Raw genomic sequence first — 43,973 nt, 5'->3', positions numbered from 1 at the left:
GCATCGCCACCCTCGCCACCACCCTCCGCCAGAGCGACCCCACCACCGCCATGCGCCTCGCCCTCGCCGCCCACCACACCGCCGACCTCCCCGAAACCCGCGCCGCCCTCACCACCGCCGCCACCCAGAAAGAACAGGACCTGTTCCCCTGGCCGGTCGGGACGGTGCACGACCTCGGTGCCGACGGCCGCACCCTGGTCAGTCAGACGCAGCAGCGGGTCACCTTCTGGGATGTGACGTCCCACCGCCGAACCGCTTCCCGTCCGGCGTCGAAGAGGTTCGAGGCGCCGGGCCTGGTCAGTCCCGACACCCGCTGGCAGATCTACCAGGACGACGGCCATGAGCTGCTGTGGGACATCCGGGCCGCTCGGTTCCGGGGCGGGACCCTGCCCTGGAACACGGAGTTCGGGCCGGGAGGGCAGCTGCTGCTGCGTTCCCAGGCCATGAGCGGTCGGGAGAAGCTGGCCTTCCAGGTCCGGGAGCCGGCCTCCCGGCGGCTCGTGGGGCGGGCGAGGCTGCCGTACCCGGACACGGGAGCGGAGGTGGCACGGCTCAGCGCCGACGGCCGCCTGCTGGCGGTCTGCATACCGGGTCGCCAGGTGGAGATCTGGGACGTCACCCGGGACCGGCGGGTCCCGATGTCCCGGGCGCCGCGCGTTCCCGCCACGCGGCACTGCCGCGAACAGGAGTCCGTGTTCGAGTTCACGCCCGACGGCCGCAGGCTGGTCCACTCGGCCGGAGACGGTGTCCGCCTGTGGGACATCGCCTCCGGCCGGGAGCTTCCCCGGGTCCACGAAGGGGCCTTCTGGGACGTCGAGTTCAGCGCGGACGGCCGCTACATGGCGGGGGTCGACAACGGCGGGATCGGTCTGTGGCGGATCGACACCCCTCCCGTCCTGGTCCTGCGCCATCCCCTGCCCCTGCGGGAGGCCGGTCGTCTCCGGCTCGACCTGGGCGAGGGCCGGCTCCGCTTCACCACGACGGAAGGGGTCCATTCGCTCAGCCTGGAAGGGGTCCTCACCGCACGCTGGCACAGCAGGCCCGCGACGGTGGCGGCCCACAGTCCGGACGCCGCCGCGCTGGCCGTCGCACGGCAGGACCCCGACGGCCGCACCCGGCTCCGGGTCTCCGACAGCGGCGGCACGGGGAAGGTGGCCGTGCTCCCGCAGTCCTGCCCTCCCCCCACCCGCGCCAACTCGCTCTGCCACATCACCATGGCCTTCCGCCGTGACAGCCGCGTCCTCGCCTACGCCTCCAGCGACTTCCGGGAAGCCGACAACGTCAGGTCGTCCACGTCCGTGCACTTCTGGGACCTCCCCGGCCGCCGTACGGGGAGCAGCCTCGCGATACCCGGCGACGAGGACGGCCATCCGGCCTGGGTCACCGGTCTCGCGTTCGCCCCGGACGGTGCCTCCCTCTTCCTCACCGGAGCGGACAGCGGGCGGGTCCAGGAGTGGGACCTGCGGCGCCGCGCCGCCCTGCGCACCCTGGACGCGAAGGGCGGCGGAATCGACGTCAGGCCCGACGGAAAGGCCCTCGCCACCCAGTACGGTGCCGTTGCCGTGCTTCCGTCCGGCCGGGTGACACAGTCACGGAACAACCACACCGCCATGCTGTTCAGCCCCGACAGCCGACACCTCGCCACCGCCGACGGCATCGGACAGATCACTCTGTGGGGAGCCGACAGCGGGCGTCGCCTGGCCGTACTCGCCGCCGGGCCGTCCGCCGCCACCGGGGACCGGCCCGACGCCGCCACCGTCCTGGCCTTCTCACCCGACAGCGGCACCCTGGCGGCGGCGGGCGCCGACGGCACGATCCGGCTGTGGGACACCACCGCGCACCGCCTGCTGGGCACCCTCCCCACGGCGGGCGGCGGCGTCCTCTCCCTCGCCTTCGCCCCGGACGGCAGGACCCTCCGCGCCGCGAGCCGCCACGCACCGCCGCAGACCTACGCCCTCGACCTCCAGCACATGATCAAACGCGTGTGCGCCCGCGCCGGAACCGGGCTGTCGCGTGACGACTGGAACACGTACACGAACGACATCCCCTACCGGCCCACCTGCCCGGGACCCGGCCGGCCCTGACGCCGTCGGGGTCCGCCGGTCGGGCTCACCGGATCGAACTCCCCCGCGGCTGCAACGGGGTTCGTGGATACGGCGATCTCCGTACGCACTAGGCTGCGCGCTTGGGTTCGGTGAGCGGACGCGCACGGAACCCGCCGCGTGCACGGTGGCCCCATCCACGACCGGGCGCCGCCGGACGACACCCGTGCCCCAGGGGCACGGGGCCTGGAGAGGTGATGGAGACGAGCCCGGACACCGAACTGCTCGATTCGATACGGGCCGTGATCCGGCTCGCGCGCATCGCCCAGCAGGCGTGCGAGGAGGCCGGGCTGACCCTGGCCCAGTACCGGGCGCTGAACAGCGCGGTGCGCGGCGGTCAGCGGGCGTACGAGCTGGCCCGCCACACCTCCGTGAGCCGGCCGGCGATCTCCGCGCTCACCAGCGGCATGGTGCGCCTGGGACTGATCGAGCGCGGCGGCTCGGCGGACGACGGCCGCGGTGTGGTGTTCTCCATCACCGACCAGGGCGTCGAGACCCTGCGCCGGGCCGAGGGACTGCTCGTGGAGAGGATCAGGGACGTCCTGGGGGAGTCGGGCGACGGCGCGGTGCGCGCGCTGAGCGCGCTGCGGGTGGACGAGATCGAGGCCGCGCTCGACGCCCGGGCGCTCCGTGACTTCGGGGCCCGTCCTCACCGTCCCGACCGGTGACGGAGCGGCCCCGGCGGGTGCGCGGGCACCGGCGGCTCCCCGGCCGCCGCCGCGGCGTCGCCGCGCACATGGCCGCGGGCGCGGAGGAAGAGGACCCCGCCCACCAGGGCCGAGAAGGCGACGGCGGCGCTGATCGCCGTCCGGGGCCCGTGCGCGTCGGAGAGGAATCCGGCGAACACGGACCCGAGGAACCCTCCCATGAGGAAGGTGAACACCGGCAGGATCGCGAAGGCCTGGGCCCGCATCCGGGGCGAGGTGACCGCGGCCACCAGCGGGCTCACGGACACCAGCGCGAGACCCGCGCAGACCGACGCCAGCAGATGGCAGGCGATGAGCAGCGGAGCGGGCCGCAGCCAGATCCCGCCGGCGGTGATCGCGCCGAAGCCGAGGATCGCGGCCCCGGCGACGGTGACCGTGCGTTCGGGACGGGAGCGGAACGACCGGTCGAACTGCCGTCCGCCGGCGACCATGGCCGCGATCACGGGCAGCTGGACGAGCGAGAAGAGCAGGCCGCGTTCGAAGGCGTCGAACCCGTACTCCTCGCCCAGCAGCAGGGACATCTGCACGGGCACGGTGAAGAGCGCCAGCCCCAGCACGCCGATGCCCAGGCACATGAAGAGGAAGGTCCGGACCCGGGTCATCAGCCGGAATGCCCGGACGACACCGACCGGCGCCGCGCCGGGACGGTGGTCCGGGGCGCCGCGCCCGGGGTCCTTGAGGAGGACGGCGGCGGCCACGGTCAGCAGCGCGTAGGGCACGGCGAGCGCCAGGTACGCCCAGCGCCAGGCGTCCCCGCCGCCCGCGAGGGCCGCGACCGACCCGGCGAACGCGGGCCCGACGGCCTGTCCGATCGGTGTGGCGGTGGCGTGCAGGGCGAAGATCCGGCCGCGGCCCCCGGCGGGATACGCGTCGGCGATCAGGGAGCCGAAGACGGGGTTGGAGTAGGCCGCGGCGAGGCCGGTGCAGGCGTACGCGGCGAAGAGCTGCCCCATGTTCTGCGCCAGTCCCGCCCCGACGAGGGACAGCGTCCCGACCGCCGCCGACGCGACGACCAGGTGCTTCCGGTTCACCCGCACGGCCAGCCAGGCCATCGGCAGCCCGCCGAGCGTCAGCGCCACACCGGTGAATCCGGCGGCGGCGACGAACACGGCGTCACCGACGCCGAAGGCTGCTTGGATGTCGGGGGCGAGGGTGCTGGTCGCCTCGCGGCCGAGCTGCTCCATCACCACCAGGGGAACGGCGAGCAGACAGATGGCCCACCCTCCGCTGCGCAGGGTGTCCCGCAGCCCGGGCCCGTGGTCCTCGCGCACGGCGGACGTCCCGGATCTAGAGCCGGCCGTCCAGCCAGTCGAAGGTGGACTCGGCGGCGGTGGCCGTGCCGCCGTTCTGGCAGTGCAGTTGGGCCGTGCTCGCCCCGTCGAAGAGCAGGAACTCCTTGGGGCAGTCGAGGGCGTCGTACAGCTGCCGCGCCTGCCCGGCGGAGAATCGTTCCTCCGCACCGTCCATCACCAGGGTCTCGCAGCTGATCCGGCCCGCGACGCCGGTGAGGTCGCAGGCGTCGAACTCCTGGAAGAGGTCGTACGGGGTCGACACCCCGTGCTTCCAGGCCGCGTCCCGCAGGAACCACTCGGCCAGGGGCGAGCCCGCCGTCACGGCCGCCGCGGCGGCGTTGAAGGCCTCGGGGCCCTCGGCCAGGGCGTCACCGAGGGACGCGGGGAGCCCGGAGCGGATCGATTCCCCCCAGTGCAGGACGCCCGGGTCGGCCACGCACACCTTGAGCCGCTGTTCGAAGGCCGCCGCGCGGGGGGCGAGGTAGCCGCCGAAGCTCAGCCCCATCAGCCCGATCCGGTCCGCGTCCACCCCCTCCAGGGCGACCGCCACGTCCACGACCGGGGTGACCACCTGCTCCCAGTCGTGGCGGAAGGGAAGTCCCTGGAGCCGCAGGGCGAGCCCCTGGCCGGGGCCCTGGACGGAGAGGCAGTGGTAGCCGCGCCGGATGGCGCCGTCGTAGAGCCAGCGGCTGTCCTCCGGCCAGGCGTCCCGGCCCTGGAAGAAGATCAGCAGCGGCGCCTTCCGGCCGGCCGCGGGGCTGCGGTAGAGGTACGACGGCAGGAAGCCGTCCTCGTACGGGATCCGCACCGGCTCGCCGGGGTAGCCGGAGAGCGCGAGATAGCGGTCGTAGCAGTCGTAGGCGCTGATGGCGTGGGCCCGGGTGCGCGGGTCGTCCGGTCTGCTGAAGTGCATCAGCGAGGCACGCCAGTAGGTCGCGGCCCGCAGATAGGCGTCGGCGGCCGAGACCCGGCGGCCGTGCTTCCCGGCGGATTCGGCGCGCTGCTGGAGTACGCGGGCGCGGTCTCCCCAGGCCGAGACCCAGCTCTCCTCGTCGTCGGCGGCGATGGTGCGGGCGGCCTCCAGGCACTCGCCGAGATCGGACATGCCGAAGGCCATCATGCCGAGCTGGTGTTTGAGCTGGTCGTCCATGACCTCGCAGGGGATGAAACGGTGCGAGGTCCAGCGGGGGCCGGGAACGAGCGGGTTCGGCCCGGGTATCGCGAGTGCGGACACGGTCTTCTCCCTCTGCGGGTGCTGCGACGGTGTTGCGCGCTGCGTCGAGGCGTCGGGGCTTCGGGGCGTCGAGGCTTCGGGGCGTCGGGGCGTCGCCGGAAGGAGGCACTCCCGGCCCGGCTCCGATCGGATAACCAGTTAAGTCCTTTAATGACAAGGGGGATCCTAGTGGGCGCAGCCGGTCGCGCAAGGAGCGGACGGCACATCAATCGGCCATGCCCGCCGGCCGGTTCAGGGGGTGAAGCTGCCCAGGTCCCCGCGCAATCGCTGGGCGCGGAGGACCAGTTCGAGTTCGAAGCGCCGATCGGGGTCGTCGATCTCGTCCCCCCACAGCTCCCGGATCTGGCGGAGCCGGTAGCGGACGGTCTGGGGGTGGACGCCGAGGCGCGCCGCGACCTCGGGGGCGCCGCCCCGGGTCTCCAGCCACGCGAGCAGGGTCTCGGCGAGGCGGCGGGCCGGGGTCCGGCCGCAGTGGGCGAGCGGTGCGAGGGTGCGGCGGGCCAGGTCGTCGATCAGTTCCTCGGGCTGGAGGAGCACCAGGGCCTCGGTGTGCTCGGTGCAGTGCAGCACCTCCCCCGCCGGGAGCAGCCCGCGTTCCATGAGCCGCAGGGCGGCCTCGGCCCAGCGCAGCGACTTGGCGGCGTCGACCAGCGGCACCGGTGGCCCGATCGCGCCGACCCAGCCGGTCATGGCGCGCCGCAGCAGTTCGGGGCGGCCCGCCGCGTCCGGGTCGGGCACGACCATGCGGGGCCGTTCGGCCTCCATGTCCAGGAGGACCCCCTCGCCGACGGCGGGGGCGACGGCCTGGCGGGCGGGGCGCAGCAGCACCCCGGCGGCGACCTTGGCGGGCAGTGGCCAGCCGATCCGGGCGGCGCGTTCCGCGAGGGTGGCGGCGATCTCGTGCGGTCCCGCGGCGGGGCGGGTGCCGTGCTCGGCGAGGAGGAGTTCCATGAGTTCGCGCTGGAGCCGGAGGCGTTCGCCGGCCTGCCGGGCGGCGGCCTCGGCATAGCCGCGCACCGACTGGTCCACGAGGCCGTCGAGGTACTCGTAGCCGGCGTCGACCAGTTCGTACATGGCCGGTGGCGGGATGTCGACGAGCTGGCCGATCTCCGCGAGGCGCCGCCAGGTGAGGCGGACGCCCAGGCGGTAGATGGCCTGGAGGGAGTCGAGGCTGCGGCCGCCGATCCCCTCGCCGCGGCCGAAGTCCTGGAAGACCTCGGGGTGGACGCGGGGCCGGTCCTCGGCGGTCTCCAGATGCAGGACGAAGACCTCGATGGCACGCCGGATGCCGATGAGGGACTTGGGTTCCCCGGTGTCGTCCAGGATGACCGGGACGTGCGGGTACTCGCGGCGGATCTCCCGCAGGATCTCCTCGGCCAGTACGGGGGCCTCGGCCATGGCGAGGGCCGCGAACCGGCGTACCTGGCTGCGCGGTACGTCGTGCCAGGCCGAGCGGGCCCCGAGGGGCACCGCCGTACGCTCCGCCGGGGCGGCGGAGGCCGTGGCGGTGCCCGGGGTGCCGAGGGCCGGGGTGGAGGAGGGCACGGGGGTCAGCGCTCCCTGGGGGCCGTCTCGTAGGTGACGAGGGGGGTGTTGGGCTGCTCGGGGGTGGCGTCGAGCAGGGCCACGACACCGAGGGCGGCGCCGACGGCGAGGGCCGAGGCGGCCGCGACGGTGAGTGCGGCGGCGAGCAGTCTGGGCATGCTGGGATCCAGCCTCTCCGGTCGAAAGGTCGTCCCCACCCTGGATGATCCACACGATCCGCGCCAGTGCCCACGAGTCCCTGATCGTGGGCGATCACGGGTCCCTGGTCCTGCCTTCCCGTGGTGGCGCGCGCCGGCCCCGACCGGCTGGGGTCAGTCTCAACAATGCATTGACACCTCGTCAAGGGTGGGCCTACGGTTCCCGGCCCATGGCGCGCCCGCACTTTTTCCCGCCGCGCGCACACGTTCCGTCACCTGGTGACCGCGATCTCCCGACCCCGTGTCGAGCCGCCCCGAACCCTCCTGGAGTGCCCGGATGCGACGTACCACCTCACCCGTTCCGCTCGTTGTGCTGGGCATCGGCACCTTCTTGCTGGTGCTGGCCGCGATGCTCGCCTGGTACGTCGAGCCGCGTGCCCAGCGCACCCCGATCGACACCGATGCGACCACGGTCTTCACTGGTCAGGGCAGCTATTTCGATTCCAGGAAGGTCAAGACCGTCGAGGGGGAGAAGCTGACCGTCACCCGCAAGGTCCGCGGTGATGTGGCCGACAGCGAGGAGAGCGGCCGGGCCATCTGGGACGTGTCGACGAGCATCGACACCGACGACACCCTGCCGGCGTCCGACCCCCACGACTCGTTCCAGTGGACGGTGGAACGCTGGGTGACCGACCGGAGGACCAACACCCCGGTGCACTGCTGCCAGGAGAGCCCGCGATTCGAGGGCGAGGCGTATCTGAAGTTCCCGTTCAACGTGGAGAAGCGGGCGTACCGCTGGTGGGACAGCACGCTGGGCGCCACCGTGGAACTCGCTTTCCAGTCCAGGAAGAAGATCCAGGGCCATGAGGGATACCTGTTCACCGGCACGGTCGACCCGGTGCGGACCGGGACGCGGCAGGTGCCGGGGGTGCTCGTGGGCCAGCCGGAGCGCGGCCAGGTCCTCGCCGAGGAGTGGTACGCCAACGACGGCATCGAGCTGGTCGCGGACCAGAAGACCGGGCGGATCCTGTTCGCGGCGATCGGGCCGCGGAAGACGCTGCGGGCGCCCGGTGCCACGTCCGCCGAGAACGAGGTGGTGCTGCTGGCGAGCGACCGCATCGCGTTCACCGAGGAGACGCAGAAGCAGCAGGTCGAGCTGGCGAGGGCGGACAACCGCAAGCTCGACCTGGTGGGCGTGACGGCGCCCGTGGGGGCGGGCGGGCTGGGGCTGGGGCTGGCCGTGGCGGGCGCGGTCATGGTGTTCCGGGGGCGCCCCGGGGGCACCGCGCCGGCCCCGGCGCAGGCCCCGGCGCCGGAATCCTTCGCCACGTGATGAAGTACGGCCGCCAACCGGTGGGGAATTTGTCACCCGGGTGAGTAGCCGCAGCGAACCGCTGGGCGAAAACTGTCCATCCCACCCACCCGAACACGCCATCCGTGCGAGATCCCTGCACATCCGAGCGGCCCCGGCACCCTCCGGGGCCGCTCACCCCGGGTGCCGGAACCCCGCCGGTCCGCGGGCGGCGGTCGCCGCTCCCCGGCGCGGTTCCGGACCCGGCCCCGCCCCTGTCCCGCTCCTGTCCCGCTCCACGTCCGTACCGCCGTGTACCTCCCTGGTACCACCTCACCTCGTACTGCCCCGCACGGCCCCGTACCGCCCGGCACCACTGTGCTTCACCCCGTATCACCACCCCTCGTGTCCCCAACCACCTCTCATCCGTACGCCCTTCCGTGCCGGACGTGATCCCCGACCACGACCGCCGCACGGTTCCGCACCCTGAGACGAGTCGGAGCACCCATGCCCCACGTGCCCGCTTCGCTGCGCACGGCCGGTCCCCGGCCCGCTCAGCCCCCCGCGGCACCACCCGCCGAACCGCGCCGCATCGTGTTCCTCTCCCGCCGGGACCTCGGCAGTCCCGCCGCCGGCGGTTCCGAGATCCTGGTGGACCGGCTGGCCGGCGGCCTCACCCGCCTCGGTCATCAGGTCACCCTGGTCTGCGGTGGCCCGGCGGCCGACCGCGACTACCGGGTGGTGTCGGCGGGCGGCGACCTCGGTCACTTCCTGCGGGCCCGCCGGACCCTTCACCGGCGGGTCGGTGACTGCGATCTGCTGGTCGAGGTGTGCAACGGCATGCCGTACCTGGCGCCGCTGTGGCATCGCGGTCCGACGCTGTGCCTGGTCAACCACGTCCACACCGATCTGTGGGACATGCGCTTCGGCGGCCGTGCCCTCGCGCCCGCCGGCCGGCTCGGGCGCCGGCTGGAGCACTGGGCGCTCAAGGAGGCGCAGCGGCGGAACCTGATGGTCGCGGTGTCCCCGTCCACGGCCGGTGCGCTGCGCGGGATCGGCGTCGACCAGGACCGCATACGCGTGGTGCACAACGGTGTCGAGGAGCCCGGGCCCCGCCACCCGCGGTCGCCCGAGCCGTTGTTCCTGGCGCTGGGCCGGCTCGTGGAGTACAAGCGGATCGATCTGCTGCTGCGGCTGTGGGAGCGGGTCAGGCCGGTGACCGGCGGCCGGCTCGTCATCGTCGGAGACGGCCCGGAGCGGGGCCGGCTGGAGAGACTGGCGGGCCCCGGGGTGGAGTTCGCGGGCCATGTCACGGAGGCGGAGAAGCACCGGCTGCTCTGCCGGGCCTGGCTGCTGCTGCACCCGTCGGCCGTGGAGGGGTGGGGCCTGGTGGTCACGGAGGCCGCGATCCGCTCGACGCCGACGATCGGCTTCGATGTGCCGGGGCTGCGGGACTCGGTCCACGACGGGGTGAGCGGGGTGCTGGCCCGGGGCGAGAGTTCGTTCGCCGCCGCCTGGTGCTCGCTGACGCTCGACGCGGAACGCCGGTCGGTCATGGGACGGGCCGCGCGGGAGCTGGCCGCCGGGTACACCTGGGACAGTACGGTACGGGCGTTCCGCGATGTCGTCGTGGAGGCCGCCGCCCAGGGCCGGAGCCGTGGTGGCCCGCCCGCCGTGCTCCCACCGCCCGCCGTACTCCCACCGCCCGCCGTGCTGCCTCCTGCCGCCGGGCCGGCGGGCCGTTCGACCGGACCCGGGCAGAGCCCGTGCCCCGCGCGGATCGCGCCGCGGGCCGCGGCGCGCTCCCGGCGAAAGTGAGGATCGATGGCAGCCCCTGGCCCGGAAGTCCGCGCCGCCGCCGGCACCCCGGGTGCCCCGCGGCCGGCCGGCCGCCGCACGACACCGAAGGACCCTTCCTTCCGACGCTCGCTGGCCCTGTTCCGCGCCTTCATGCGGGAGCAGGAGGACCCCGGCACCTGCTACACGCTGCTGGCACGGGACGCCGCCGACCAGGTCGAGGCGTACGGAGGGCCCGTAGACGGGCGGATCGTCGTCGATGTCGGCGGCGGGCGCGGGTACTTCACCGAGGAGTTCCGGCGGCGCGGCGCCCACGGCTTCCTCTTCGAGCCGGACACGGACGAGCTGGGGCCGAACCCGCCCGAGGGGGCGGTCGTCGCGGACGGCTATCTCCTGCCGCTCGCGGACGGTTCGGCCGACGTCTGCTTCTCCTCCAATGTCCTGGAGCATGTGCGGGATCCGCAGACCTTCCTCAGCGAGATGGTCCGCGTGACCCGCCCCGGCGGGCTGATCTACCTCTCCTTCACCAACTGGCTGTCCCCCTGGGGCGGCCACGAATGGGCGCCCTGGCACTATCTGGGCGCCGCGAGGGCACGGGCCCGCCATGAGCGGCGCACCGGCCGTCCCGCCAAGCACACCCTCGGCGAGAACCTCTTCGCCGTGCACATCGGTCCCACCCTGCGCCAGGTACGGGCCAGGACCGACGTCACGGTGGTCTGTGCCCGCTCCCGCTACTGGCCGTTCCTGGCCGGCGCGGTGACCCGGGTGCCGGGCCTGCGTGAGTTCGCTACCTGGAATCTCCTCCTCATTCTTCGGCGGTGTCCATGACCAGTACGGCCCCAGCGGCCCAGGTTCCCCCTCCGGCGGCCGTCCGGACCACCGGTGCGACCCAGGACCCTCCCGACGGGCCCCGGTCGCGGCGGTGGCTCCTGGGGTTCTGGGCCGTGGTGTTCGTGCTCTTCCTGGCGGTGGCGCCGGGGCGGATGACGTTCGACACCAAGCTCGGTGTCGTCACCGACCCATGGCGGTTCATGGCCGACCTCGGGCAGCTGTGGCAGGACCGCGCCGGTTTCGGCGGGCTCACCAACCAGTACATCGGGTACGCGTTCCCGATGCTCCCGTTCCACGCCCTCGCCGATCTGGTGCAGCTGCCGGTGTGGCTGGCGGAGCGGCTGTGGCTGTCGCTGGTGGTGACGACCGCCTTCTGGGGGGCGCTGCGGCTGGCCGAACGCCTGCGTGTCGGCACCCGCTCCACGCGGCTGCTCGGCGCCGTGGCGTACGCGCTGTGGCCCACGTTCACCATCGTCGTCGGATCCACGTCGGCCGCCGCGCTGCCCGGCGCGCTGCTGCCGTGGGTGCTGCTGCCGCTCACCGACGACCGCTACAGCGCCCGGGTCGCGGCGCTGCGCTCGGCCCTGCTGATCCCGTTCATGGGCGGGGTCAACGCGGTGTCGACCCTCGCGTCCCTGCTGCCGGTGGGGCTGTATCTGCTGTCCCGGCCGAACGGCCCGCGGAAGTTCAGGCTCGTCCTGTGGTGGGCGCTGGGCGTCGTCCTGGCGACGCTGTGGTGGGTGATCCCGCTGCTCCTGCTGAGCGCGTACGGGGAGGACTTCCTGCCGTACATCGAGACATCGCAGGTCACCACGGACACGATGGCGGCGACGGAGGCCCTGCGCGGCGCCGGCAACTGGGTGGCGTATCTGCACTTCGGTGAGGCCTGGCTGCCCGCCGGGTGGAGTGTCGCGGCGTCGGTCCCGGTCATCGTGTGCTCGGCGCTGGCCGCCGCGCTGGGGCTCGCGGGGCTCGCCCGGCGCGATCTGCCGGAGCGCCGCTGGCTGGTGCTGACCGTGCTGACGGTCGCGCTGCTCACCCTCGCCGGGTACGCGGGGAAGTTCGGCGCGCCGTTCGCGGGGCCCGTGCAGGATCTGCTGGACGGGGCGCTGGCCCCGTTCCGGAACATCTACAAGTTCCAGCCGGGGCTCGCGCTCGCCCTGGTCCTCGGGCTCGTCCATCTCACCGCCGTCACGGCGCGGGAGCGCGGCGCGCGGCCGGGACACGGGGTGCGGTGGGGACGGCGGTACGCGCCCCTGATCGCGGCGGTCCTGGTGCTGCCCGGGCTCGCCCTGCCGTATCTCGGCGGAGCCGTCCTCCAGCCGGGTTCGTTCAAGAAGCTGCCGACGTACTGGGAGGACACGGCCGGCTGGCTGAAGGAGCACTCGCCGGACAGCCGGGCCCTGGTGGTCCCGGCGACCGCGCACGGCACCTACACCTGGGGCTCCCCCATCGACCAGCCACTCGATGTGCTCGCCGACTCCCCCTGGGCCCAGCGCGACTACGTGCCGTTCGGTACGCCCGGGAACCGGCGTGCCATGGACGCCGTGGAGCAGGCCCTGCTCACCGGCGCCGAGATCCCGGGGCTGCGGGACTACCTGGCCCGGGCGGGACTGCACTATGTGGTGGTCCGCAACGACCTGGACCCGGACCAGCTCGGCCATGTGCCGACACCGACCGTGAAGCGGGCGCTGGAGCAGTCCGGCTATGAGCGGGTCACGGGCCTCGGCCCGGTCATGACCGGTGGCCGGATCGCGGACGACACCCCCCTCCAGGCCGAGGGGCTGTACCCGCGGCAGCGGGCGGTGGAGATCTTCGCGCCGGCCGGCGACTCCTCGCGGCCCGGCCGGGCCGCGATCCACACCGCCGCCGACACGGCCGTGGTGTCCGGCGGACCGGAGTCGCTGCTGCCGCTGGCCGCCGACCCGTCGCTGCGCGGCCGGCCCACCGTCCTGGCCGGGGACGAGCACCCCGGCGTCGAGCGGCCGGCGCTCCAGATCACCGGTGACGGGCTGCGGCGCGCCGACACCCGGTTCGGCCTGGTGAACACCAACACCTCGTACACGTACACCAAGGACGAGCGCAATCACTCCGGCAGCGTGCAGGACCCGGGAGAGGGGCCGCATCAGATCCTGCCGAGGACGGGCATCGAGCGCCAGACGGTCGCGGAGCTGCGCGGGGCGCGTGCGGTGACGGCGTCGTCCAGCGGCAACTGGCTGTTCCATCTGCCGCAGTACGACCCCGTGAACGCCTTCGACGGGAACCCGGACACGGCGTGGGCCGAAGGTTCGCCCGGCGACGCGAAGGGGCAGTGGCTGCGGATCGCGTTCGACGGGGAGAAGCAGCTGCCGTCGTCGCTGAAGGTGACCCCGCTTCCGCAGGACGGGGTGCGGTCCGCCCCGACGCGGGTGAAGGTGGAGACCGAGCGGGGCGAGAAGATCAGCCCGCTGGCGACCGACGGCAGGACGCAGGAGATCGCGTCGCCCCCCGGTGCGACGGGCTGGCTGAAGATCACCATCTTGGAGACGGAGTCCGGGCGGCCGGGTCTCACCGGCGCCGGGTTCGCCGAGATCGCCGTTCCCGACGTCACCGTGACACGGATGCTGAAGCTGCCCACGGACGGCGCGGGATCGGACGCGGCGGCCGAGATGGTGTCGCTGCACCGGCCGTCCGACCCGGGCGGACTCTCCCCGGCCGGTACGGAGTCGGGGCTGCACCGCACCTTCGCCACCGGCGCGGCCGGCACGCGGGACGTCGGAATCAGCGCGGTGCCGGTGCCCGGCCGTGAGCTGGACGAGCTGCTGTACCGGGTGGCGCCCGAGCAGGCGGCGCGGATCACCGCGACCGCCGACTCCACGGCCCGGCTCGGCACGGAGCTGTCGGCGCGGAACCTGACCGACGGCGACCTGACGACCGCGTGGGTCGCCGGGAACAAGCCGGTGGTCCATCTGACGTGGTCGGGCAAGAAGTCCGTGGACTCGCTGGTGCTGGCCGGCGCCGGCGGGCTCTCGGCCCGGCCCACGAAGATCGAGATCAGCTCGCCCGACGGCGCGGCGACCGCGAACGTCGACGACAACGGCTGGGCCCGCTTCGAGCCGATCACCACCGACCGGCTCGACATCACGGTCACCCGGACCGCGCCGGTCACCCTGCACAACCCGGTCGCGGGCGCTGCCCTCCAGCTCCCCGTGGGCCTGTCCGAACTGCATGTCCCGGCGCTCGCCGACCACCGCACCCAGCAGCCCGCCACCGACCGCCCGTTCACCCTGGAGTGCGGCGAGGGACCGGCCCTGGCGGTCGACGGAACCCTGCACGCGACCAGCGCGACGGGCACCGTCGGGGAGCTGCGGGAGCGGCGCCCCATCGAGGTGACGCTCTGCCGGCGGGGCGAGCGGGACCCGAAGCTGGCGCTCGGCGCGGGCGAGCACCGGGTCGAGGCCGGGGACGCGGGTCCGCTCGCGATCACCGAGGTGACCCTCACCCGGGGCGAGCCGGCCGCACCGGCCGCGAACGGCCGGGACCTCACCGTCGGCGACTGGCAGGACGACCGCCGAGAGGTGTCGGTCGGCGCGGGAGCCGCCTCATACCTGACGACGTACGAGAACGTCAACGACGGCTGGAAGGCCACGCTGAACGGCAAGGAGCTGAAGCCGCTGCGGCTCGACGGCTGGCAGCAGGGATTCGTGATCCCCGAGGGCGGGGGCGGCACGGTCACGTTGTCGTACGAGCCGTCCCGGGTGTACGAGATCGGGCTCGTCGTCAGCGGTGTCGCCCTGCTCGCGCTGATCGGTCTGGCGCTGTACCGCAGGCGCGAGGAGAACCCCGAGCACACGGCCGGAAAGGCGCCGGCGCCGGTGCCGGACGGGCCCGGAACGGTCCTCGGCCTGGTGGCGCTGACCCTGGTGGCCGTGGTGGTCGCGGGCTGGTTCGCGCTGCTGGTCCCGGCGCTCGCGCTGATCGCCCTGCGGCGTCACGCGCTGCTGGTGCCGATCGCGTTCGCCGCGATGGCGGGGGCGGGGGTCGCGGCGGCCACCGGCGCCGGTGAGGCCCCGGCCGCCGGGGAGGGCGCGTTCGGGTACGCGGCCCAGTTCCTGGCGTTCGTCGCGCTGTTCGCGGCCCTGGTGACCGTCGGCGGGCTCGGACGGCGCGGGCGGGTGCCCGGGGCTGCTTCCGGCTCCGGCTCCGGGGCGGACGCGGAAGCGGACACGGTCACGGACATGAGGACGCACACGGGCACGGGCACGGGGTCCGGTTCGGACACCGGTGCCGGGCCTGTGCCCGCTCCCGGTACCCCGGGAGGTGGCGCCCCATGACCTCGGTGGCCCATCCCGTGCGCTCCCGGCCGGCCGGGCGGCCCGCCCTCGTGCCGTTCCCCGTCGTCGACGAGATCACGCGGCACTGCCTGCGGGAGGAGGAGCCCGAGAGCATCCATATCGAGGTCCGGCTGCCGGGGCGGCCCGACGCGGCGCGGCTGCGGCAGGCGTTCACCGAAGCGCTCCGCCGCCACCCGCGCGCCCAGGTACGCCAGGCCCCGGGCCCCTGGTACCGGCGCCGCTACTTCTGGGAACTGACCGGGGAGCCGGACCCGGGCGTGGCCGTGGTGACGGCCCCGGCGCCGGAGCCGGGGGCGCTGGAGCGGGCCAGGGAGCGCTGCCTGGCCTCCGCTCCCCCGCTGGCGGCGTCCCCGCCGGTCCGGCTGGAGCTGGTCGAGGACCCCGAACGGCGCAGCGGCAGTGCCCTGTTCCTCACCGTCAACCACACCGCGCTGGACGCCCCCGCGTGTCTGCGGGTCCTCGCGACGGCCGCCGAGCTGTACGGCGGCCGGGGCGGCTCCCCGGCGGCGCCCCCGGTCCGTACCGCGCCCGGGGGCCGGGCGGCGGCGCTTCCGGGGCCGTCCCCGTGGACGCCGTCCGCCCGCGTGGCGCGCGGCACCCCCTCCGAGCGCCGGGGCAACGGCCTGCTGGTGGCCGACCTGCCCGTGCCGCACCGCCCGCCCGGCGCCGCGTACACCGTCAACGATCAGCTCCTGGTCGCCACCGCGCTGATGATCGCGCGGTGGAACCGGGAGCGCGGCGCCCCGCCGCGCCCGATCCGGATCACGATGCCGGTGGACGACCGGTCGCGCGGCGCCGACATGCCCATCGGGAACGGCACCCGGCTCGTCGAAGTCCCCTTCACCGTGGCCGAGCTGGCGTCCGGCGGGCGCGGCGCCATGGGTGAGCTGCTGCTGCGGACCGCCGACCGCACCCGCGCCCTCAAGGCCGCGCCCAGCCCTCCACTCGGTTACGGCGCCGCCCTGCTGACGGCTCCGGTGGTGCCGGTGGCGTGGCGGTCCGCCGTGACCCGCGGTCTGCGGTGGGCGGCGGGGCCGTGGACGTCCACGACGCTGCTGAGCAACATCGGACGCGTCCCGTACGCCCTGGACTTCGGCGACGCGGGCCGCGCGGACGCCGTGTGGTTCTCGGCGCCCGCCCGGATGCCCCGGGGCCTCAATGTGATGACGGCGTCCACCGCCGGGCGGCTGCACCTGGCCCTGCGCTGGTCGAAGGCGCTGCTCGCGCGGGAGGACGGGGCGAGGCTGCTGGAGCTGTTCGGGCAGTGCCTGGACACGACGGAGGCCGTCGCGGCCGGGAGCGGCGGGGCGCCGGAAGGCGGCCCGGGATGACGACGACCGCCCGGCCGGGGGCGCGGGCGAACGCCGTCATGGACACGGCCACGCTCAGGGCCGCCCGGCCCTGCGGCACGGCCACCGGTGCCGCGCCCCGAGGGCTCCCGGGCCCGTACGGGACTCCCGCCGCGCCCGCCACCTGCGGGGACACCCGCGGCGGGCGGCAGTCACGACTGCCCGCCGGGCACCGGGGCATCGGCACCGGCCGGCCGCGGGCCGACACGCACACGCCCAGGGCCGCCCGGCCCCCCGGCACCGCCGCCGGTACAGCACCCCACGGGCTCCCACACCCCTACAGGCACCCCACCGCGCCCGCCACCTGCGGGAACGCCCGCCACCTGCGTCAGCCACGAACACCCACCGAACACCGGAGCACCCGCACCGCCCAGCCGCGGGAGACCCCGCGCCGGACCCGGACCCCGCTCACCGGTGGCCGGCCGGCCTGCTCCGAGGCAGGCCCGCACGCCATCCACGACCGACCCGGCAGCGGGGGCACCGCCCGCACACCGCAGGAGACCGCGACCGCACCCGGCATCGAAGCGGTCCGGGCCACGGCGGCACGCCACCCCTCGGTGCCGGTGGAAACCCCGCGCCAGGCCCGGACCCCACTCGCCGGCGGCCGACCGAACCCCTCCGAGGCAGACCCGCGCACCGCCCACGGGCGACCCGCCCGCGCACCGCAGGAGACGGCAACCGCGCCCGGCTTCACGGCGGTCCGGATCGCGGGCGCGCTCCTCCCCTGGGTGCCGCGCCCGGAGCGGCCCGCGGGCGCGGCCGCCCCACTCGCCTCGCCCCTGCCGCCGCACGCGCGAAGGACGTAGGGCATGGGGTGGGGGGTCGCCGCCGCGCTGCTGGCGAACGCGCTCTACAGCGTGGGGTTCGTCCTGGAGAAGCGGGCGCTCCGCGGCATGCCGGCCGTATCGGTCCGGGAGCCCGCGCGGCTGCTGCGGCTGGTTCTCGCGAGCCCGCTGTGGATCGGCGGCTCGCTGGCGCTGGCCGCCGGGTTCGGGGCACAGCTCGTCGTCTACCGGACGCTGCCGATCGCCGCCGCGCAGGGCATCTTCGTCTCCGGACTGGTGCTGCTCCTGCTGCTGTCGGCGCGGCTGCTCGGCGAACGGACGTCGGGGCGGGAGCGGTTCGCGATCGGGGCGATCCTCGCCGCGCTCGTGATGGTGGTCCTCTCCCTGTCCCCGGACACCGACACCGTCGGCGCCGACGCGCCGCTGCCGCTCGTCCTGCTGATCTGCGGGCCGGCGCTGGTGGCCGGGGTGTGGCTGTACGCGGCCGCCGAGAGCCGGGCGCGGCGGCCGCACCGGAAGCCGGCGTCGGGGGTCGAGTACGGGGTGGCCCTGGGGCTGCTGTACGGGGTGAGTTCGCTGGCGATCAAGGGGGTGTCGGGCCGGCTGGGCGGGCTGTCCGACCGGCCCGGCGCCACGCTGCTCGGTGTGCTCGGCTCCCCGTACCCGTATCTGCTCCTGTTCACCGGCGTGTTCGGGCTGGTCATGTCGCAGGTGGCCCTCCAGCGCTGCCGGGTCTCCCTGGTCGTGCCGGTGTGCACGACGGTGACGAGTGTGTTCACGGCCGTCCTGGGTACGTTCGCGTTCGGTGAGGCGCTGCCCGGCGATCCGGTGCGGCTGGCGCTGCGGGTCGCGGGGACCCTGCTGGCCGTGTCGGTGCTCCTCGCGATGCCGAAGCACGACCCGCCGGAGCCGCCCGATGCCACCGATCCGGCCGGCCCGCCGCCACCGACGACATCCGCCAGGGAGCTGACCGCCCATGAACGCCGATGACCCGCTGCTGGGCATCCTCGTCTGCCCGCTGGACAAGGGGCCGCTGCTGCTGGTGACGTCCGGCGCCGGCCCGGGCGCCGCCGGGGCACCGGCCGGTGACGCCTGCGGCGGTGGCTTGGGTGACGCCCTGTACAACCCCCGGCTGCGGCGCCTCTACCCCGTCGTGAACGGCGTCCCGCGGCTGCGCCCTGCTTCGGGTGCGCCGGTGTCCGACGCGGAGCACGAGCGGCTGACCCGGGCGGGCGGCGCCGGCCCGCCGGGGACCGGGTACGCGGTGCGGCGGCCCTGACGCTCGCGATCCCGGGTGGGAAGCGGACCGAGGCCGACAGCGGGGCCCGGCCCTGGGTCCGGGGGGACACCGTGCGCGGAGGCGGTCACCCGCGTCTCCGAGCCGTTCGCCGACCCGGCACCGCCTCCCCCGCCGCCGCATACGCACAGCCCGGAGCCCGGCCCCCTCCCGACCCCGCCGCCCCGTGGGGGCGGACCGGCTGATCCCCCACGGGCCGGCGCCCGCCGGCCGCTCAGGCGCGGTGGGCGTCCGCGATCTGGCCGACCAGGACGGCGAACGGCATGTCGAGCGCGGCGTACACGGCGGCGGACTCGGGGGCGGCGTTGTCCGCGAGGGCCTCCACCATGAGGGTGGCGTAGTCGCTGAGGATGACGCCCGCCTGCTGCATGCGCGCCAGCCCCGCCTCCCGCTTGGCCGCGCTGAACGTGCCGGAGGCGTCCACGGCCACATAGGTGTCGTAGCCCGCGGCGGTCGCGGCGTACGCGGGCAGGGCCGCGCAGACCTCCAGGGACACCCCGGCGAAGATCAGCTTCCGGCGGCCGGTGGCCTCGACGGCCTCGCGGACCCGGTCGTCGTGCCAGGCGTTGACCGAGCTGCGGTCGATGATCGTCTGCCCGGCCGGAAGCGCCTCGACCAGTTCGGGGGCGGTGGGTCCCCACATGCTGTCGGCCGCGGTGGTCGTCACCACCAGCGGGATGCCCAGCGCCGTCGCGGCCCGCGCCAGCGCCGCCACATTGTGCTTCAGCTCGGCCACCGGGATGTCCCGGACGCCCGAGAGCAGACCGACCTGGTGGTCGACCAGGACCACGGCCGCGTTCTCGCGGGTGACGGGCTCCAGGTACGCACTGCGCTCGCTCATGTTCGTCTCCCCAGAAAGTTTAGTCACTCATCTTGATAGTCAGTTTTGGTGACGACTTTGAATCTAGGGGAGCATTGCCCGTATGGCAAGCGGGAGTTGGAGCACCACCGCGCACGGAGCGGCCGGGCGGCTAAACTCGCCGGTCGGACCGCCCCGCGTGGGGCGGTGGGGACACGGCGGAAGAGGGCAGGACGGCGTGGGCGCATCGACCGGCGGCCGGCAGGCGGAACCGGGACCGGACTTGGGGGTGCTCGCCGCCCGGGTCCTGTTCTCCGTCCAGCGCGAGCTGTTCGCCACGCTCGCCGAGCAGGGCTTCGACGACATCCTGCCGCGCTCGGGAGCCGTCCTGGCCCATCTGCGCCCCGAGGGCGTCCGCGCCAGCGACCTGGCCCGCCTGTCCGGCCAGCACAAACAGGTCGTCGGCACCCTCGTCGACGACCTGGAACGCCTCGGCTATGTCGAACGGGTCCCCGACCCCGCCGACCGCCGCGCCAAGCTGGTACGCCCCACCGAACGCGGTCTGCTCCAGATGGAGACGGCCGCCGCCATCATGCGCGCGATCGAGGAACGGCACGCGACGGCCCTGGGCGAGGAGGCGTACGCCGCCTTCAAGGAGGCCCTCGGGCAGGTGGCGCGGGCCCAGAGCACGACGGCCAAGAGGCCGGGCTGAACGCAAACGGGAACGTATACGGATACGGATACGGATACGGATACGGGGCAGACTCACCCAGGCCATCGCCCCCGCACCGACCGATCCCCTTCCGGTCCTGTACGAGGGCGATGACCCCGGGCAGCGGTGCGTGCCGCGGACGGCGTCAGACCGACGCGGCCGCCGCGGGGACGAGTCCCAGCTCCTCGGCCAGGCGCTCCCTGACGATGGCGAGGTCCTCGCAGTCGCCGCCGACCCGCTCGGCGATGTGCACGCGGTAGAGATCGTTCAGCCGCTCGTCGTCGACCTCGACACCCAGCTGCTGGAGCAGATGGCGCAGGACGGCCCGGCCGGAGTGCCGCCCGATCAGCAGCGAGCGTTCGCGGCCGAACCGGGAGGGCTCCACATACTCGTACGTGGCGGGGTTGGCGAGGATGCCCTGCTGGTGGATGCCCGCGGTGGTGCCGAAGGCGTAGGTGCCGAAGATCGCCTTGTTGCGCGGCTGCTCCAGGCGGATGATCCGGCGCAGTGCCGTGTACGCGTCGTACATGGCCCCGAGGTCGATGTCCGTGTGCACCCCGAGGTGGTCCTGCTTGTACGCGATCACGCCGGCCAGCTCCTCCAGCGCCGTGTTGCCCGCGCGCTCGCCGATGCCGCCCAGAGTCGCCTGGACTTCGTCGGCTCCGGCCGCGATGCCCGCGAGGGCGTTGGCGAGGGACAGCCCGAAGTCGTCGTGGCAGTGGGTGGACAGCCGGATGGGGGCCGGAGCCCAGCGGCGGATCTTGCCCATGAGCGTGCCGAACTCCTCCGGGGTGGCGCAGCCCGAGGTGTCGGCGATGATGATGCAGGTGGCGCCCGCTTCCACCGCGCTCTCGGTGAGCGCCTGGAGGAAGGCGTCGTCGCTGCGGGTGGCGTCCTCGATCCCGACGGAGATGTGCTCGATGCCGAGCGACCGGGTGAAGCCCACGGTGTCGACGACCTCGGCGACCGACTGTTCGCGGGTGATGCCGCGCTTGTACTCCAGGTGCAGATCGCTGCCGGTGGCGACCATCTGGACCTCGTGGTTCACCGTACCGCCGGCCTCGACCGCGATCTCCACGTCCCGGCGCACGGTCCGGGAGAACGTGGCGAACCGGGCCTTCGAGAGTTCCTTGGAGATGAGCTTGGTGGCTTCGACGTCGCTCGGCGACGAGGCCGGGAAGCCCGCCTCGACGGAATCCACCCCGAGCGCCTCGATCCGCAGGGCGAGATCGAGTTTCTGTTCCGGGTTCATCGCGTTCGCGGGGGCCTGTTCACCGTCGCGAAGGGTGGTGTCGAATAGGGATATGCGTCGAGTGGCACGCTGTTCTGACATTCTTTCCCCCATGGAATTGCTCAGCGTTTTACGTTGATCCTGTGGTGCTGTCGATGTCTCCTTCCCGAACGGTCCCGGTGGCGCCTTCGCGGACAGCCAGGGCCGACGACAGACGGCCGACCGCTTCGTCGATGACGGTCCGCGACGTGGCGAAGGAGAGGCGGACATGGCCTTCTCCGCCCCGGCCGAAGGCCGATCCGGGGGTCAGTGCCACGCCCGCCTCGCGCAGTGCCCAGGCGGCGAATTCCGCGCTGGACCCGATCCCGGTTCCCCGGATGTCGGCGAAGGCGTAGAAGGCTCCCTCAGGCGCTGCGCACACCACGCCGGGAAGCGAGTTCAGTCCGCCGACGATCAGCTCGCGGCGCGCCGCGTACTCGTCGACCATGTCCTGGACAAAGTCCTGTGGGCCGGTCAGCGCCGCCACCCCGCCGCGCTGGACGAAGGATCCGGCGCAGCCGACCGTGTGCTCCTGGACCTTCAGCAGCTGGCCGATGACCTCCGCCGGGCCGGCGACATAGCCGAGCCGCCAGCCGGTCATGGCGTACCCCTTGGAGAATCCGTTGACCGTGAGGGTCCGCTCGGCGCAGCCGGGGAGAGCGCCCGGGCTGATGTGTTCACGGCCGTCGTACCGGATCTTCTCGTAGATCTCGTCGGCGATGATGAACAGGTCGTGCGCGATGGCGAATTCGGCGACGGCCGTCGCCTCCTCGCGGGACAGTACGCGGCCGGTCGGATTGTTCGGGGTGTTGACCACGATGGCCTTGCTGCGCTCCGAGACCCTGCTTTCGAGGAGTTCCCGGGTGATCCGGAATCCGTTGGCCGCGCTCAGCACGGCCGGGACCGGGCGGGCGCCCGCGAGATGGGCCATGGAGGTGTAGCTCACCCAGCCGGGGGTGGGGACGATGACCTCGTCCCCCGGGTCGAGGACCGCCAGCAGGGAGATGTACAGGGCGTGTTTGGCGGACGGGGTGACGATGATGTCGGTCGCGGGGTGCGTGTGCAGCCCGTTGTCCTGTCGCAGCTTCTCGCTGATGGCCTCGCGCAGTGAGAGCAGACCACGGCTCGGGGTGTAGTGGGTGAAGCCTTCGTGCAGCGCCGTGCCGGCTTCGGCCGCGATGTGCTCCGCGGTCGCGAAGTCCGGCTCTCCACCGTTGAGGTCGAGGACCTTGAGGCCCTGGGCCCGCAGTCTCTGGACCTCGTCCAGCAGGGCGATGGTGGCCGACCTCTCAAGATGCGAGAATCGGGACGCGGTACGGCTCTTCACTGGAAGATCCCCTCTGGTGATCTGCTCTCACGCGACGGTCCGCCTACGCTGAGCCGGTTGCGGTGAGCCGGGTGGCTCAGTAACCGACGGTGAAGCGCTTCTGGATGTGCTTCGGCTCGTCCAGCTCGTCGACAAAGGCGACCGCGTAGTCCTCGGCGCTGATGCGGCTGTTGCCGTCCGCGCCGATGACGAGGTCGTCCAGGCCGAGGCGGTAGTTGCCCGTGCGCTCGCCCGGCTCGATCAGGGCGGCCGGCGAGAAGTGGGTCCACTTCACGTCGGTGACCGTGCGCAGGTAGTCGAGCGCCTCGCCCTGGCCGTGCATGACCTGGGTGACCAGCTCGGGCAGCCCCTCGGTGTCCCAGACCTTCCGGCCGTCGGGGGTGTTCAGCGATCCGGCGCCACCGATCGAGATGAAGCGGGGGGCGCCGGCGCCGAGCAGCCGCAACCCCGTCACCAGGGACTCGGCGGCCTTGCGGACGAAGGCGGCGTGCGCCTTGCCGTCGGTGTAGCCGCCACCGACGGCGGACACGACGGCGTCCCGGCCCGCGGCGATCTTGGCGACCGACTGCGGGTCCAGCACATCACCGGTGGTGACGGTCAGGTTGGGGTGGGAGACGCCCAGGCCGGTGGAGTCCACCACAGCCGCGGTGACCTGGTAGCCGCGGTTCAGCGCCTCGGTGAGGATGCGCGAGCCGAACGTACCGCTGGCACCGAAGAAGGCAATGTTCTTGGACATGGGGATTCTGATTTCCTCACTGTGGTGGGCGTATGGCAACTGCGGTTCCGGGCTACGGCAGTTCGATGGACTGCGAATGCCGGAACACGTTCTTCGGGTCGTACTTCTTCTTGACCTGCTGAAGGCGCGGGTAGTGGTTCTTGTAGTAGAGCGTCGACCAGGGCACACCGGACGTGTTCTGTTCGGGGTCCCTGATGTCGACGTCGGGGTAGTTCACATAGCAGCCGTCGGTCGCCGCGTTGGGCACCGGATAGCCGCCGCTCCCGGCGTAGACGTCGGTGTACATCTCCCGCAGCCAGGCGGAGTTCTGCGCGTCCCCCGCCGCGGTCGACCACTGGGTGGAGTACAGCGCCTTGAAGATGGAGTCGCGCTGGGCGCAGGCCGAGGCGTCCTCGGGCACCATGTTGACCTTTGAGCCGTAGCCGAAGAGCATCACATTGGCGACGGTGTTGGTGAAGTCGGTGCGGGTCAGGTGGTGGTAGAGCGACTCCGCCTGGGCGACGGTGAAGCCCTTGCGGTGGTACGCGGACTTGTTGGCCGAGCGCAGGGTCGGGTTGGTCAGCTCCGGGTTGTTCGTGCCGAGCAGCCGGACCGAGGTGAGCCAGGGCAGCTTGCGCGGGGTGAAGAACGCCGGCAGCGGACCGTGCTCACCGACCGCCCGGTCCAGCGGCCGGGTCGTGACCCCGCAGGTGGAGGTGATCTCCGCGAGGTAGTCCTCGATCAGCTGTTCGGCGTCCGGGACGGACGCGTCGAGCTGGGTGATGATGCCGATGACACCGTCGGACCTGTGGTTCATCACCAGCAGGCTGGTCAGCGCGTGGCTCGGTGATTCGACGCTGCTGTTGCGCTCGTGCCAGTCACCGTAATGGGTCACCAGGGCAGTGAATTTCTCCTGGTCGAAATCGGCCCAGGGAAGTGCCACCGCGCTCAGATAGACGTCCTTCGGCGGGCGCATCAGCTGATCGGCCGGGTCCGGGCCGGTGGCGCCGGGGGTACGGAAGAAGTAGCGCGTGACGACACCGAAGTTGCCACCGCCGCCGCCGGTGTGCGCCCACCACAGCTCGCGGTGGGGGTCCCTCTTCTCGCAGCTGGCCACGAGGGTGACGGCCCTACCGTGACGGTTCACGGTGACGATCTCGACCGCGTACAGGTGGTCGACGGTGATGCCGTACTGGCGCGACAGCAGCCCGAAGCCGCCGCCGGCGATATGGCCGCCCATGCCCACCGAGTAGCACAGGCCGCCGGGGAGTGCGACGCCCCAGCCCCGGTAGAGGGCCTGGTAGGCGTGGAGCAGGGTGGAACCCGCCTCCACCACGAAGGACTTGCGGGCCGGGTCGTAGAAGACCTCGTCCAGCTGCGTCATGTCGATGAGCGTCTGCACCTCGGGGTTGAAGACGAAGTCGGCGTAGCAGTGCCCGCCGCCGCGTACCGCGATGCGCTTGTCCGCGTTGACCGCTTCCTGGACCGCCTGGACGACCTGGCCGGTGGTGTGCACCACCTTGATGGTGTCGGGTGTACCGACCCACCGGGTGTTGTGGCCGACGGTCAGCTCCTGGTACCGGTCGTCGCCGGGCAGGATGGTGGTTGCCCTGTTGCCCCCCGAGGGGTGCCTCTTTGTGCTGATCACGGTTCCGTCGACGTCCCCCGTCGCGGTGTCCCTGAGGTCGGTCCGCCTGTTCAACGTGCCCACGACTGCACCTGCACCCTCTCTGTTCGGAATTCCCGGAATGCATCCCGTAGGAATGGATGAAAGCAATGGCCGCGGCGCACTGTCAAGAAATGCCGGGGAAATCAATAAAGCTGTCTACACCCACTGAACAGGGTGGAAGGAGGCCTCCACCTTCGGGGGTCGAAGACTCCACCAAAGGTGGAGACGGCGCTGATTTATTCATCTCCCGGCCGATGACCCGACCCGGTGGCATGACCACAGAATGGTCCGGGTAATGACGACCACTGCATTGGGGAGAAGCACGTCATGCAGCCTTTCTGTGAACTCACCGACGCCGAGCGCGACGAGCTGGCTGCGGCGCTCGCCTCGGTGACCAAGAGCCCCTACGAGGACTACCCGTCCTTCTCCCGTTCGGTGGCCGACCTGGTGGACCGCGGGGCCGTCCCGGCGTTCTTCACCCGGGCCGTCGCCGGGATCCGCGCCGAGCGCGAGGCCGGCAGGTCGGACGCCCACGTGCTGCGCAACTGCCCCATCGACCCGGTCGTCCCGGTCCTGGACCACGACGACCCGCTGGCGGACAAGTACGCGAAGAAGAAGACCTTCGTCGGCGAGGCCCTGCTCGAACTGTTCGCGCAACTCGCCGGTACGCCGCTGCTCGCGTACGACACCCGGTTCAACGGGGACTTCTTCACGGATGTCGTCGCGATCAACCGCTACAGCGGCAAGCAGACCGGGTTCAGCGACGGCGAACTGGTCTTCCACAACGACCGCACCGCGCACCCGGTACGCGCCGACTTCATCACGCTGGTGGGGATGCGCTGCCCCGACGGCGACTTCATCTACACCGGGTTCGTCGAGGGCCGCCGGCTGCTGGAGCACTTGACGGCCGAGGAGCGGGAGATCCTGCGCAAGCCGTACTTCATCACGCCGTTCGACGTCTTCTCACGGGACAACAACAAGAGCCTGACGGTGTCCGAGGCGCATCCGATCCTGGAGCGCGAGCACAGCATCCGCTACCTGGACACCCACACCTCCGTGGCCCCCGACAGCCCGCCGGAGGCCAAGGACGCCCTGATCGCGCTGAAGAACGCCCTGGTGCGGGCCGAGAAGAAGCGGCACCGGATCCTCACCGGCGACCTGTTCTCCTTCGCCAACCAGGACGGTCTGCACAGCCGGGACAAGGTGGAGGTCAACGACCCCGCGCGGGCGCGCTCGCGCTGGCTGCTCAAGACGTACGCGTTCCGCAACGAGGCGAACGCGGAGCAGCACGCCGACCGGTGGATCGACGGCGTCCGCGGCCGGGTGGGCGATTAGGGCCGTGCCCGGCCGGTCCGACCGGTCCGACCGGCGCCCGGGAGACACGGCCGGCGTGCTGATCCCGGGTGCCGATGGCGGTGCGGGTGCCGTTTCCGACGCCGGTGCGGGTGCCGGTGCCGTTTCCGATACCGGTGCGGGTGCCGGTGTCGATGCCCGTACCGGTGCCGATCAGGACTGCTGCGCCACGGGCACGGGTGCGCCCTGCATCAGCAGGACGGCCTCCAGCCGGTTACGTACGCCCAGCTTGGTGAGGGTGTGCGAGACATGGCTCTTGATCGTCGCCGCTGAGACATGGAGGCGGGCCGCCGCCTCGGAGGTGGACAGTCCGTCGGTCAGCAGCGCGAGCACTTCGCGCTCCCGGTCGGTGAGCGTGCTCAGCAGCCGCTGCGTGGATTCCCCACCGCCGGGCCGGTCCGGGGAGGGTGGCACGCCGCGGCGGCGTTCGGAGGGGGAGCGGTAGAGCTCATGCAGTTCGGGGGAGAGGACAGTATGGCCGGAAGCGACCGCTCGGGCCGCTGCGGCCAGCCCGCTGATCCGGGCGTCCTTCAGCAGGCAGCCCATCGCGCCGGCCTGGAAGGCGGCGTCGAGTTTCCCCCGCGTCCAGCCGACACCGATGAGAAGGACCCGGATCCCGCCGGCGACCAGCTCGCGGATCGTGTCGACGGGATCGCAGTTGTGGCCCACCCCGAGGACCGCGACATCGACCTGGTTCAGCCGCCAGTCCCGCAGGGGCTGGCGGACGTCCACACTCACGACGAGTCGGAGTTGCTCGGCACGACGCACCACCCTGCCGAGCACATGCCGGGAAATCGGATCTTGGTCAGCGAGCAGAATGCGAACTTCCGGTTCTGCGGCACTCCCGTTGGTCAGCCAGTCGTCCTCGAATTTGCGTGTCTCCATGATAGCTCCCCCCGTTATGTCCGGGATCCTACAGGCTTCCTGTCAACTCCCTCGGCGCGACACGCGGGACCGGTTGTATTACGCCATATCACTGACGCGCACGCGTGGCGAGTTGCACCCGCGATGGCCGCTGTCGCGCCGATCCCGGGAGACCCGGATCCATCCTTACCGGCGCCTTTCCTTTTCGGCATGAAGACCAGATGATAATTTTTCACGGGGAGTTGCGTGTTCCATGGGATCGACTTTGGCACGGAAGACGTGGGATGCCCATGTCGTACGCCGGAGCAGGGCCGGCGACGATCTGCTGTACATCGACATGCATCTCCTGCATGAGGTGAACACCCCGCAGGCCTTCGACGACCTGCGGGCCGCCGGACGCACCGTCCGCAGGCCCGACCTCACGGTGGGCACCGAGGACCACAACACGCCCACGGTCGCCATCGACAAGGTCATCCAGGACCCGGCCGGCCGCCGCCAGACCACCCTGATGCGCGCCAACTGCGACGAGTTCGGCATCCCGCTGCACCGGCTGGGCTCCGCCGGCCAGGGCATCGTGCATGTCATCGGCCCCGAACTGGGCCTGGTACGGCCGGGTATGACCGTGGTCTGCTGCGACTCCCACACCACCACGCTCGGCGCCTTCGGAGCGATCGCCTTCGGCATCGGCACCAAACAGGTCGAACACGTCCTGGCCACCCAGACCCTGTCGATGACCCGGCCCAAGGACATGGCCGTCACCGTCACCGGCGCACTGCCGCCCGGCGTCACGGCGAAGGACCTGGTCCTCGCGATCATCGCCAGGATCGGTACCGGCGGCGGCGTGGGCCACATCATCGAGTACCGGGGTGCGGCCGTCACCGGCCTCTCGATGGAGGGCCGGATGACCCTGTGCAACATGTCGGTCGAGGCGGGCTCACGCGCCGGGCTCATAGCCCCGGACGAGACCACCTTCGCGTATCTCAGGACCCGCCCCGGAATGCCGCGGGGCGCCGACTGGGACGCGGAGGTCGCGTACTGGACCACCCTGCGCAGCGACGCGGACGCGGTGTACGACAAGGAGGTCGTCATCGACGCCGGCGCGCTCACCCCCTATGTCTCCTGGGGCAACAACCCGGGGCAGAGCATCCCGCTGGACGGTGTGGTCCCGTCGCCCGCGGACTTCGCCGACTCCCAGGAACGCGGCTCCGCCGAACGGGCGCTGGCCTACATGGGCCTCGTCCCGGGCACCGCGATGCGCGATCTGCCCATCGATGTCGTCTTCGTCGGCTCCTGCACCAACGGCCGGATCGAGGACCTGCGCGCCGCGGCCGCCGTGCTGGAGGGGCGCAAGGTCGCCGACGGCCTCCATATGATGATCGTCCCCGGCTCGGCGCCGGTGCGGCGGCAGGCCGTCGAGGAGGGCCTGGACCAGGTGTTCGCGCAGGCGGGGGCCGACTTCCGGCCGGCCGCGGGCTGTTCGATGTGTGCCGCGCTCAACGAGGACCGGCTCCGCCCGGGCCAGCGCGCCGCCTCCACCAGCAACCGCAACTTCGAGGGCCGGCAGGGCAAGGGCTCCCGTACCCACATCGTCTCCCCCGCGGTCGCCGCCGCCACCGCCGTCGCCGGCCGGCTCGCCGCCCCGGCCGATCTGTAAGGCGCGCACGAGCGCATGAGTGTGAGGAAGAGCCGAGGAGCCCCCATGGACCAGTTGACCGTGCACACCGGTACGGTGATGCCGCTGCGCCGCAGCAATGTCGATACCGACCAGATCATCCCGGCCCGCTTCGTTCCCTACTTCAGCTGGCAGGGCCACGCCAACGCGCTGTTCGCGGACTGGCGCGACGACCCGCACTTCCCGCTGAACCTGCCGCAGTACCAGGGCTCGACGGTGCTGGTCGCCGGGAACGACTTCGCCACCGGCTCCTCACGCGAGTCCGCGGTCTGGGCCCTCCAGCGCTTCGGCTTCAAGGTCGTCATCGCCCCCCGGTTCGGCGACATCTTCCGCGGCAACTCCCTGATGCGCGGCCTGCTCACGGTCACCCTGCCGGCCGCCGTGGTCGAGCGGCTGTGGGAGCTGACCGAGCAGGACCCCTTCACCGAGATCACCGTCGACCTCGAAGCGCTCCAGGTGCGCTGCGGCGATCTCGTGGAGCCCTTCGCGCTCGACCCGGACGCCCGGGAGCGGCTGCTCACCGGACGCGACCCGATCTCCACGACGCTCGACGCGTACGCGGACGACATCGCCGCGTACGAGCACGGCCGCCGGCCCGCCCTCCCGGTCACCCGCTGAATTCCCCGGCGGCGCCCACGAACGGAAGGAGCGGACCATGAACCTCGCCCAGTGCGCCGCCTTTGTCGCCATCGCCGACACCGGCAGTTTCACCCATGCGGCGAAAGCCCTGTCGGTCAGCCAGTCGGCGGTGAGCCATGCGATATCGGGTCTGGAGAAGGACCTGGGGGTCGCCCTGATGAAACGCAGCCGCAGCGGGGTCGAATTCACCGATGTCGGGCAGCGCATCCTCACCCATGCCCGCGCGATCGTGCTCGGCAGGGAATTGATACGCCAGGAGGCCGACGCCGCGCGCGACCGACGCTCCGGCACCCTGCGGATCGGCACCAGCCAGAGCTTCGCCACCAGCCTCCTGCCCCGGCTGCTCACCGAATTCCGCGGCGCGCTCCCCGACATCAGGATCGTGCTGCGCGAAGGAACGGACCAGGAGATCGCCGAGTGGCTCGGCGGCTACACGATCGACGTCGGCATCGTGAACCTGCCGAAGGAGCACCTCGACACCGTGCCACTGCTGCGGGACGAGATGTACGCCGTGCTCCCGCCGGACCACGCCCTGGCCGGCCGCGGGGGCATCGCCGTCGAGGAGCTGGCCGACGAGACCTTCGTCATGCCCGTCGGCGGCGTGGAGCCGATGCTGCGTACCGCCTTGGAACTCGTCGGCCGTGAGCCCCGCATCGGCTTCCACGCCCAGGGCATCAACGCGCTGCTGTCCATGGTCGCCGAGGGCCATGGGGTCACCGTGGTGCCGGCCCTCGCGCTGCCGTCCGTGCCGCCCCACCCGCAGCTGCGGATCGTCCCCTTCGCACCGGCGCTCTCCCGCCGTCTCGGCATCGGCATCAGGAGGGCCGCCCGCCGCGCCCCGGCCGTCGAGACCTTTGTCTCCATGGCCCGGGCGCTGGCCCGCGACAGCGCCTCTCAGATGCCCAGGGCGCAGGGGGAGCCCGGCCTGCGCGGTGCCGGCCGCTCGCCCTCGGGCTCGGCACCGGGCACGGCACCGGGTTCGGCATCGGGCCCGGTCCGCCGGATCAGCGCGTCCCCGGCGATGGCGTCGGCGTCGTAGACGAAGTCGCTCCAGATCCCCGGCCGGCTGCTGCCCGCCTGCATGAACCAGCGGGTGTGCTCGGTGGGAATGCCGAGGACGTACAGTCCGGTGTCGGCCGTCCCGTCGCTGCCGATCGGGTGGTACGGCGAGGCGGTGACCGCCACCCCGCCGGTGTCGAACGCCTCCTCGCCGAAACCGTTGACGTAACTGGTCCAGATGCCCCGCTCCCGCAGCCGCCGCGTCAGCGGGGACGGATCCCGGCGCACGTCGGGGGTGGGGATCCGGGCATCGAGAACGGTGTCCACGGTGACACGCGATCCCGCGATCTGCGGCGAGTGCGCGACAAACCGGCCACTGGCCGGATCCGGGACGAAGCGGGTGCCCGGGCCGACGATCCGCAGCACTCCCGACGCGATCAGGGCGGCCGTCTGCTCCAGCCTGACCGGCGGCGGCCCGGCCGCCAGGAAGGCGCTCCTGGGGACGTACCACCCGAGGAAGTCATCGCGGTGGGAGCGCGGGTCGAGCCCGCCGTAGTCCACGAACGCGCGGATCACCCAGCGGGTGTCGCGCAGGACGTCGAGCGCCGCCTTGAGCGGTGAGCCGACATTGCCCTTCGCGGCCTCCTCCAGGTCGCGGCGGATCACCGCGAGGAGTTCGCTCTCGAAGGCCGCGTGGTCGGGGTAGCTGCGGCCGGCGAAGGGCCTGGCCAGCCGGTCGAGGTCGAGCGGCGGCAGATCGCCCGCGCCGTGGCGCCCGGCGACGGCCGCGACGTCGGGCAGCGGCGCCCCGACCGGGAGGGCCAGTTCGGCGGTGAACGCCTCGGCCGCCCGGGCGCCGGAGCGGTGGCGGATGTGCGCGGCGTAGTACACCAGGCTCATCTCGGCCCGCAGCCAGGGCATGACGTCGGCCCGGAAGTCGACGGGGCCGGCCGCGCGCCCGTGCCGGACGCGCTCCGCGGTGAACAGGACAGGGCGGTAGGGGTTGGTGGCCGATTTCTGGTTACGGCCCCGCGCGGGCAGCGGCATGCCGCTGCGGGAGCCCGCCACCAGTACCGGCTCGCGCCCGCTCGGCACATAGACCAGCCGCCCGTCGCCCCCCTCCTTGAAGCTGCCGCCGCGGCCGATGGTGAACGCCGCCATGACGTCGTAGAAGGCCAGGCCGAGGCCGAGGACGCCGACCGCGGATCCGGCCGGGACGTCACAGAGCGGCATGTCGGCGGCCGAGTCGCCCCGGAGGTGACGCAGCCGGGGGTGGGCGGCCGCGAACTCGGCGAGTTCGCGCTGCTCCCCCGACGGTCCGGGCCTGGCGTGGCCGGTGGTGAGGACCACCCTGTCGGCGAAGAGCCGCGATCCGTCCGAGAGGCGCAGCCGGTAGCCGCCGCCGGTGGGCACCAGGTCCTCGACCGACAGACGCACCTCGTGCAGGCGCACGCCGGCCGGGAGTCCATCCCGTGCCGCACTCAGGACGTAGCGCATGTAGCGGCCGTAGACAGCGCGCGGCGCATAGCTGTTGGGGCCGGGGTGGTCGGGGTCGGTGGCCCGCCACCACTCCCCGAAGGAGGGTCCGGCGCCGGCCCGGTGCGGCCCGTCGTCCGGGATCCCGGAGAAGGCCGAGATCTCGTCGGCGACGGTGTTCATCATGAACCACTCGGGCTGGTCGCTGCGCCATATGCGGCCGCAGCCGACCTCGACCGGGTCGATCAGGAAGATCTCCACCGGCCGGAGTCCGTCCCGTGGTTCGGCGGCCAGCCGGGCGGCGAGGCGCTCCACCACGCTCAGACCGCGCGGACCGCTTCCGACGACTGCGACGCGGTGCGCACCGGACGCGTCCGGTATCCCCCCGGCCATGTTGTTCCCCACTCTGTCCCCCTTGGTCGGCCGACTTCACGCCAGGACGATCCGAATTCCCGCACGTGAAGGAAATGCAAAAACTCTCCACCGAGGCTAGATCGCCCCCTGTCGGTGTTCAACGCCGATCGGTTCATGGAATGCATGAATTCTGCTCATGCGTCCATTGGGTTTCGCTGATTTCCGTGCACGACGGTGCGGCGTCGGGCTAGGCTGTGCAATCGTCAGGAATATCAAGCACGTCGACGGTCCAGGGGGGACTTCACAATGGAACGCCGTCCGGTACTTCTCGTACTCGACCTGATAAATGAAATCGTCCACCCGGACGGCAAGTACGCGGCCGACGGATACTGCGAACAAGTGGCCGAACGCGGGGTCCTCGAACGGGCCGCCACCGCGATCAGCCGCGCCCGGGCCGCCGGTATCCCCGTCATCCATGTGGTCGTCGGATTCTCACCCGGGTACGCCGACTGGCCCGCGGGCTCGGAGCTCTTCGCCTCCGCGCGCGACGGCGACCGGCTCGTGCTGGGCACCTGGGGCACCCGGATCCACGACAGCCTGAGGCCGGCCGACGGCGAGCCGATCGTGGAGAAGCGGCGTGTCAGCCCGTTCTTCGGCACGCATCTCGATGTCCTGCTGCGCAATCTCGGGGTCAACACCCTGCTGCTGACGGGCGTCACCACGGATCTGGTCATCCTCTCGACCGCCCGCGACGGCCACGACCGCGACTACCACGTCGAGGTCCTTGAGGACGCCACCGCGACGGACAGCCAGGAGGCGCACGACGCCGCCCTGAAGGTGATCGCCCGTACCGCCACGGTGTCCTCGGTCGCGCGCGCCCTGCCGGCCTGACCACGGAACGCAGAGGGACGGGGTTGCAGAGATGAGCCAGGACCGGACCACCGGGCCCGAGAGCCCCGCACGGCTCCCGCCCGCACCACCGCCGGCCCGGCGGGGTGCGCCGGCGCACCCCGGGCCCGGCCCGGGCAGCCGGCCGCGGCGGCTCTCCCGCGACCAGTCGTTCCGGCTGGTCGGCGCGATCCTGATCGTGCTGCTGCTCTCCTCGTCGGCGCCTTCGCCCATGTATGTGCTCTACCAGCAGCGGTGGGACTTCTCCGCCACGATGCTGACGGTCGTCTTCGGCATCTACGCGGTGGCGGTGCTGATCGCGCTGCTGCTCTTCGGGTCGTTGTCGGACACGCTGGGGCGGCGCAGGGTGCTGCTCGCCGCGCTGATCGGCGAGGTGGCCTCCATGGCGCTGTTCATCGGCGCCCGGAGTGTCGGCTGGCTGCTGGCCGCGCGGGCGGTCCAGGGCCTCGCGGTCGGGCTGGCCACCGGCGCCACCAGCGCCGCCCTGATCGAGCTGGCGCCGCCCGCGAAGCCGTTCCGCGGCACGCTGCTCAACAGCGCGGGCCCGACCGGCGGCATCGCGGTCGGCGCCCTCGTCGCGGGGCTGCTCGTCCAGTTCGCGCCGGCGCCGACCGTGCTGACGTACGCGCTGCTGCTGGCCGCCTTCGTGCTGGCCTTCCTGGGCGTCCTGGTGATGCGGGAGACCGTGCCGGGACGGACGAAGGGTCTGCGCGTCCGCCCCTCGCGGGTGTCCGTCCCCGCCGCCGCCCGCGGGCCCTTCGCCCTGCTCTCGCTGACCATGATCGCGGTCTGGTCGGTCTGCGGGCTCTATCTCTCGCTCGGCCCCTCGCTGGCGATCGAGATCCTGGACAGCGGTGGTCTGCTGGCCGGCGGGCTGACGGTCGCGCTCTTCGCCGGTATCGCCACCGTCGGCCAGATCGCTCTGGGCAGGCTCCCGGCGCCACGTACGGCGGTGATCGGCCTGGTCTCGCTGCTGGCGGGGCTGGGTCTGGTCCATACCGCGCTGACGACGGGTCAGGCGGTGGTGTTCTTCCTCGGTACCGCGGCGCTCGGGTTCGGCTGGGGCACGGCCTTCCTCGGCGCCTTCCGGGCGCTGGCCGCACTGGCGGATCCGGCCCGGCGCAGTGAGCTGCTGGCCGCGGTCTATGTGGTGGTCTACCTGTCGATGACCGTGCCCGCCGTCGCGGCCGGGACGGTCTCCGAGATCTGGGGCCTGCACCGCACCACGGTGGCCTTCGTCGCCGCCGCGGCCGTGATCTGCCTGGCGGCGCTCCTGGGGCTGGCCTGGGTCACGGTGAACCGCCCCGGCCCGCCCCCTGAGCCGCACGCGGCCTGACCTCCGCCGCCGGCACGCAACGCTGTTGATCATTCAACATCGGACGTTGCGCCTTGGTTCATGTCCCATACACGGGAGGCCTCGACAGTCTGTCCCGGGCCGTGTCGAACCGTGACCGGGCCCTGGACACAGGCAATCAGTGGAGGTCAATGATGGTCAGGCGTCGCGAGCTGCTGGGGATGGTCGGCGCGACCGTCGGAGCGGGAGTGCTGGCCACGGGCACGGCCGAGGCCGCCCCGCGGGACGGGCAGAAGCACCGCGGGCCCTCGCGCCGAACGCTCAAGGTCATGCAGTTCAACATCTGGCTCGGCGGCAGCCGGGTGCCGGGCGGCCGGGCGGGTATCGCCGACACCATCGCCGCGGTCGAGCCGGATGTGGTGATGCTCAGCGAGTCGAACCCGCAGCGGGTGGCCGATCTCCTGGCCGATCTCGCCGAGCGCGGACTGACCTACTTCGACAACCGGAACCCGGTCGACCCCGCGGTGATCTCGCGCTACCCGATCGTCGAGCACGCGTCGTTCCCGTCCTGGTCAAAGGCGGTCGTCTCGGTCGACGGCACCGAGGTCGCGGCCTACTCCGGGCACCTGGAGTACCGCTACTACGTCAACTACCTGCCGCGCGGCTACGGCGGCGGCACGCCCTCGCCCCTGGAGACCTCCGAGTACGGCTGGGGCGAGATCCCGGCCGGTCCGATCACCGACGTCGGTCTGATCACGCGGCTCAACGCGGCCTCGGGACGCACGAAGGCGACGAGGACGGTGCTCGCGGACGCCGCGAAGGAGCGGGCCAGGGGCCGGCTGACGCTGCTGGCCGGTGACTTCAACGAGCCCTCCCACCGGGACTGGAACCACCGGACCCGCAACCTCTTCGACCACCACGGCGCCGTTGTCCCGTGGGCGACGACGAAGGCGATCGAGGACGCCGGCTTCCGCGACAGCTATCGCGTGATCCACCCGGACCCCGTCCGCAGGCCGGGCTTCACCTGGCCGAGCGACAACCCGGGCGCCGAGGTCGGCCGGCTCACCTGGGCGCCGAAGGCCGACGAGCGGGACCGGATCGACTTCGTCTTCTACCACCCGGACCGGCGGATCCGGCTGCTCGACAGCGTGATCGTCGGACCGGCGAGCAGCATCGTGCGCAGCGAGCGGGTGGCGGAGTCGCGCAGGGAGCGGTTCTGGGAGCCCACCTGGACCTGGCCGACCGACCACAAGGCCGTGCTCAGCACCTTCCGGCTGACCACGCGCTGAGCGGGGAGACGGTCGTGGACGGCCCGCGTACGCGTCAGCCGGCCCGAAGGCCGACCGCCAGGGTCAGTTCGAGGACCCGGTGCGGCGACGCGAGATCCGGGAACAGCTCCCGCAGCTGCGCCATCCGGTACCGGACCGTCTGGGGGTGGACGAACAGCGCCGCCGCCACCTCGTCCCGTCTGCCCTGGTGCAGCAGCCACGCCCGCAAGGTCTCCTCCAGCCGCTGCGCCGTCGCGACAGGCACGGTCCGCAGCGGTGCGAGAGCCCGGGCCCGCAGATCCGCGAACGCGTCCGCGTCGGCACTGAGCACCAGCTCGGGCAGGTGGTCCTCGGTGTCGCGGACATCGGCCGAGAGGGAGCGCGCGCGGACGGCTCGTGCGTACGAGGCGGACGCCCGCGTCCACGGCCGGGCCGGGCCGACCACGGCGGCGCGGTCGGTCAGCCGGCTCAGGAGATGTGGCCGGTCGGCATCGGGGACGAACAGCACACCGGTGGCGTCCGGCAGATCGTCGAGGACGAGGGTGGCCGGGTCGAGGGCGCGGTAGGCGGGCCGGGCCTGGGCGGCGGGCAGCAGGACCGCGGTCAGCGAGACCGGAGGCTGCCACCCGGCCCGCTGAGCGGAGGCCAGCAGCACGTCCGGGCTCGCGCCGGCGAGGAGGTCGTGGGCGAGGTGTTCCAGGTGGAGTTCGTGGGCCCGGCCCCGGGCGGCCAGTTCGTCGGCGTGGCCCGCGGCACTCGCGGCGGAGAGTTCGTCGATGTAGGCGAAGGTCAGCTCGGCGAACTTGGCGACCTCGGCGGCGGGCAGACCCGCAGGCACGGCACCCGCCGCCAGGCATCGCCAGGCCACGCGGGCGCCGACACGGTAGGCGCTGAGCAGGGCGTCCATCGAGCGGCCGTCGCGCACCTCGCCGCGGCCCAGCTCGTAGGCCGCGTCACCGCCGTCGCCGCCCGTGGCGTTGCCGCTCGCGCGGTCGAGGTAGTGCCCCAGGGCGGTGCGGACGGCCCGGCGGATGGTGGCACCCATGCGGCCCGAGAGAGCGTTGGCGTAGGGAGGGACCTCGTCGATGATCGCCTGGACGACCTCGTCGGCCGTGCCCACCAGCTCGGCCCGCAGCGCGGTGAGCGTCGTCTCATCCAGGGCCAGCTCGGTGGCCCTCCGGATCGCATGCCCCATGATTTATTCCCTGCGAACAATTATGCCGATCAGATTCACATCCTGCGGGTAGGACTTTACGCCCTGAGGCGTATCAAGCTGGAGCCATGACGAGTGCAGCCCTCCGCAGTAGGGCGTGGAAACTGCTGGAGATGGTCACGACGCCGCTGCTGCCGTCGGACTACCTCGACCTGGTCAGTCCGCTGCGCGCGGGCGCCGACCTGCGGGGGCGCATCGAGGCCGTGCATCCCGAGACGGATGACGCCGCGACCGTCGTGATCAGGCCGGGACGGGGCTGGCGCGGCCACACGGCCGGTCAGTACGTGCGGATCGGGATCGACGTCGACGGGGTGCGCCTGTGGCGTGCCTACTCGATCACCTCGCCGACGAACCGCCAGGACGGCCGCGTCACGATCACCGTGAAGGCGATCCCGGACGGCAAGGTCAGCAACCACCTGGTCCGCAGGGCGAAGCCGGGCACGCTGATCCAGCTCGACCAGGCGACCGGTGACTTCGTACTGCCCGAGGCAAAGCCCGCCAAGGTGCTCTACCTGACGGCCGGCAGCGGCATCACGCCGGTCATGGGCATGCTGCGCGACACCGGGTTCGACGACGTCGTCATGGTCCATTGCGCGCCGCGGCCGCAGGACGTGATCTTCCGCGAGGATCTGCACGACCTGGTCGCGGACGGGAAGCTGCGTCTCACCGAGGTGCACACCGACACGGACGGCAAGCTCGACATCGCCCGACTCGGCGACCTCGTGCCCGACTGGACCGAGCGCGAGACCTGGGCCTGCGGGCCCACGGGCCTGCTCGACGCCGCCGAGGAGCACTGGGCCGGGCACGGCGTACCGGAGCGCCTGCACACCGAACGCTTCCGCCCCGCCATCGCCGTCGCCGGTGACGGTGGCGAGGTCACGTTCACCACCACCGGCAGGACCGCCGACGCGGACGGCGCCACGCCACTGCTGGACGTCGGCGAGGAGGCCGGCGTGCTCATGCCCTCCGGGTGCCGCATGGGCATCTGCTTCGGCTGCGTGACGCCGCTCACGGCGGGCGCCGTCCGCGACCTGCGCACCGGCGAGATCACCGAGGCCGAGCCGGGCGTCCTCATCCAGACCTGCGTGTCCGCCGCGGCGGGCCCCTGCGAGATCGAACGGTAGGAACACCTTGACCGCCATCGACCCCACCGCCCACCTGACCGCGGAGCAGATCGAGGAACTCGGCCGCGAGCTGGACGCGATCCGCGACGAGGTGATCGCCGACCGTGGCGAGAAGGACGCCGCGTACATCCGTAGGGTCATCTCGGTGCAGCGCAAGCTGGAGCTGGCCAGCCGGGGTGTGCTGCTGTTCTCGATCTTCCCGCCCGCGTGGCTGATCGGCACCGCCGGTCTGTCCGTGGCGAAGATCATGGACAATATGGAGATCGGCCACAACGTCCTGCACGGCCAGTGGGACTGGATGCGGGACCCGAAGATCCACTCCACCACCTGGGAGTGGGATCACGTCTCGCCGGCCGATCAGTGGAAGCACTCGCACAACGAGCTGCACCACACGTACACCAACGTGATCGGCAAGGACAACGACCTCGGCTACGGCATCATGCGCGTCGACGAGGACCAGCGGTGGCACCCGTTCCACCTCGGCCAGCCGCTGTGGAACTTCCTCAACGCCTGCTTCTTCGAGTACGGCATCGCGGCGTACGACCTGGAACTCGGCAAGAACCTGCACAAGCGCCGCCGCAAGAACCCGGAGTTCCGCGCGCGGGCCAGGGCCGTGGGCCGCAAGATCCGCAAGCAGGTGCTCAAGGACTACGTGATCCACCCGCTGCTGTCGGGGCCGTCGTTCCTCACCACGCTCGCCGCCACGTTCACCGCGAACCTGATCCGCAACCTCTGGACACACTCGGTCATCATGTGCGGGCACTTCCCCGAGGGCGTGCGGGTCTTCGAGCGCCGGTCGATCAAGGGCGAGACGCGCGGCCAGTGGTACCTGCGCCAGATGATGGGCTCGGCGAACATCAGCGGCAGCAAGGCGATGCACTTCATGACCGGCAACCTGTCGCACCAGATCGAGCACCACCTGTTCCCGGACCTGCCGAGCAACCGGTACGCCGAGGTCGCGGTGAAGGTGCGCGCGCTCTTCGACAAGTACGAGCTGGAGTACGTCACCGGGCCACTGCCCAAGCAGGTGTTCTCGGCGTGGCGCAAGGTCTTCCGGCTCTCGCTGCCCAACAGGAAGCCCAAGGCCAGGACGCCGGGCCGCAAGCAGGAGCTGGTCGGGGCCTGATCAGGGGCCCGGAACGGGCGGTGGTGGTTCGGCCGGGCGGGGCATCCCCCTGGCCGATGCCACCGCCGGGTCGGGCGACCACGCGGGTGCCGCCCGGTTCCACCCGCGGGTACTCCCCTGTCCGCCGACCGGTGCGCCCGGGGATCACGGCCGCACGGACACCGTGCCGCCTGCGATACGCCGGCATGCCCGCGGCTTAGAGTCCTCCGTATGCGTGTACTGGTCACCGGAGGCGCGGGTTTCATCGGCTCGCACCTCGTGGCGGCGCTGACCGCCCGTGGTCACGAGACGGTGGTGCTGGATGCCCTGTTGCCGTCGGCGCACGGAACATCCCCGGCGGCGGGCGCGGAGCTGGTCCATGCGGATGTGCGGGACCGGAGCGCGGTGGCCGGGGCGTTGCGCGGGGTCGACGCGGTGAGTCATCAGGCGGCCATGGTGGGGCTGGGCACGGCATTCGCCGACGCACCGGACTATGTCGGCTGCAACGACCTGGGAACGGCTGTGCTGTTGGCGGCGATGGCCGAGGCGGGCGTCCACGATCTGGTGCTGGCCGGATCGATGGTGGTGTACGGGGAGGGGCGGTACGACTGCCCCCGGCACGGGTGGGTCCGGCCCGGTCCGCGCGCGGCGGCGGACCTGGAGGCGGGCCGCTTCGAACCCCGCTGCCCGAAGTGCGGCGCGGACCTGGCCCCCGGGCTGGTGGGCGAGGACGCGCCCGCCGATCCGCGCAGTGTGTACGCCACGACGAAGCTGGCCCAGGAACATCTGGCCGCCGCGTGGGCGCGGGCGACCGGGGGGCGGTCCGTCTCCCTCAGGTATCACAATGTGTACGGGCCGGGGATGCCCCGCGACACTCCGTACGCGGGGGTGGCGTCGTTCTTCCGTTCGGCGCTGGCCCGGGGTGAGGCACCGCGGGTCTTCGAGGACGGCGGGCAGCGACGCGACTTCGTCCATGTCCGGGATGTGGCCGCCGCGGGCGCGGTCGCGCTGGAGGCCCTGTCCGGCCGGGAGCCGGGGGCCCTCGCCGTCTTCAACACCGGCAGCGGGGAGCCGCACACCGTCGGGGAGATGGCGCGCGCCCTGGCCCGTGCCCACGGTGGCCCCGAGCCGGTGGTCACCGGAGAGTTCCGGCTGGGCGACGTCCGGCACATCACGGCCTCCTCGCGCAGGCTGACCGACGAGCTGGGGTGGCGGGCGCGGGTCGGGTTCACCGACGGGATGACGGAGTTCGCGCACAGCGGCCTTCGGACGCCGGGCAGCGGAACGCGGGGCAGCGGGACACCGGGCAGCGGGACACGGCGGGACTCGTAGCCACAATGCCGGGAATCCCCCTGGCGGTTCTTTAGTGTGGGCGAGTGCCCGAGCCCGGCCCCGCGGCGGTGGATGTCGTCCTCCCCTGTCTGAACGAAGCAGCCGCGCTGCCCTGGGTGCTGGCGCGTATCCCGCCGCACTGGCGGGCCATCGTGGTCGACAACGGTTCGTCGGACGGTTCCGCGGACATCGCCGGAGCCCATGGCGCGACCGTGGTGCACGAGCCCCGGCGGGGTTTCGGCGCCGCCTGCCATACGGGGCTCCGGGCGGCCACCGCCGACATCGTCTGCTTCTGCGACTGCGACGCCTCCCTCGATCCGGGGCTGCTGCCCACGCTGGTACGCGAGGTGGTACTCGGGCGGGCCGAGCTGGCGCTCGGGCGGCGGCGCCCGACCGGCCCGGGCGTCTGGCCCCTGCACGCCCGGGTGGGAAATCTCGCCCTCTCCCGGATGGTGCGAAGCCGTACGGGGCTCCGGCTGCGCGATCTCGGGCCCATGCGCGCCGCACGCCGGGAAGCCCTGCTCGGACTCGGGCTGACCGACCGGCGCAGTGGCTATCCGCTGGAGATGGTGGTCCTCGCCGCGGACGCGGGCTGGCGGGTGTGGGAGACGGATGTGCCCTATCTCCCCAGAGCGGGCAGGTCGAAGGTCACCGGCACCTGGCGGGGTACCTGGCAGGCGGTACGGGACATGCGGGCGGTGCTCGCCCCGCGAACGCCGGTCCCCGACCGCCGGAACGTCCCGTGACCACGCTCCTGGTGATCGCCAAGGCACCTGTGCCGGGCCGGGCGAAGACCAGGCTCACCCCGCCCTACTCCCCTGGTCAGGCAGCGCTGCTCGCCGAAGCGGCTCTCGCCGACTCGCTGGCCGCGGTGGCGGATGCCCCCGTACGGCGCCGGGTCCTCGTCCTCGACGGGGCGCCCGGCAGGTGGCTCCCCCGTGGTTTCGAGGTGGTGGCGCAGTGCGCCGGGTCGCTGGACGTCCGGCTGGCCGCCGCTTTCGCGCTCTGTGCCGGACCGGCCGTACTGATCGGTATGGACACCCCGCAGGTCACTCCCGCTCTGCTCGCCCCGGTTCTCGCCAGGGACGCCTGGCGCGCCTGTGACGCGTGGTTCGGGCCGGCGGTGGACGGCGGATTCTGGGCGCTGGGGTTCGCCGTACCGGAGCCCGAGCTGGTGCGCGGAGTACCGATGTCCCGGCCGGACACGGGCGCGCTCCAGCGAAAGCGGCTCGTCGACGCCGGACTCACCGTGCGTGATCTGCCGGTGCTTCGGGATGTCGACACGGCACAGGACGCGCTCGCGGTGGCCACCGAGGCGCCGCACACCCGCTTCGCCAAGGCCCTGGCCCGTCTGCCGCTCGGCGGAGGTGACGCCCGGTGAGCGGGACCCGGGCCGCCGGAAGCGTACCGCCGTGGCTACCACCGGCGGCGGCCCGGGAGCCGGGTCCGGCCGACGGAGATCCCCTCCTGTGCGGGCAGGACCCGTGATCGGTCCACAGATCGTCCGTACGGGTCTGTTCCTCGCCGCACTGGTCACTCTCCTGGTCCTGACCGTCCGCCACGACGGCTACCACAGCGATCCGGCGGGGCTGTCCCGCTGGTACGCGGTGTGCTGGCTGCTCTTCGCCGCCGCCGTGCGGTCACTGCGCCGGGTTTCCGCCCGGCACGCGGCAGCCGTGGTACTCCTCGGCGGTATCGCGGTGGCGGCCACCGGATTGACGGCGGCACCGCGTACGAGCACCGACATGTTCCGTTACGCGTGGGACGGCCGAGTGCAGGCCGCCGGTATCTCCCCGTACGACCATGCGCCTCGCGACGCGGCACTGGTCCCCCTGCGCGACGGGTGGCTCTTCCCCTCCGGCACCGCGTGCACCGGCCCGGACACGACGCGCGTTCCGGGCCCGGTCGGGCAGGTCCGCTGCACCCGGATCAACCGGCCCGGAGTGCCCACCATCTATCCGCCCGTGGCCGAGGGGTACTTCCTGCTGGTTCATTCCGTGTCGCCGGACGGTTCCCGGCACAAGCCGCTCCAGGTGGGCGGTGCGCTGTTGTCGGTCGGGACCACGGTCGCCCTGCTCCTGGTGCTGCGGCGGCGTGGTGATGTCCGGTGGGCCGCGTACTGGGCGTGGTGTCCGGCGGTCCCGGTCGAGGCGGTCAACAACGCTCACGTCGATGTGCTGGGGGCGCTGCTCGCCGTCGTGGCGCTCGGTGTCGTGGTCCGGCACCGTGGCCTGGGCGGGGCGCTCCTGGGGGCCGCCGTCGCGACGAAGCTGCTTCCCGTGGTGGTGGTACCGGGTGCGCTGAGCGGGTTGCGGCGGGCCCGGGACGCGGCGGCGGTCCTGGTGCCCGCCGCGCTGGTGACCGCGCTGGTCTATCTGCCCTATGCGCTGGTGTCCCGGGGTTCGGTGCTCGGCTACCTCGGCGGCTATGCCGCCGAGGAGGGGTACGAGGACCCGTCGTCCGCCAAGAACCGTTTCGCCCTGTTGCGTCTGGTGCTCCCGGACGACTGGGCGCTGCCTGTCCTGGCGGTGATTCTGGTGTCCGTGGTGGGGTGGGTGGTTTGGCGGGGTGATCCGGACCGGCCGTGGAGCGGTGCCCTGCTGGTCACCGGCACCGTTTTTCTGCTGCTGACGCCGGGCTACTCCTGGTACGCCCTCCTGCTCGTCGCCCTGGTGGCTCTCGACGGCCGCTGGGAGTGGCTGACGGTCGCGCTGGCGGGTGCGGCCAAGTATGTGCTGGCCCCGGCGTTCGACGACGGGTACGCGGTGGGCACCACCGCCTATGCGATCGCGGCGGGCGCGGTGCTCACGGGCTGGGCGGTACGGCACCGGGCTCCGGGCAGGTCCCGGGAGCAGACACCCCGTCACGGCGATGGTCATGAATCCGGCGCCGGCCGGCCGACCGAGCCCACTCGGCCGAACGGGTGAGAACGCCGGAGTCCTGAGGGCCGGTGGCGGGGCCCACCCGAACGGCGCAACCGGCTTCGCCGGCCCGCCTCCCGGTGCGCACACTGGCCACGATGAGCCCTTCAGCCTGTTCCCCGCGGTACGCCTCACCGCCGGGGCGGACCCGCCGCCCACCGGCGCGGGGGCTGCCGTGACGGATCCCTGGACCGGCACCGCCTACGACTGCGCACTGCTGGCCGGCCGGGGCCGGCTGTTCCTGCGCGGTACGAACG

36 protein-coding genes and 1 pseudogene (1 of these 37 cut by a window edge) are annotated in these 43,973 nt (G+C 72.5%); 25 read left to right on the top strand and 12 right to left on the bottom strand.

The window, feature by feature from the left end; translation table 11 throughout:
* Together SYYSPA8_RS29810 and SYYSPA8_RS29805 are read left to right on the top strand one after the other, a co-directional pair.
* On the top strand, positions 1 to 2,084 hold a 2,084-nt coding region (locus tag SYYSPA8_RS29810; protein WP_323450483.1), incomplete at its 5' end, for a WD40 repeat domain-containing protein.
* Positions 2,085 to 2,299: 215 nt separating this feature from the next.
* Complete coding sequence (locus tag SYYSPA8_RS29805) at positions 2,300 to 2,770, top strand: MarR family winged helix-turn-helix transcriptional regulator (RefSeq protein ID WP_323450482.1); 471 nt, start codon at positions 2,300 to 2,302, stop codon at positions 2,768 to 2,770.
* Here SYYSPA8_RS29805 and SYYSPA8_RS29800 read toward each other — a convergent pair.
* From SYYSPA8_RS29800 to SYYSPA8_RS29785, 4 genes are all read right to left on the bottom strand, one after another.
* Positions 2,752 to 4,080 (bottom strand): MFS transporter, encoded by a 1,329-nt coding sequence (locus SYYSPA8_RS29800; protein WP_323450481.1) that lies wholly within the window; start codon positions 4,078 to 4,080, stop codon positions 2,752 to 2,754. The two genes, SYYSPA8_RS29805 and SYYSPA8_RS29800, sit on opposite strands and share 19 nt — an antisense overlap.
* Before the next feature lie 16 nt (positions 4,081 to 4,096).
* Entirely contained in the window at positions 4,097 to 5,335 is a 1,239-nt protein-coding gene (locus SYYSPA8_RS29795; RefSeq protein ID WP_323450480.1) for an alpha/beta hydrolase family protein, read from the bottom strand.
* A 231-nt stretch (positions 5,336 to 5,566) separates the two neighbouring features.
* Positions 5,567 to 6,805 carry a PucR family transcriptional regulator gene (locus SYYSPA8_RS29790; protein ID WP_323450497.1) on the bottom strand — a complete coding sequence of 413 codons (1,239 nt, stop codon included), beginning with the start codon at positions 6,803 to 6,805 and terminating at the stop codon, positions 5,567 to 5,569.
* Between the two features lie 80 nt (positions 6,806 to 6,885).
* Positions 6,886 to 7,038: a hypothetical protein gene (locus SYYSPA8_RS29785; protein ID WP_323450479.1), complete on the bottom strand. Its 153-nt coding sequence runs from the start codon at positions 7,036 to 7,038 to the stop codon at positions 6,886 to 6,888.
* Between the two features lie 316 nt (positions 7,039 to 7,354).
* On the opposite strand from SYYSPA8_RS29785, the gene SYYSPA8_RS29780 reads away from it, so the two are divergent.
* From SYYSPA8_RS29780 to SYYSPA8_RS29745, 8 genes are all read left to right on the top strand, one after another.
* Positions 7,355 to 8,350: a DUF3068 domain-containing protein gene (locus SYYSPA8_RS29780; RefSeq protein ID WP_323450478.1), complete on the top strand. Its 996-nt coding sequence runs from the start codon at positions 7,355 to 7,357 to the stop codon at positions 8,348 to 8,350.
* A gap of 465 nt (positions 8,351 to 8,815) precedes the next feature.
* A complete protein-coding gene (locus SYYSPA8_RS29775; protein ID WP_323450477.1) occupies positions 8,816 to 10,126 on the top strand; it encodes a glycosyltransferase family 4 protein in 1,311 nt (436 codons plus the stop codon).
* Positions 10,127 to 10,132: 6 nt separating this feature from the next.
* A complete protein-coding gene (locus SYYSPA8_RS29770; protein ID WP_323450476.1) occupies positions 10,133 to 10,933 on the top strand; it encodes a class I SAM-dependent methyltransferase in 801 nt (266 codons plus the stop codon).
* The gene (locus SYYSPA8_RS29765; protein WP_323450496.1) at positions 10,930 to 15,249 is read left to right on the top strand and encodes an alpha-(1->3)-arabinofuranosyltransferase; all 4,320 of its coding nucleotides are present in this window, start codon (positions 10,930 to 10,932) and stop codon (positions 15,247 to 15,249) included. The genes SYYSPA8_RS29770 and SYYSPA8_RS29765 overlap by 4 nt, the downstream gene beginning before the upstream one ends.
* On the top strand, positions 15,246 to 16,601 hold the full coding sequence (locus SYYSPA8_RS29760; protein WP_323450475.1) for a condensation protein: 1,356 nt from the start codon (positions 15,246 to 15,248) through the stop codon (positions 16,599 to 16,601). The genes SYYSPA8_RS29765 and SYYSPA8_RS29760 overlap by 4 nt, the downstream gene beginning before the upstream one ends.
* On the top strand, positions 16,598 to 17,425 hold the full coding sequence (locus SYYSPA8_RS29755) for a hypothetical protein (RefSeq protein WP_323450474.1): 828 nt from the start codon (positions 16,598 to 16,600) through the stop codon (positions 17,423 to 17,425). The genes SYYSPA8_RS29760 and SYYSPA8_RS29755 overlap by 4 nt, the downstream gene beginning before the upstream one ends.
* A 3-nt stretch (positions 17,426 to 17,428) precedes the next feature.
* A complete protein-coding gene (locus tag SYYSPA8_RS29750) occupies positions 17,429 to 18,394 on the top strand; it encodes a DMT family protein (RefSeq protein ID WP_323450473.1) in 966 nt (321 codons plus the stop codon).
* Positions 18,381 to 18,683 (top strand): Trm112 family protein, encoded by a 303-nt coding sequence (locus SYYSPA8_RS29745; protein WP_323450472.1) that lies wholly within the window; start codon positions 18,381 to 18,383, stop codon positions 18,681 to 18,683. The genes SYYSPA8_RS29750 and SYYSPA8_RS29745 overlap by 14 nt, the downstream gene beginning before the upstream one ends.
* Positions 18,684 to 18,915: 232 nt before the next feature.
* On the opposite strand, the gene SYYSPA8_RS29740 is transcribed toward SYYSPA8_RS29745, so the two are convergent.
* Positions 18,916 to 19,542: an isochorismatase family protein gene (locus tag SYYSPA8_RS29740; protein WP_323450471.1), complete on the bottom strand. Its 627-nt coding sequence runs from the start codon at positions 19,540 to 19,542 to the stop codon at positions 18,916 to 18,918.
* A gap of 196 nt (positions 19,543 to 19,738) precedes the next feature.
* Between SYYSPA8_RS29740 and SYYSPA8_RS29735 the strand changes: the two genes are divergently transcribed.
* Positions 19,739 to 20,212 carry a MarR family winged helix-turn-helix transcriptional regulator gene (locus tag SYYSPA8_RS29735; RefSeq protein ID WP_323450470.1) on the top strand — a complete coding sequence of 158 codons (474 nt, stop codon included), beginning with the start codon at positions 19,739 to 19,741 and terminating at the stop codon, positions 20,210 to 20,212.
* A 145-nt stretch (positions 20,213 to 20,357) separates the two neighbouring features.
* Here SYYSPA8_RS29735 and SYYSPA8_RS29730 read toward each other — a convergent pair whose 3' ends face one another.
* From SYYSPA8_RS29730 to SYYSPA8_RS29715, 4 genes are all read right to left on the bottom strand, one after another.
* Positions 20,358 to 21,545 (bottom strand): LeuA family protein, encoded by a 1,188-nt coding sequence (locus SYYSPA8_RS29730; protein WP_323450469.1) that lies wholly within the window; start codon positions 21,543 to 21,545, stop codon positions 20,358 to 20,360.
* 28 nt (positions 21,546 to 21,573) lie between these two features.
* Positions 21,574 to 22,809, bottom strand: coding sequence for a pyridoxal phosphate-dependent aminotransferase (locus SYYSPA8_RS29725; RefSeq protein WP_323450468.1), 1,236 nt, complete (start codon positions 22,807 to 22,809; stop codon positions 21,574 to 21,576).
* A gap of 76 nt (positions 22,810 to 22,885) precedes the next feature.
* Positions 22,886 to 23,545 (bottom strand): NAD(P)-dependent oxidoreductase, encoded by a 660-nt coding sequence (locus tag SYYSPA8_RS29720; RefSeq protein ID WP_323450467.1) that lies wholly within the window; start codon positions 23,543 to 23,545, stop codon positions 22,886 to 22,888.
* A 52-nt stretch (positions 23,546 to 23,597) separates the two neighbouring features.
* Positions 23,598 to 25,235 (bottom strand): FAD-binding oxidoreductase, encoded by a 1,638-nt coding sequence (locus tag SYYSPA8_RS29715; protein ID WP_323450466.1) that lies wholly within the window; start codon positions 25,233 to 25,235, stop codon positions 23,598 to 23,600.
* 285 nt (positions 25,236 to 25,520) lie between these two features.
* On the opposite strand from SYYSPA8_RS29715, the gene SYYSPA8_RS29710 reads away from it, so the two are divergent.
* Positions 25,521 to 26,528: a TauD/TfdA family dioxygenase gene (locus SYYSPA8_RS29710; RefSeq protein WP_323450465.1), complete on the top strand. Its 1,008-nt coding sequence runs from the start codon at positions 25,521 to 25,523 to the stop codon at positions 26,526 to 26,528.
* A gap of 171 nt (positions 26,529 to 26,699) precedes the next feature.
* On the opposite strand, the gene SYYSPA8_RS29705 is transcribed toward SYYSPA8_RS29710, so the two are convergent.
* Positions 26,700 to 27,431, bottom strand: coding sequence for a response regulator transcription factor (locus SYYSPA8_RS29705; RefSeq protein WP_323450464.1), 732 nt, complete (start codon positions 27,429 to 27,431; stop codon positions 26,700 to 26,702).
* 232 nt (positions 27,432 to 27,663) lie between these two features.
* On the opposite strand from SYYSPA8_RS29705, the gene leuC reads away from it, so the two are divergent.
* From leuC to SYYSPA8_RS29690, 3 genes are read left to right on the top strand one after another with little or no spacing between them, the layout of a single operon-like run.
* Positions 27,664 to 29,064, top strand: a complete 1,401-nt coding sequence (leuC, locus tag SYYSPA8_RS29700; RefSeq protein ID WP_323450463.1) for a 3-isopropylmalate dehydratase large subunit — start codon at positions 27,664 to 27,666, stop codon at positions 29,062 to 29,064.
* Positions 29,065 to 29,109: 45 nt separating this feature from the next.
* On the top strand, positions 29,110 to 29,700 hold the full coding sequence (gene leuD / locus SYYSPA8_RS29695) for a 3-isopropylmalate dehydratase small subunit (protein ID WP_323450462.1): 591 nt from the start codon (positions 29,110 to 29,112) through the stop codon (positions 29,698 to 29,700).
* A gap of 37 nt (positions 29,701 to 29,737) precedes the next feature.
* Entirely contained in the window at positions 29,738 to 30,760 is a 1,023-nt protein-coding gene (locus tag SYYSPA8_RS29690; RefSeq protein WP_323450461.1) for a LysR family transcriptional regulator, read from the top strand.
* Between the two features lie 1,301 nt (positions 30,761 to 32,061).
* Here SYYSPA8_RS29690 and SYYSPA8_RS29685 read toward each other — a convergent pair.
* Positions 32,062 to 32,589 (bottom strand): annotated as a pseudogene (locus tag SYYSPA8_RS29685) (FAD/NAD(P)-binding protein); the annotation flags it as partial.
* A 267-nt stretch (positions 32,590 to 32,856) separates the two neighbouring features.
* On the opposite strand from SYYSPA8_RS29685, the gene SYYSPA8_RS29680 reads away from it, so the two are divergent.
* The 3 genes from SYYSPA8_RS29680 (at position 32,857) to SYYSPA8_RS29670 (ending at position 36,042) form a co-directional block, all read left to right on the top strand.
* Positions 32,857 to 33,441 carry an isochorismatase family cysteine hydrolase gene (locus SYYSPA8_RS29680; protein WP_323450460.1) on the top strand — a complete coding sequence of 195 codons (585 nt, stop codon included), beginning with the start codon at positions 32,857 to 32,859 and terminating at the stop codon, positions 33,439 to 33,441.
* Between the two features lie 31 nt (positions 33,442 to 33,472).
* Positions 33,473 to 34,795, top strand: coding sequence for an MFS transporter (locus tag SYYSPA8_RS29675; protein WP_323450459.1), 1,323 nt, complete (start codon positions 33,473 to 33,475; stop codon positions 34,793 to 34,795).
* Between the two features lie 149 nt (positions 34,796 to 34,944).
* A complete protein-coding gene (locus tag SYYSPA8_RS29670; RefSeq protein ID WP_323450458.1) occupies positions 34,945 to 36,042 on the top strand; it encodes an endonuclease/exonuclease/phosphatase family protein in 1,098 nt (365 codons plus the stop codon).
* 34 nt (positions 36,043 to 36,076) lie between these two features.
* On the opposite strand, the gene SYYSPA8_RS29665 is transcribed toward SYYSPA8_RS29670, so the two are convergent.
* Positions 36,077 to 37,216, bottom strand: a complete 1,140-nt coding sequence (locus SYYSPA8_RS29665; protein ID WP_323450457.1) for a PucR family transcriptional regulator — start codon at positions 37,214 to 37,216, stop codon at positions 36,077 to 36,079.
* Between the two features lie 86 nt (positions 37,217 to 37,302).
* Here SYYSPA8_RS29665 and SYYSPA8_RS29660 point away from each other — a divergent pair, with 86 nt between their 5' ends.
* The 7 genes from SYYSPA8_RS29660 to SYYSPA8_RS29630 all read left to right on the top strand — a co-directional run.
* Positions 37,303 to 38,358 carry a ferredoxin reductase gene (locus tag SYYSPA8_RS29660; protein ID WP_323450456.1) on the top strand — a complete coding sequence of 352 codons (1,056 nt, stop codon included), beginning with the start codon at positions 37,303 to 37,305 and terminating at the stop codon, positions 38,356 to 38,358.
* Positions 38,359 to 38,365: 7 nt separating this feature from the next.
* Positions 38,366 to 39,484, top strand: a complete 1,119-nt coding sequence (locus SYYSPA8_RS29655) for a fatty acid desaturase family protein (RefSeq protein WP_323450455.1) — start codon at positions 38,366 to 38,368, stop codon at positions 39,482 to 39,484.
* Between the two features lie 210 nt (positions 39,485 to 39,694).
* Entirely contained in the window at positions 39,695 to 40,795 is a 1,101-nt protein-coding gene (locus SYYSPA8_RS29650) for an NAD-dependent epimerase/dehydratase family protein (protein WP_323450454.1), read from the top strand.
* 44 nt (positions 40,796 to 40,839) lie between these two features.
* Positions 40,840 to 41,541: a glycosyltransferase family 2 protein gene (locus tag SYYSPA8_RS29645; RefSeq protein ID WP_323450453.1), complete on the top strand. Its 702-nt coding sequence runs from the start codon at positions 40,840 to 40,842 to the stop codon at positions 41,539 to 41,541.
* Complete coding sequence (locus tag SYYSPA8_RS29640; protein WP_323450452.1) at positions 41,538 to 42,176, top strand: TIGR04282 family arsenosugar biosynthesis glycosyltransferase; 639 nt, start codon at positions 41,538 to 41,540, stop codon at positions 42,174 to 42,176. Before SYYSPA8_RS29645 ends, SYYSPA8_RS29640 begins: the two co-directional genes overlap by 4 nt.
* Positions 42,177 to 42,279: 103 nt before the next feature.
* Complete coding sequence (locus SYYSPA8_RS29635) at positions 42,280 to 43,722, top strand: glycosyltransferase 87 family protein (protein ID WP_323450451.1); 1,443 nt, start codon at positions 42,280 to 42,282, stop codon at positions 43,720 to 43,722.
* Positions 43,723 to 43,891: 169 nt separating this feature from the next.
* Positions 43,892 to 43,973, top strand: the 5' end (the start) of a protein-coding gene (locus SYYSPA8_RS29630; RefSeq protein ID WP_323450450.1) for a class I SAM-dependent methyltransferase. 563 nt of this gene lie beyond the right edge of the window; 82 of the gene's 645 nt are visible here — the first part of the coding sequence; the start codon lies at positions 43,892 to 43,894; the stop codon falls past the right edge of the window.

It is taken from the genome of Streptomyces yaizuensis (assembly GCF_034961445.1).
In the GTDB taxonomy this organism is placed as follows: domain Bacteria; phylum Actinomycetota; class Actinomycetes; order Streptomycetales; family Streptomycetaceae; genus Streptomyces; species Streptomyces yaizuensis.
The sequence above is the reverse complement of the archived record's forward strand: the minus strand, read 5'-3'. Positions and strand labels throughout refer to the sequence as shown.

What these genes read in the sequence shown, in the direction of transcription:
- SYYSPA8_RS29805 (WP_323450482.1), top strand. Translation starts at nt 2,300, where the DNA reads ATGGAGACGAGCCCGGACACCGAACTGCTCGATTCGATACGGGCCGTG.
- SYYSPA8_RS29785 (WP_323450479.1), bottom strand. Translation starts at nt 7,038, where the DNA reads ATGCCCAGACTGCTCGCCGCCGCACTCACCGTCGCGGCCGCCTCGGCC.
- SYYSPA8_RS29780 (WP_323450478.1), top strand. Translation starts at nt 7,355, where the DNA reads ATGCGACGTACCACCTCACCCGTTCCGCTCGTTGTGCTGGGCATCGGC.
- SYYSPA8_RS29775 (WP_323450477.1), top strand. Translation starts at nt 8,816, where the DNA reads ATGCCCCACGTGCCCGCTTCGCTGCGCACGGCCGGTCCCCGGCCCGCT.
- SYYSPA8_RS29770 (WP_323450476.1), top strand. Translation starts at nt 10,133, where the DNA reads ATGGCAGCCCCTGGCCCGGAAGTCCGCGCCGCCGCCGGCACCCCGGGT.
- SYYSPA8_RS29765 (WP_323450496.1), top strand. Translation starts at nt 10,930, where the DNA reads ATGACCAGTACGGCCCCAGCGGCCCAGGTTCCCCCTCCGGCGGCCGTC.
- SYYSPA8_RS29760 (WP_323450475.1), top strand. Translation starts at nt 15,246, where the DNA reads ATGACCTCGGTGGCCCATCCCGTGCGCTCCCGGCCGGCCGGGCGGCCC.
- SYYSPA8_RS29755 (WP_323450474.1), top strand. Translation starts at nt 16,598, where the DNA reads ATGACGACGACCGCCCGGCCGGGGGCGCGGGCGAACGCCGTCATGGAC.
- SYYSPA8_RS29750 (WP_323450473.1), top strand. Translation starts at nt 17,429, where the DNA reads ATGGGGTGGGGGGTCGCCGCCGCGCTGCTGGCGAACGCGCTCTACAGC.
- SYYSPA8_RS29745 (WP_323450472.1), top strand. Translation starts at nt 18,381, where the DNA reads ATGAACGCCGATGACCCGCTGCTGGGCATCCTCGTCTGCCCGCTGGAC.
- SYYSPA8_RS29740 (WP_323450471.1), bottom strand. Translation starts at nt 19,542, where the DNA reads ATGAGCGAGCGCAGTGCGTACCTGGAGCCCGTCACCCGCGAGAACGCG.
- SYYSPA8_RS29730 (WP_323450469.1), bottom strand. Translation starts at nt 21,545, where the DNA reads ATGTCAGAACAGCGTGCCACTCGACGCATATCCCTATTCGACACCACC.
- SYYSPA8_RS29720 (WP_323450467.1), bottom strand. Translation starts at nt 23,545, where the DNA reads ATGTCCAAGAACATTGCCTTCTTCGGTGCCAGCGGTACGTTCGGCTCG.
- SYYSPA8_RS29710 (WP_323450465.1), top strand. Translation starts at nt 25,521, where the DNA reads ATGCAGCCTTTCTGTGAACTCACCGACGCCGAGCGCGACGAGCTGGCT.
- SYYSPA8_RS29705 (WP_323450464.1), bottom strand. Translation starts at nt 27,431, where the DNA reads ATGGAGACACGCAAATTCGAGGACGACTGGCTGACCAACGGGAGTGCC.
- leuC (WP_323450463.1), top strand. Translation starts at nt 27,664, where the DNA reads ATGGGATCGACTTTGGCACGGAAGACGTGGGATGCCCATGTCGTACGC.
- leuD (WP_323450462.1), top strand. Translation starts at nt 29,110, where the DNA reads ATGGACCAGTTGACCGTGCACACCGGTACGGTGATGCCGCTGCGCCGC.
- SYYSPA8_RS29690 (WP_323450461.1), top strand. Translation starts at nt 29,738, where the DNA reads ATGAACCTCGCCCAGTGCGCCGCCTTTGTCGCCATCGCCGACACCGGC.
- SYYSPA8_RS29680 (WP_323450460.1), top strand. Translation starts at nt 32,857, where the DNA reads ATGGAACGCCGTCCGGTACTTCTCGTACTCGACCTGATAAATGAAATC.
- SYYSPA8_RS29675 (WP_323450459.1), top strand. Translation starts at nt 33,473, where the DNA reads ATGAGCCAGGACCGGACCACCGGGCCCGAGAGCCCCGCACGGCTCCCG.
- SYYSPA8_RS29670 (WP_323450458.1), top strand. Translation starts at nt 34,945, where the DNA reads ATGATGGTCAGGCGTCGCGAGCTGCTGGGGATGGTCGGCGCGACCGTC.
- SYYSPA8_RS29665 (WP_323450457.1), bottom strand. Translation starts at nt 37,216, where the DNA reads ATGGGGCATGCGATCCGGAGGGCCACCGAGCTGGCCCTGGATGAGACG.
- SYYSPA8_RS29660 (WP_323450456.1), top strand. Translation starts at nt 37,303, where the DNA reads ATGACGAGTGCAGCCCTCCGCAGTAGGGCGTGGAAACTGCTGGAGATG.
- SYYSPA8_RS29650 (WP_323450454.1), top strand. Translation starts at nt 39,695, where the DNA reads ATGCGTGTACTGGTCACCGGAGGCGCGGGTTTCATCGGCTCGCACCTC.